The sequence below is a fragment of the Pantoea sp. USMM079 genome (assembly GCF_037153115.1).
GTDB lineage: Bacteria > Pseudomonadota > Gammaproteobacteria > Enterobacterales > Enterobacteriaceae > Pantoea > Pantoea communis.
Map to the genome: position 1 here is coordinate 1 of NZ_JBBCKX010000025.1, position 57,671 is coordinate 57,671.

50 protein-coding genes and 2 tRNA genes (2 of these 52 only partly in view) are annotated in these 57,671 nt (G+C 53.2%); 23 read left to right on the forward strand and 29 right to left on the reverse strand.

Going from position 1 to position 57,671, the window contains the following annotated elements; genetic code table 11:
* The 4 genes from WFP70_RS22265 to WFP70_RS22280 all read right to left on the reverse strand — a co-directional run.
* The coding region (locus WFP70_RS22265) for a transposase domain-containing protein (protein ID WP_337024466.1) at positions 1-249 on the reverse strand (249 nt) is incomplete at its 3' end.
* A 123-nt stretch (positions 250-372) separates the two neighbouring features.
* Positions 373-1,995 carry a bifunctional glucose-1-phosphatase/inositol phosphatase gene (gene agp, locus WFP70_RS22270; RefSeq protein WP_337024465.1) on the reverse strand — a complete coding sequence of 541 codons (1,623 nt, stop codon included), beginning with the start codon at positions 1,993-1,995 and terminating at the stop codon, positions 373-375.
* Positions 1,996-2,251: 256 nt separating this feature from the next.
* Positions 2,252-2,339, reverse strand: a tRNA-Ser gene (locus WFP70_RS22275).
* A 35-nt stretch (positions 2,340-2,374) separates the two neighbouring features.
* A tRNA-Ser gene (locus tag WFP70_RS22280) sits at positions 2,375-2,462 on the reverse strand.
* Between the two features lie 224 nt (positions 2,463-2,686).
* Between WFP70_RS22280 and yccA the strand changes: the two genes are divergently transcribed.
* Both yccA and tusE read left to right on the forward strand, forming a co-directional pair.
* Positions 2,687-3,343, forward strand: coding sequence for an FtsH protease modulator YccA (gene yccA, locus WFP70_RS22285; RefSeq protein ID WP_034820380.1), 657 nt, complete (start codon positions 2,687-2,689; stop codon positions 3,341-3,343).
* A 100-nt stretch (positions 3,344-3,443) separates the two neighbouring features.
* A complete protein-coding gene (gene tusE / locus WFP70_RS22290) occupies positions 3,444-3,770 on the forward strand; it encodes a sulfurtransferase TusE (RefSeq protein ID WP_337024468.1) in 327 nt (108 codons plus the stop codon).
* Here tusE and yccX read toward each other — a convergent pair whose 3' ends face one another.
* Entirely contained in the window at positions 3,771-4,049 is a 279-nt protein-coding gene (yccX, locus tag WFP70_RS22295) for an acylphosphatase (RefSeq protein ID WP_182057296.1), read from the reverse strand.
* Positions 4,050-4,131: 82 nt separating this feature from the next.
* On the opposite strand from yccX, the gene rlmI reads away from it, so the two are divergent.
* Together rlmI and hspQ are read left to right on the forward strand one after the other, a co-directional pair.
* Positions 4,132-5,322 carry a 23S rRNA (cytosine(1962)-C(5))-methyltransferase RlmI gene (gene rlmI / locus WFP70_RS22300; protein ID WP_337024464.1) on the forward strand — a complete coding sequence of 397 codons (1,191 nt, stop codon included), beginning with the start codon at positions 4,132-4,134 and terminating at the stop codon, positions 5,320-5,322.
* 58 nt (positions 5,323-5,380) lie between these two features.
* Positions 5,381-5,698 carry a heat shock protein HspQ gene (gene hspQ / locus WFP70_RS22305; RefSeq protein ID WP_313375178.1) on the forward strand — a complete coding sequence of 106 codons (318 nt, stop codon included), beginning with the start codon at positions 5,381-5,383 and terminating at the stop codon, positions 5,696-5,698.
* A 32-nt stretch (positions 5,699-5,730) separates the two neighbouring features.
* Here hspQ and WFP70_RS22310 read toward each other — a convergent pair whose 3' ends face one another.
* The gene (locus WFP70_RS22310) at positions 5,731-6,153 is read right to left on the reverse strand and encodes a CoA-binding protein (protein ID WP_034820410.1); all 423 of its coding nucleotides are present in this window, start codon (positions 6,151-6,153) and stop codon (positions 5,731-5,733) included.
* A gap of 175 nt (positions 6,154-6,328) precedes the next feature.
* Between WFP70_RS22310 and WFP70_RS22315 the strand changes: the two genes are divergently transcribed.
* Entirely contained in the window at positions 6,329-6,955 is a 627-nt protein-coding gene (locus WFP70_RS22315; protein ID WP_097119296.1) for a YccT family protein, read from the forward strand.
* 67 nt (positions 6,956-7,022) lie between these two features.
* Positions 7,023-7,484 carry a methylglyoxal synthase gene (locus WFP70_RS22320; protein ID WP_337024463.1) on the forward strand — a complete coding sequence of 154 codons (462 nt, stop codon included), beginning with the start codon at positions 7,023-7,025 and terminating at the stop codon, positions 7,482-7,484.
* A gap of 3 nt (positions 7,485-7,487) precedes the next feature.
* On the opposite strand, the gene helD is transcribed toward WFP70_RS22320, so the two are convergent.
* Positions 7,488-9,542 (reverse strand): DNA helicase IV, encoded by a 2,055-nt coding sequence (helD, locus tag WFP70_RS22325; RefSeq protein WP_337024462.1) that lies wholly within the window; start codon positions 9,540-9,542, stop codon positions 7,488-7,490.
* A gap of 123 nt (positions 9,543-9,665) precedes the next feature.
* On the opposite strand from helD, the gene WFP70_RS22330 reads away from it, so the two are divergent.
* Positions 9,666-10,109 (forward strand): YccF domain-containing protein, encoded by a 444-nt coding sequence (locus WFP70_RS22330; RefSeq protein WP_034820431.1) that lies wholly within the window; start codon positions 9,666-9,668, stop codon positions 10,107-10,109.
* A 12-nt stretch (positions 10,110-10,121) separates the two neighbouring features.
* The gene (yccS, locus tag WFP70_RS22335; protein WP_337024467.1) at positions 10,122-12,260 is read left to right on the forward strand and encodes a YccS family putative transporter; all 2,139 of its coding nucleotides are present in this window, start codon (positions 10,122-10,124) and stop codon (positions 12,258-12,260) included.
* A 1-nt stretch (position 12,261) separates the two neighbouring features.
* Here the strand turns inward: yccS and WFP70_RS22340 are convergent, their stop codons facing one another.
* Complete coding sequence (locus tag WFP70_RS22340) at positions 12,262-12,885, reverse strand: TfoX/Sxy family DNA transformation protein (protein WP_166931960.1); 624 nt, start codon at positions 12,883-12,885, stop codon at positions 12,262-12,264.
* Positions 12,886-13,106: 221 nt separating this feature from the next.
* Between WFP70_RS22340 and sulA the strand changes: the two genes are divergently transcribed.
* Positions 13,107-13,598: an SOS-induced cell division inhibitor SulA gene (gene sulA, locus WFP70_RS22345; RefSeq protein WP_097119300.1), complete on the forward strand. Its 492-nt coding sequence runs from the start codon at positions 13,107-13,109 to the stop codon at positions 13,596-13,598.
* A 349-nt stretch (positions 13,599-13,947) separates the two neighbouring features.
* Positions 13,948-15,021 carry a porin OmpA gene (ompA, locus tag WFP70_RS22350; RefSeq protein WP_337024461.1) on the forward strand — a complete coding sequence of 358 codons (1,074 nt, stop codon included), beginning with the start codon at positions 13,948-13,950 and terminating at the stop codon, positions 15,019-15,021.
* A gap of 91 nt (positions 15,022-15,112) precedes the next feature.
* Here ompA and matP read toward each other — a convergent pair whose 3' ends face one another.
* A complete protein-coding gene (gene matP, locus WFP70_RS22355; protein ID WP_141399037.1) occupies positions 15,113-15,580 on the reverse strand; it encodes a macrodomain Ter protein MatP in 468 nt (155 codons plus the stop codon).
* A gap of 53 nt (positions 15,581-15,633) precedes the next feature.
* Here matP and WFP70_RS22360 point away from each other — a divergent pair, with 53 nt between their 5' ends.
* Entirely contained in the window at positions 15,634-17,496 is a 1,863-nt protein-coding gene (locus tag WFP70_RS22360; protein ID WP_337024460.1) for a Lon protease family protein, read from the forward strand.
* A 67-nt stretch (positions 17,497-17,563) separates the two neighbouring features.
* Positions 17,564-18,082, forward strand: coding sequence for a bifunctional 3-hydroxydecanoyl-ACP dehydratase/trans-2-decenoyl-ACP isomerase (gene fabA / locus WFP70_RS22365; protein WP_034820448.1), 519 nt, complete (start codon positions 17,564-17,566; stop codon positions 18,080-18,082).
* 66 nt (positions 18,083-18,148) lie between these two features.
* On the opposite strand, the gene rmf is transcribed toward fabA, so the two are convergent.
* The 6 genes from rmf to rlmKL form a co-directional block, all read right to left on the reverse strand.
* Positions 18,149-18,316 carry a ribosome modulation factor gene (gene rmf, locus WFP70_RS22370; RefSeq protein ID WP_007887362.1) on the reverse strand — a complete coding sequence of 56 codons (168 nt, stop codon included), beginning with the start codon at positions 18,314-18,316 and terminating at the stop codon, positions 18,149-18,151.
* Between the two features lie 269 nt (positions 18,317-18,585).
* Complete coding sequence (gene pqiC, locus WFP70_RS22375) at positions 18,586-19,152, reverse strand: membrane integrity-associated transporter subunit PqiC (RefSeq protein WP_166931966.1); 567 nt, start codon at positions 19,150-19,152, stop codon at positions 18,586-18,588.
* Positions 19,149-20,792: an intermembrane transport protein PqiB gene (pqiB, locus tag WFP70_RS22380; RefSeq protein WP_211728177.1), complete on the reverse strand. Its 1,644-nt coding sequence runs from the start codon at positions 20,790-20,792 to the stop codon at positions 19,149-19,151. Before pqiB ends, pqiC begins: the two co-directional genes overlap by 4 nt.
* Positions 20,764-22,047 carry a membrane integrity-associated transporter subunit PqiA gene (pqiA, locus tag WFP70_RS22385; RefSeq protein WP_337024459.1) on the reverse strand — a complete coding sequence of 428 codons (1,284 nt, stop codon included), beginning with the start codon at positions 22,045-22,047 and terminating at the stop codon, positions 20,764-20,766. The genes pqiB and pqiA overlap by 29 nt, the downstream gene beginning before the upstream one ends.
* Before the next feature lie 16 nt (positions 22,048-22,063).
* On the reverse strand, positions 22,064-23,977 hold the full coding sequence (locus WFP70_RS22390) for an ABC transporter ATP-binding protein (RefSeq protein WP_097119304.1): 1,914 nt from the start codon (positions 23,975-23,977) through the stop codon (positions 22,064-22,066).
* A 5-nt stretch (positions 23,978-23,982) separates the two neighbouring features.
* A complete protein-coding gene (rlmKL, locus tag WFP70_RS22395; protein WP_337024458.1) occupies positions 23,983-26,100 on the reverse strand; it encodes a bifunctional 23S rRNA (guanine(2069)-N(7))-methyltransferase RlmK/23S rRNA (guanine(2445)-N(2))-methyltransferase RlmL in 2,118 nt (705 codons plus the stop codon).
* A gap of 97 nt (positions 26,101-26,197) precedes the next feature.
* Here rlmKL and WFP70_RS22400 point away from each other — a divergent pair, with 97 nt between their 5' ends.
* Complete coding sequence (locus tag WFP70_RS22400) at positions 26,198-27,307, forward strand: YcbX family protein (protein ID WP_058959667.1); 1,110 nt, start codon at positions 26,198-26,200, stop codon at positions 27,305-27,307.
* Between the two features lie 4 nt (positions 27,308-27,311).
* Here the strand turns inward: WFP70_RS22400 and WFP70_RS22405 are convergent, their stop codons facing one another.
* From WFP70_RS22405 to WFP70_RS22425, 5 genes are all read right to left on the reverse strand, one after another.
* A complete protein-coding gene (locus WFP70_RS22405; RefSeq protein ID WP_034820471.1) occupies positions 27,312-27,854 on the reverse strand; it encodes a cell division protein ZapC in 543 nt (180 codons plus the stop codon).
* A gap of 149 nt (positions 27,855-28,003) precedes the next feature.
* Positions 28,004-29,014, reverse strand: coding sequence for a quinone-dependent dihydroorotate dehydrogenase (pyrD, locus tag WFP70_RS22410; RefSeq protein ID WP_034820474.1), 1,011 nt, complete (start codon positions 29,012-29,014; stop codon positions 28,004-28,006).
* Positions 29,015-29,131: 117 nt separating this feature from the next.
* A complete protein-coding gene (locus WFP70_RS22415; protein WP_249221621.1) occupies positions 29,132-30,133 on the reverse strand; it encodes a glycosyltransferase family 2 protein in 1,002 nt (333 codons plus the stop codon).
* Positions 30,134-30,135: 2 nt separating this feature from the next.
* Positions 30,136-31,653 (reverse strand): lipopolysaccharide biosynthesis protein, encoded by a 1,518-nt coding sequence (locus tag WFP70_RS22420; RefSeq protein WP_337024457.1) that lies wholly within the window; start codon positions 31,651-31,653, stop codon positions 30,136-30,138.
* Between the two features lie 95 nt (positions 31,654-31,748).
* Complete coding sequence (locus WFP70_RS22425) at positions 31,749-32,555, reverse strand: hypothetical protein (RefSeq protein ID WP_160868962.1); 807 nt, start codon at positions 32,553-32,555, stop codon at positions 31,749-31,751.
* Between the two features lie 741 nt (positions 32,556-33,296).
* Here WFP70_RS22425 and ssuE point away from each other — a divergent pair.
* Genes ssuE through ssuB form a run of 5 tightly spaced genes read left to right on the forward strand, consistent with a single transcriptional unit; the run spans position 33,297 to position 37,562 of the window.
* Complete coding sequence (gene ssuE / locus WFP70_RS22430; protein WP_337024456.1) at positions 33,297-33,848, forward strand: NADPH-dependent FMN reductase; 552 nt, start codon at positions 33,297-33,299, stop codon at positions 33,846-33,848.
* 10 nt (positions 33,849-33,858) lie between these two features.
* Positions 33,859-34,818 carry a sulfonate ABC transporter substrate-binding protein gene (locus WFP70_RS22435; RefSeq protein WP_337024455.1) on the forward strand — a complete coding sequence of 320 codons (960 nt, stop codon included), beginning with the start codon at positions 33,859-33,861 and terminating at the stop codon, positions 34,816-34,818.
* 11 nt (positions 34,819-34,829) lie between these two features.
* Complete coding sequence (ssuD, locus tag WFP70_RS22440; protein ID WP_337024454.1) at positions 34,830-35,975, forward strand: FMNH2-dependent alkanesulfonate monooxygenase; 1,146 nt, start codon at positions 34,830-34,832, stop codon at positions 35,973-35,975.
* Between the two features lie 10 nt (positions 35,976-35,985).
* A complete protein-coding gene (gene ssuC, locus WFP70_RS22445) occupies positions 35,986-36,774 on the forward strand; it encodes an aliphatic sulfonate ABC transporter permease SsuC (protein WP_034820490.1) in 789 nt (262 codons plus the stop codon).
* Entirely contained in the window at positions 36,771-37,562 is a 792-nt protein-coding gene (gene ssuB, locus WFP70_RS22450; RefSeq protein ID WP_058959672.1) for an aliphatic sulfonates ABC transporter ATP-binding protein, read from the forward strand. Before ssuC ends, ssuB begins: the two co-directional genes overlap by 4 nt.
* A gap of 100 nt (positions 37,563-37,662) precedes the next feature.
* On the opposite strand, the gene pepN is transcribed toward ssuB, so the two are convergent.
* Positions 37,663-40,278, reverse strand: coding sequence for an aminopeptidase N (pepN, locus tag WFP70_RS22455; RefSeq protein ID WP_337024453.1), 2,616 nt, complete (start codon positions 40,276-40,278; stop codon positions 37,663-37,665).
* A gap of 244 nt (positions 40,279-40,522) precedes the next feature.
* Between pepN and pncB the strand changes: the two genes are divergently transcribed.
* The 4 genes from pncB to WFP70_RS22475 all read left to right on the forward strand — a co-directional run bounded on the left by pncB (position 40,523) and on the right by WFP70_RS22475 (position 46,072).
* The gene (pncB, locus tag WFP70_RS22460; RefSeq protein ID WP_166932039.1) at positions 40,523-41,728 is read left to right on the forward strand and encodes a nicotinate phosphoribosyltransferase; all 1,206 of its coding nucleotides are present in this window, start codon (positions 40,523-40,525) and stop codon (positions 41,726-41,728) included.
* Between the two features lie 149 nt (positions 41,729-41,877).
* Positions 41,878-43,278 carry an asparagine--tRNA ligase gene (gene asnS, locus WFP70_RS22465; protein WP_337024452.1) on the forward strand — a complete coding sequence of 467 codons (1,401 nt, stop codon included), beginning with the start codon at positions 41,878-41,880 and terminating at the stop codon, positions 43,276-43,278.
* A 300-nt stretch (positions 43,279-43,578) separates the two neighbouring features.
* Positions 43,579-44,682: a porin OmpF gene (ompF, locus tag WFP70_RS22470; protein ID WP_337024451.1), complete on the forward strand. Its 1,104-nt coding sequence runs from the start codon at positions 43,579-43,581 to the stop codon at positions 44,680-44,682.
* Positions 44,683-44,881: 199 nt separating this feature from the next.
* Complete coding sequence (locus WFP70_RS22475; RefSeq protein WP_337024450.1) at positions 44,882-46,072, forward strand: amino acid aminotransferase; 1,191 nt, start codon at positions 44,882-44,884, stop codon at positions 46,070-46,072.
* Positions 46,073-46,114: 42 nt separating this feature from the next.
* On the opposite strand, the gene WFP70_RS22480 is transcribed toward WFP70_RS22475, so the two are convergent.
* From WFP70_RS22480 to cmoM, 7 genes are all read right to left on the reverse strand, one after another.
* Positions 46,115-46,744 carry an MBL fold metallo-hydrolase gene (locus tag WFP70_RS22480; protein ID WP_337024449.1) on the reverse strand — a complete coding sequence of 210 codons (630 nt, stop codon included), beginning with the start codon at positions 46,742-46,744 and terminating at the stop codon, positions 46,115-46,117.
* 36 nt (positions 46,745-46,780) lie between these two features.
* Complete coding sequence (locus tag WFP70_RS22485; RefSeq protein WP_034820522.1) at positions 46,781-47,332, reverse strand: YcbK family protein; 552 nt, start codon at positions 47,330-47,332, stop codon at positions 46,781-46,783.
* Positions 47,333-47,520: 188 nt separating this feature from the next.
* A complete protein-coding gene (gene ldtD, locus WFP70_RS22490) occupies positions 47,521-49,311 on the reverse strand; it encodes a L,D-transpeptidase (RefSeq protein ID WP_370662141.1) in 1,791 nt (596 codons plus the stop codon).
* A 180-nt stretch (positions 49,312-49,491) separates the two neighbouring features.
* Positions 49,492-53,958 (reverse strand): chromosome partition protein MukB, encoded by a 4,467-nt coding sequence (gene mukB / locus WFP70_RS22495; RefSeq protein ID WP_337024448.1) that lies wholly within the window; start codon positions 53,956-53,958, stop codon positions 49,492-49,494.
* Complete coding sequence (mukE, locus tag WFP70_RS22500; protein ID WP_034820531.1) at positions 53,955-54,689, reverse strand: chromosome partition protein MukE; 735 nt, start codon at positions 54,687-54,689, stop codon at positions 53,955-53,957. The genes mukB and mukE overlap by 4 nt, the downstream gene beginning before the upstream one ends.
* Positions 54,670-55,992: a chromosome partition protein MukF gene (gene mukF, locus WFP70_RS22505; RefSeq protein WP_034820534.1), complete on the reverse strand. Its 1,323-nt coding sequence runs from the start codon at positions 55,990-55,992 to the stop codon at positions 54,670-54,672. The genes mukE and mukF overlap by 20 nt, the downstream gene beginning before the upstream one ends.
* A gap of 11 nt (positions 55,993-56,003) precedes the next feature.
* Positions 56,004-56,777 carry a tRNA uridine 5-oxyacetic acid(34) methyltransferase CmoM gene (gene cmoM, locus WFP70_RS22510; RefSeq protein WP_034820537.1) on the reverse strand — a complete coding sequence of 258 codons (774 nt, stop codon included), beginning with the start codon at positions 56,775-56,777 and terminating at the stop codon, positions 56,004-56,006.
* A gap of 124 nt (positions 56,778-56,901) precedes the next feature.
* On the opposite strand from cmoM, the gene elyC reads away from it, so the two are divergent.
* On the forward strand, positions 56,902-57,671 hold the 5' portion of the coding sequence (gene elyC, locus WFP70_RS22515; protein WP_058961776.1) for an envelope biogenesis factor ElyC. It continues 16 nt past the right edge of the window; only the first 770 of its 786 coding nucleotides appear in the window; its start codon is at positions 56,902-56,904; its stop codon lies beyond the right edge, outside the window.
* Positions 57,667-57,671, reverse strand: the end of a protein-coding gene (locus tag WFP70_RS22520; protein WP_337024447.1) for a YcbJ family phosphotransferase. Its footprint extends 889 nt past the window's final position; 5 of the gene's 894 nt are visible here — the last part of the coding sequence; its start codon lies beyond the right edge, outside the window — the gene reads right to left on this strand; it ends in the stop codon at positions 57,667-57,669. The two genes, elyC and WFP70_RS22520, sit on opposite strands and share 21 nt — an antisense overlap.

Below are 57,671 nucleotides of genomic sequence, written 5' to 3' on the forward strand. Positions count from 1 at the left end.
AGGCCTTTTCCCCGGCAGAAGGATATCCAGGTGTGAGACGAGCTGGGTCATCGAATGGGAGCGAAAAAGTGCCATGCCGGTCACAGCCCAGACCATCATTTCCATCGATAACCGGCGCTTTCGTAACGTCACTGTGCCGGTATCAGCAAGACACTCATCAATGAGCTCAGGAGAAAGGAGATCAGAAAGCGTCGAGAATTCCTGAGGCGTAAAGTGATGAACGATATCGAGAGCCTGACTGAGAAGCATAAAAAAATCCGTAATCCCTGAGAGATTACGGATTTTTGCAGAACTGCCGGATCGTTCAACCGATCATTTTTGTCTTAACTGATCGGCATTACGTCGAGGCGGGGTTTTTTCATTACAGCGACGTTAGTTGCTGGCAGGAGCGGCTTTTGCCGCCTCACCTTCCGGCTTGGCTGGCGTCGCATCTGACTGCGCTTTCTGCGCTGCAGCGGCATCAGCTTTCGCTTTGTCCTCCGCCGCTTTCTGTGCAGTGGTTTTCTCAGCTTTCGCTTTATCCTCTGCTGCTTTTTGGGCAGCCGCTTTGTCCGCCTTCACTTTCTCTTCAGCGGCTTTAGCATCAGCCGCTTTCTGCGCAGCTGCTTTGTCCGCTGCGGCTTTATCTGCGGCCGCTTTATCTGCAACGGCTTGATCCGCTTTCGCTTTAGCATCGTCATTGGCAGCAGCAGGCGCAGGTTGTGCCGCTGGCTCTGCTGCTGGAGCAGGAGCAGCCGGCTGCAGCGGGGTACCCTGCAGTGCAGTATTCAACGCGGTAGCAAACTGATCCCAGCTGCAGTAGCCGTTAGCATCGACGTCACAGCCTGCCAGTTGCAGCGTGACACGCTTCGGCGGGTTTTTCAGGCTCAGCACATCAGCATTACGCAGTTGTTCCGCTGTCTGATAAACGTATTCCACTTTCAGCAGATCTTTGTTGTTTTTAGCATCGTGCCAGCGCTCAAACACCACCTGGCCACCGATGGGCGTTTTCTCATCGTTACCCGGCAGCTCGTATGGCTTAACCTGCAATGCGCTCAGCAGCGAGGCAATATTCGAATCGTGCCCCACCATCACGGTGACTTTCGGTGCGTTCGCTTTGTCCTGGTCCACTAGCTGGCTGCGGATGTAATCCACCAGCGGTGCGGCCACTTCACGCGCGACATCGGGAGAAGTGAACAGCGCATCCTGATAACCATTTTTGATTGCCGCGAGGGATTTCCACTGCTCAGGGGTTTTAATCTGGCCCCAGGCCACCTGATCGGCCGGGAATCCTTCGTAATATTGCAGCGTGAAGGCATCGACCAGCGAATTGCCGATTTTCAACGGTCCATTCACGTTAGGCTCTTTGCCATTTTCTGCGCTGAAGGTGTTGTCACCGCCGCTCAGATCACACTGTTTTTTGCCGTTACAGGCCGGTGCCGATTTGTAATCAACAATTTTTTCTAACTGCTGGAAAGCCGGTTTCAGCGCCAGCTTCTCATTCGCAGCCGTCATCGCCGCCAGTGCTTTCTTATTAAATTCGTCGCTGCCGTCCGTGATCACCGGATTAAAGATAGGATCCATGGTGCCCATCGCATCCTGATGGGTCACGGAAATATCACAGCCAGGGAAAGCGCCAGTAATGAAGTATTGCGCGGTGGCTACCGTACGTTGCAGGCTGTTGGCATAGACAAAGATGTTGCTGCTGTCCGGGCAGGTGCCGCTTTCCACCAGACCCTGCTGTGCCAGCCACTGACGGGTATAGTTACCCATGTAGACTTCCAGCACGCCGCCCTTGGTGGTTAACTCGCCGCCGGGCACATCCCACTGCGGCCAATTCTTCTTGGTGGATTGTTCCAGCACGCTGCCGTTGTTGGCTAACGGTGCGCGCAGATTGTGACGGCTCAGCATCAGCACTTGCTGTAACTGCATATCTCCATCTGCCGCGTAAGCAGACATACCGATCGGGAGCGCAGCGATAACTGACAACGCGCAAAGACTCAGTTTCTTGATCATTGTGCCTATTCCATAATTCATCAGTGAAACACTCTGGCATTCAAACGATTAGCTCGCCATTGAGCGAATTACCGCACAGTGTAACCCAGCTTGCCTCGGAAAATCGCCAGATGTTTACAAAAACCGTGAATGGAATATAGCAGTAAACGCGCGTGCCGTCGGGTAACGGCAGCAGATGGAAAAGCAACGGGATGTTTTTCGGAATTCCGGAACGCAGAAAAGCAAAAAGCCCGCATTTCTGCGGGCTTCTTTAATATGGCGGAGGAACAGAGATTCGAACTCTGGGATGGTTTCCCATCGACGGTTTTCAAGACCGTTGCCTTAAGCCACTCGGCCATCCCTCCGGAAATCTTTTTGACACTTCACTCTGCAAGAGTGATGGCGGAGGAGGAGAGATTCGAACTCTCGGATGGTTTCCCATCGACGGTTTTCAAGACCGTTGCCTTAAGCCACTCGGCCACCCCTCCGCAATGAGGCGCACTATAAACATCCCCCCGAACGATGTAAAGCGCGGATTGAATCGTTCGCCTGAAAAACAGCCAAAATCCATTTTTTCGCTGTCAAAATCACCATTCTGCTCAGTGAAACAGCAATTTATCGCGTAAAGATGGGTAAAACGACTTTGCTGTCTGGTAGCCGTTGCGTATCCTCAGGCCATATTTGGTGTTCTCTCTCTATAATGGAGCGCATGATGGATAGAATAATTAGCTCGTCACAGCAGCAATCGCTGATCAGCACCCACAAAGTGCTGCGCAATACCTACTTTTTACTTGGCCTGACGCTGGCGTTCTCCGCGGTCACTGCCACGCTCAGCACCGTTTTTGCTCTGCCCTCTCCCGGATTAATTTTGATGCTGGTCGGTTTTTACGGTCTGATGTTCCTGACCTACCGTCTGGCGAATAGCCCGGCAGGTATTCTGGCGGCCTTCGCCTTTACTGGTTTCCTCGGTTATTGCCTTGGCCCAATCCTAAGTTCCTTCCTTGCTGCAGGCATGGGTGATGTGATTGCCATGGCGCTGGGCGGTACGGCGCTGGTGTTCTTCTGCTGTTCGGCCTACGTCCTGACCACGCGTCGTGACATGTCCTTCCTTGGCGGCATGATGATGGCTGGCTTCGTGGTGCTGCTGGTTGCGGTCGTGGCGAATATCTTCCTGCAACTGCCAGCGCTGCATCTGGCGATCAGTGCGCTGTTTATCCTGTTCTCTGCGGGTGCGATTCTGTGGGAAACCAGTAACATCATTCATGGCGGCGAAACCAACTATATCCGCGCCACCGTGAGCTTGTATGTGTCGCTGTATAACATCTTTGTCAGCCTGCTGAGCCTGTTAGGCTTCGCCAGCAAAGATTAAGCTGCAGACGTAAATGTCCAAAACCCCGCTTCGGCGGGGTTTTTGCTTTTTAGCCGTTGGCGAACTTACAATACGCCGATTGATGCTGTGAGGAATGACTGTGATTTTTGCCGGTAAAGAGATCGCCACCGATGCGGAAGGCTATTTAAAAAATAGTGCGGACTGGAGCGAAGCACTCGCTGCGGTGATTGCTGAGAATGAAGCCATTGTGATGAGTGAGGCTCACTGGGAAGTGGTGCACTTTGTGCGCGCCTTCTATCAGGAGTTCAATACTTCCCCTGCGGTGCGCATGCTGGTGAAAGCCATGGCGCAGAAGTATGGCGAGGAAAAAGGCAATGGCCGCTACCTGTTCCGACTGTTCCCTGAAGGTCCGGCAAAACAAGCCACTAAAATTGCCGGTCTGCCAAAACCTGCCAAGTGTCTGTAATCAGCCAGTGGTAAATCGCGTGGGCATCGGCGTGGGTTGATGAGGTTCCACCAGCACCTTATCGACCCGTGCACTGGTTGGCCCGCCTGCTTTTAGCCAGGCGATTAACGCCTCCACTTTTTGTTCATCGCCAGCGGCCAGCACTTCAACACTGCCGTCGCGCAGGTTGTGCGCATAACCGGTAACGCCCAGTTTATTGGCCTGTGACTGGGTGTAATAACGAAAGCCTACCCCTTGCACCATACCGTGCACCCAGATTTTGTAGCACGTGTTCGCCATGGCTATCTCCCCATTGTGCGTTGCAATTTGCCGCCATCCACCGGAAAATGGCGCCTCATTTTTTCAGGTAAGCATAGCAAACATGACCGTTCGATTGATTCTCGCTAAGGGACGTGAAAAATCCCTGCTCCGCCGCCATCCGTGGGTGTTCTCAGGTGCCGTTGCCCGTATGGAAGGTAAAGCCCAGTCTGGTGAAACTATTGATGTCTGCGACAGCAATGGTAAATGGCTGGCCCGTGCCGCTTATTCTCCACAGTCACAAATTCGCGCGCGCGTCTGGAGCTGGCAGCAGGATGAGTCAATCGACATCGCCTTCTTTGTCCGCGCTTTTGAAAAAGCGCAGCAGTGGCGCAAATGGTTGGCGCAACGTGATGGCCTTGATAGCTATCGCCTGATTGCCGGTGAGTCGGATGGCATGCCTGGTGTGACCATCGACCGTTTCGGCAACTTTATGGTGCTGCAGCTCCTGTCAGCCGGTGCTGAATATCAACGCCCGGCAATTCTTTCTGCCTTACAGCAGTGCTTCCCAACTTGCGCGATTTACGATCGTTCTGATGTTGCCGTGCGCAAAAAAGAAGGACTGGAATTGACACAAGGTCCAGTGACCGGTGAGCTACCGCCGCCGTTACTGCCGATTACCGAACACGGTATGAAATTGCTGGTCGATATTCAGGGCGGCCATAAAACCGGTTACTACCTTGATCAACGTGACAGCCGTTTTGCCACGCGCCGCTACGCTGAAAACGCTCGCGTGCTTAACTGCTTCTCTTACACCGGCGGATTTGCCGTGTCGGCTCTGATGGGTGGCTGCCGCGAAGTGATTAGCGTGGATACGTCACAGGATGCGCTGGATGTGGCGAAACAGAACGTTGAGCTCAATGGCCTCGATCTGTCTCGTGCACAGTTCGTGCGTGATGATGTCTTCAAACTGCTGCGTCGCTACCGTGACAGCGGCGAAAAGTTTGACGTGGTCGTGATGGATCCGCCGAAATTTGTTGAGAACAAGAATCAGCTGATGGGCGCCTGCCGCGGATATAAAGATATTAATATGCTGGCGATGCAGTTGCTCAATCCTAACGGTATTCTTCTGACATTCTCTTGCTCAGGACTGATGGCCACCGATTTGTTCCAGAAAATTATCGCCGATGCCGCAGTGGACGCGGGTCGTGATGTACAATTTGTAGAGCAGTTCCGTCAGGCAGCCGATCACCCCGTGATCGCCAGCTATCCTGAAGGTCTTTATCTGAAAGGTTTTGCCTGCCGCGTGCTGTGACTTGAAAATCTGTACCCTGCCTCCATATTAGAGACAGGGCACAGTTTTGGGAGGCACCATGATTACCAGTAAATTTGGCATTGGACAGCAGGTCCGTCACCGTCTCTCCGGGGTGCTCGGCGTTATTGTGGATGTCGATCCGGAGTTTTCGCTCGATGAACCCGAGCAGGATGATGTGGCGGCCAGTGAAACGCTGCGCGCCGCACCCTGGTATCACGTAGTGATGGAAGATGAAGAAGGCGAACAGGTGCACACCTATATCGCCGAAATTCAGCTCGCCGGTGAAACGTCGTATGAGCATCCTGAGCAACCTTCGATGGATGAACTTGCTGCTTCCATCCGGCAGCAGTTGCAGGCACCTAGCCTGCGCCATTAATGACAACGGCGACCTCGGTCGCCGTTTCAGCTTTACGACGCGATGGGCGGAATACCCAGACGCGGAATCTCAATCTTAGGACAACGATCCATCACCACCGTCATGCCCGCATCGCGCGCTAGCACTGCCGCCTGCTCATTGATCACGCCCAATTGCAGCCACAGCGTATCGGCACCAATGGCAATCGCTTCCTGCGCCACACCCCAAGCCGCCTCAGCATTGCGAAATACATCTACCATATCCACTTTACCCGGAATTTCTGCCAGCGTGGCGTAAGCGGTCTGCCCCAGCAACTGCTGCCCCGCCAGTTTTGGACTCACCGGAATAACCTCATAACCCTGATCAAGCAAAAACTTCATCACACCATAGCTTGGGCGATCGGCGCGATCGCTCGCCCCTACCAATGCAATGCGTTTGGTTCGGCTCAACACATCACGAATCGTTTGATCATTCATTTTTTTCTCCTTGTTCGTTCGCCTGAGTGTAGTTGCCATTGCGTGACACAGGGCAAGCCCCTCAGATAAAAACTTTGCGCCTCAGCACGAATAAATATGTGAAAATGTAAATTTACTGCCATAATGTAATAATTTGCTACACATCACCCTTAATCCCTATCCTCCGGGAGTTGAAATGAAGCTGTCTTTGGCTGTTACGAGTTTACTCGTGTTACTCGTATCGGCATCCTGCCATGCCATCACCCTCAAACTCGATCCTGAAATCGACTTGCTGGTGCTCGATGGTCGCAAAATCTCAGGCTCGTTGCTGAAAGGCGCGGACAGCCTGGAGCTGGAGCGTGGGCAGCATCAATTCCTGTTTCGCGTTGAAAAACCTTGTGCGGATGCCACGCATTTTCAGTCGGTGCCGATGATCGTCACGTTCAATGCCAGCGCCACCTCAGTCGCGATTCGTTTACCCGTTCTGGCCAACCGCCGAGAACGCAGCACGTTCGATAAGGCGCTAAATTTCCAGCTCGTTGATGAACGAGGGAATGAAATCACCAGCGTGCGCGATCGCTTACCACAGGGTAGCGATAGCGATCTGGAAAAGGCCATGCTGAATTATAACCGTACTGCCCAGGCGGCATCGGTTCCTCGCTTTGCGCTGCAATCGGTGAGTGCGCCGGATGCCCAGATGAGTCTCGATTTTGCCTGGCAGGATGCGGGAGAGTTACCTTATCTGCAACAGTGGTTTCAGCGTTTTGATGCTGCTACACGCCTGAGATTTATCAGTTGGATGAAAACCTTACGCGCAAGTTGATAGTGTTGAAATGTCAGGGGTAAACTCATGCCTTAAAATTAATGCATGAGAAGAAACAGGAAGCCCTATGGAGCAGACCGTTCGTACCCTTAACGTTCAGAAACACATTGCCCTCGTTGCCCACGATCACTGTAAAGCGACGCTACTGGAGTGGGTTAAAGCCAACCAGAGCGCGCTGCAACCGCATGTGCTCTATGCCACCGGCACCACAGGTAATCTGATTAATCGCCACACCGGTTTAGACGTCAACGCCATGCTAAGCGGCCCGATGGGTGGCGATCAGCAAGTGGGTGCTTTGATTTCCGAAGGGAAAATCGATGTGCTGTTCTTCTTTTGGGATCCGTTAAATGCGGTGCCGCACGATCCCGATGTCAAAGCCCTGTTACGTCTGGCCACCGTGTGGAATATCCCGGTGGCGACCAATCGCGCCACCGCGGATTTCATTATTCAGGCACCGATGTTTGCCCAGCAGTTTGAGATCCAAATCCCCGATTATCAGCGCTATCTTGCCGACCGCCTGAAAGAGTAATGTTCAGGCCTTCCGACTTTGCGGCACGCCCAATTCGCGGAAGTGTTCGACAAAAACGGAAGGCCGATCTTTATCAAACAGCATCCACACTTGCTGACGTGCGCGGGTAATCGCCACATAGGCCAACCGTCGCTCTTCAGCGTCAGGGAAATCTTCCGGCTGGGGTAATAACCCCTCTTCCATAATCGATTCACGCGCCTCAGCGGGGAAGCCATCACGCCCCTCATGCAGGCCCAGCATAATGACAAAATCTGCCTGCTGCCCTTTGCTGGCATGAATAGTCATAAATTCGATCTGCAATTTCGGCCAGCGCGTTTTGGCTTTATCGAGGATGGCAGGACGCAGATGGTGATAGCGCGCCAGCAACAGCACACGCTCTTCCGGTTTCGCATAGCCACTTAATTTATCCAGCAACGGTTCCAGTTGCTCCTGCGGCAGCAGCGTGACTGACTTCTTATTCCCCTTGCTCAGACTGTTGAGCGGCTTGCGCAGCTGATGTGGATTCTGCTGCACAAAGCGGTTGGCAATCTCACCGATGCGATCGTTGAAACGATAGGTGGTGTCCAGCACACAGCGATCGCCGTCACCAAAGTAGTGGTGGAAAGCCGTGGTCAGACTCATCTCGGCGCCGCTGAAACGGTATATTGCCTGCCAGTCATCGCCCACCGCGAACAAACTGGTGCGCTTATTCTGCTGACGTAACGCAGTCAATAAAGCGGCACGCTGTGGCGAGATATCCTGAAACTCATCCACGAGAATATGCTTCCACGGACTGATAAAGCGCCCTTTTTCGAGAATGGCAATCGCCTGATGGATCAGTCCGGAGAAATCGACTGCCCCCTCCTCTTTCAACGCACTTTTCCAGGCTTTTAATAGCGGCGCCATCAGTTTGACGCGTTTGCTGAAGTTATCGCGGAAATCTTCTGGTACATCGGCAATCATCGCCGCCTGCGCACCGCCGTGCATGCGCATCAGTCCCAGCCAGCGCTCCATGCGTGAGGCCAGCCGTTGCGCCAACTTGTCATCCTGCCAGAATGGGCCTTCAGCGACCTCCCACTCCAGTTCCTCCTGCAACCATTGACGCCAACCGCTCGCCTGCGCTTTTTTACTGTTGCACTGTTCGCGCCAGGTGTCGATCAGCAGTTGCCGCCGCGCCTTGCTGTCACTTTCAAGCTTGCTGATCACCGGCTGCTTATTGCTGCCTTCGCGGATGATGTGCAATGCCAGCGCGTGAAACGTTCGTGCCTGAATCGCACTCTCACCTAAGCGTTGCTGAATACGATCGTTCATCTCTTCGGCCGCCTGGCGACCAAATGCCAGCAGCAGAATCTGCTCCGGCTGTGACAGCTTGCGTTTCAGCAACCAACCGGCACGTGCCACCAGCACCGAGGTTTTACCACTTCCCGCGCCGGCCAGCACCAGTAAGGCGTCTTCACCGTTGACCACCGCTTCGCACTGGGAAGCATTAAGCGGTGTAGTTTCGACAGTGGAGAAAAATTCGTGATAGTCCTTGATGACCTTCGTCGTCCATTCACGGTTGCGCTGGCGAATGGCGGTTTCACCTTGTTCTAACCACTGCTGGCAAAACTGCCAGCGCGCACGGCAATTATCAAACTCATTCAGGCGCGAAAGTGGCAGCGGTAAGGCGGAAAATTGGCGTTGAATGCTCTCCTTTACCGTAGCCAGTTCGCTACGCTTTAACCAGCGATCCTGTTGCGTGAAGGCGATAATCTCCTGTTCCAAAGCCATCAGGACTTGTGCACTGACTTCGCTCATTTCCTGGCTCCACTGCTGCCAGGCATGCTGCAAGTAATGGAAAAAACGCTGCGTCTCCTGCCATTCCGTGCCGTGCAGGCGTACAACCTTATCTTCTGGCAAGTGAAATTCCAGCTCTCCCCAAACCATGCCGCGTTTACAGGCAATGCTGATTAACTGATTGAACGGGATAAGATATTCGTGACGATCGCCACTGACTTCCACGCCAGCGGCCAGCAGACGCACCCGATCATAGGGATGCTGAGCCAGACGTTTGCCCATTGATGTTGCTTTCAGTTCCATGTCCGCACCGTCTTGTGGAATTCGATTATCGCGCAGTTTACCTGTCAGACTCTTGGCGCTCCAGCCTTAAAACAGGCTAAACTGGGCGACACATATTGCGGATTGCAAAAGGAAAATCGTGTTATGCGCACCGTATTGAATATTCTTAACTTCGTTTTGGGTGGCGTGTTCACCACGCTAAGCTGGCTGTTTGCCACGCTTGTCAGCATTGTGCTTATCTTTACCCTGCCTTTAACGCGATCCTGCTGGGAAATCACTAAACTTTCACTTCTGCCCTTTGGTAATGAAGCGGTGCATGTCGATGTGCTGCGACCTGACAGTAAAAGCCATGTGCTGAATGCTGGCGGAACCTTCCTCAACATTTTCTGGCTGGTGTTTTTCGGCTGGTGGCTGTGTCTGATGCATATTTCTGCTGGCATCATCCAATGCCTGACCATCATCGGTATCCCCGTCGGTATCGCTAACTTTAAAATTGCCGCTATCGCACTCTGGCCCGTAGGCCGCCGTGTGGTCTCGGTGGAAGAGGCTCAGGCCGCGCGTGAAGCGAATGCGCGTCGTCGATACTAAGGCGGACAATTGATGCTTCTGAACGCGATGCCGGGATGGCGACGTTATCTGTTCAATAGCAGCCTGCGTTATTTATTGCGCATTTTCTTCGCGCTGGCAGGGTGTGCCGCCGTTCCGTGGTGGCTGCAGCAAATAGAATGGACCATTCCTTTGACGCTTGGCGTGGTGGCGGCCGCGCTAGCCGATCTGGATGACCGATGGACTGGCCGCCTGCGCAATCTGATGATTACGCTGGTCTGCTTCTGCATCGCTTCGGTATCGGTTGAGTTGCTGTTTCCCTATCCGTGGGCCTTTGCCATCGGTTTGGCGCTCTCGAGTTGGGGCTTCATTTTGCTTGGCGCTTTGGGGCAACGCTATGCCACTATCGCTTTTGGTGCGCTGCTCATTGCGGTTTATACCATGTTGGGGATTGGACTGTTCCCTCAATGGTGGATGCAGCCCGCCCTGCTATTGATTGGTGCGCTGTGGTACAACCTGCTGACATTTATCGGCCATTTGATTTTCCCGGTACGGCCGGTACAGGAGCAACTGGCGGCCAGTTTTTCTCAGCTGGCAAGTTATCTGGAGGCCAAGGCGAATCTGTTCGATCCGGATGCCGGTGAACAGGATGATGCCAGTACCATTGCCACGGCGATGGTGAACAGCCAGTTGGTGGCGCAACTTAATCAGACGAAAACCACCATTCAGAGTCGCTTGCGCGGCGACCGTGGATCGCGCAGCACACGTCGCAGTTTGCACTACTATTTCGTTGCGCAGGATATTCATGAACGCGCCAGCTCATCCCATCTGCAATATCACCTGCTGCGCGATAACTGGCGCTATAACGAAGTGCTGTTCCGCTTCCAGCGCCTGTTGAATATGCAAGCTCAGGCCTGTCGCAAGCTGGCTGAGAGCATCTTGTTAAGACAGCCGTGGCACCATGACAGCAGTTTTGAGCGCACCTTCTCCCGGCTGGAAACGGCTTTGGAACGATTACAACAGAATGACCCGCAGGATTCGCACATCCGCGCGCTGTTTTGGCTGCTACGCAATTTGCGTGCGATTGATGCGCAACTGGCCTCGATTGAGTCTGAACAAGCGCTGGCAGAACCGCCTTCCTCAGCCGATAACCATCTTTCGCGTGAAGGGCTGAGTGGATGGGCGGATATCCGGTTACGGCTAAGTCGTCATCTGACTCCAGGTTCGGCATTATTCCGCCATGCTGTTCGCATGTCCCTCGTGCTTTGCGTTGGCTACGCTTTTATTCAGATTACCGGTCTTCATCGCGGCTACTGGATTTTGCTCACCAGTCTGTTTGTCTGCCAGCCTAACTACAATGCCACGCGCCGCCGGCTCGCCTTACGTATTGGTGGAACACTAGCGGGTATCGCTATTGGCTTACCGGTACTATGGTTAGTGCCCTCTATTGAAGGGCAACTGATTCTCATCGTGCTCAGTGGCGTACTGTTTTTTGCCTTTCGTCAGATTCAGTATGCGCAAGCCACACTGTTCATCACCTTGCTGGTGCTGCTCTGCTTTAACCTGCTGGGCGAAGGATTTGAGGTGGCGTTGCCGCGTATTGTTGACACCCTGTTGGGTTGCGGTCTGGCCTGGCTGGCCGTGGCATTTGTCTGGCCCGATTGGCGTTTTCGCAAAATTAGCGCCGTGGCGGATCGTACGCTGAATGCCAATTGTCGTTATCTCGATGCCATCCTTGAGCAATATCATCAGGGCAAAGATAACCGTCTGGCTTATCGTGTGGCGCGTCGTGATGCTCACAATGCCGATGCGGAATTAGCATCGGTGGTCTCGAACATGAGTAGCGAACTTAAGCTTCAGCAACCGCTGCGTGAAAACGCGTTCCGGTTACTGTGCCTGAATCACTCTTTCCTGAGCTACATCTCAGCGCTGGGCGCACATCGTGAACGGCTTTCTGATCCCGCATTGCTCAAAGTTTTAGACGATGCAGTGTGCTTTGTTCAAGATGTGCTGCAGATTGAACGCGTTAACGACAAGCAGGCAGTAGCCATGCAGCAGCAGGTGATGCAGCAGTTAAGTGATATCAAAAACAGTTCGGACGTGCAGGCGCCGCTGGTGATGCAGCAGTTGGGTTTACTGATTGCCCTGCTGCCAGAAATTGCCCGCCTGCGCCGCACATTATCCAGTCATTAAGTTAACTCGGCTCCACCGTGTTTTTTTGGTGGAGCGTTTTGACATACCACGCATGCAGTTCTTCTCTGATCGCTGCAGGCAATGCGGCCTGGTGATGTCCGGAAATCGCTCCTTCCAATGCCATTAACGTTTTCAGCCCGATATGTTTGTTAACGGCACGCAGTTTGAGCCAACTCTGGCGCGAGCCCATTTCATGCAGCACTTTCACTGAACTGATGCCAACTTTATGCAGCATCATCTCCATGCGCAGGCTAAGGTTAGGCAGATCCTTCAACCGTAAGGTCACTGTCCGGTTTGCTAACTCATGCTGTGCTGCGTGCAGTGCACTGGCCGACAACCGCAAGAGTTGCTCAGGATCCTGCCAAAGCTTCGCATCCACTTTGAAGTAATTCAGTTGCACTGGTATGCCGCGTTTGCGATAGACCAGCGGTTCAAGAGCACGTTGGGTGTGGTAAGTCTGCAATGCCTCACTGGCACGCAGGTAAAGCGCGTCTTCATTGATATACGCAAAAATGACCTTTTCTACTGTCAGAGCATAGCCACCAAATTGCGTTCGGGATTCGATCTTTCCCAGCGGCGCCAGCTGTGTTTTGGATTGTTTAACGAGTGGATTGTTGGTTTTCATTACAGCTCCTTTCCGTGAATTCTCATTCGAGAAAATTCCTTAAAATCCTGGGTTTTCATCTGGTTAGAAGATAGAAAAAACCCATTAGCTGTTCAATGAATAAAAGCATTTGCTGTGTGCGATGTGCACAATTTGCGAGGTGTTTTCAGAAATTGAGGTTGATCTTTATCCAGGAAGACATTACTGTACATCCATACAGTTCATTACTGAGTGATTAAAACATGCGTACTCAATTCTCTGGCCTTGCTGATCGTTCTCAACGTTTTGCTTCTACAAGCCTGACGCAGCCTTCTCTGGGTGGAATTACTGAACTACGTTACAGCGAACAACCTGGCATGATGCAGTTACTGCTGTTGCCGGTGTTAAAGCAACTCAGCGAACAGTCCCGCTGGCAGCTGTGGTTAACACCTGCGCATAAGCTGAATCGCAACTGGATGCAGCAGTCAGGATTACCGCTTGAGAAAAGTATGCATATCACCGAATCTGAACGACTCACGACAGTGGAAAGTATGGTGAAGGCTCTGCGCACGGGAAATTATAGTGTGGTTTTGGCCTGGATTCCGTACGAATTGAATGATGAAGAGCGGTTTGAACTTGAAATGGCAGCGGCAGAAGGTGAAGCACTAGGTTTAATTATGCGTCCGCAAGGTCACGATCGCGTCTTGTCCAGACAACCAAATACGCCAAAAATTCCGTCGGATTTGTTTCATTAAGTAAAACCAGGAATTTTCTCACGCTTTTTTTTCTTATGGATGCTGCTAAGCCACTGATTCTTTTCCCGCCAGCTTTGACAATGGTTTAGCCGCATTTTCTCAATTCGCTGGCGAAGATTTTGCCATGTGATTTGTTAAAATGTGTGTATAAATCCCTGTTTTTTTGCTGGCTGGCCTCACATCATACTTGTAACTTTCCAATCTCGTTGTAGACTTTATCTCGCCAGGGTGCTCAATAACCTCCGTTTTTTCGGTAGAGTCAAAAGCGAGCGTTTAGACCCGGCGAAGGATTAACACAAAGAGCAACCTTTTTGCTCATTGCCTATTTGGATGATAACGAGGCGCAAAAATGAAAAAGACAGCTATCGCAATTGCAGTGGCACTGGCTGGCTTCGCTACCGTAGCGCAGGCCGCTCCTAAAGATAACACCTGGTACACCGGTGCTAAACTGGGCTGGTCTCAGTATCACGATACTGGTTACTACGGTAACGGTTACGCGAACAACGACGGTCCAACTCACGAATCTCAGCTTGGTGCTGGTGCATTCCTGGGCTACCAGGCTAACCCATACCTGGGCTTCGAGCTGGGCTACGACTGGTTAGGCCGCATGCCTAACAAAGGCGACCAAGTTAACGGCGCATTCAAAGCACAAGGCGTTCAGCTGGCAGCGAAACTGAGCTACCCAATCACTGAAGACTTTGATGTGTACACCCGTCTGGGTGGCATGGTATGGCGCGCAGACTCTAAGCAGGCCAACCTGAACACTGGCGACCGTATCAGCAACCACGACACCGGCGTTTCTCCGCTGGCTGCAGTTGGTGTTGAATACGCACTGACCAAAAACTGGGCGACTCGCCTGGACTATCAGTGGGTTAACAACATCGGTGACGCAGGTACCGTTGGTGCGCGTCCAGACAACAGCATGCTGAGCGTCGGCGTGTCTTACCGTTTCGGTCAGGATGAAGAAGCAGCACCAGTTGTTGCTCCAGCACCAGCTCCAGCGCCAGTTGTAGAAACCAAGCGTTTCACTCTGAAGTCTGACGTGCTGTTCAACTTCAACAAAGCGACTCTGAAACCAGAAGGCCAGCAGGCTCTGGATCAGCTGTACAGCCAGCTGAGCTCAATGGATCCTAAAGACGGTTCTGTTGTTGTTCTGGGCTTCACTGACCGTATCGGTTCAGAGCAGTACAACCAGAAACTGTCTGAAAAACGCGCTCAGTCTGTAGTTGATTACCTGGTCTCTAAAGGTATCCCTTCTAACAAGATCTCTGCACGCGGTATGGGCAAATCTAACCCAGTGACTGGCAACACCTGTGACAGCGTGAAAGGCCGTAATGCCCTGATCGACTGCCTGGCGCCAGACCGTCGCGTTGAAATCGACGTGAAAGGTATCAAAGACGTTGTAACTCAGCCACAGGCTTAAGTTATCACGCAATAAAAAACCCCGCTCTTGCGGGGTTTTTTTTATCTCTTTTCAACTGGCTAACAACACCATCATAGTGCACACATTAGCGCTATTCGTTCTCTGATCCGCCTTTACCCAAAATCGCCTGCAGATCCTGCTTAAGCGTTGACATCTGGCTGGCATACTTCTCTTTGCGCTCGGCATCTTCAATCAACTGCACAATGGTTTCTGATAGCGTGTTGCTGCGACGCTGTGCCAATCCTGCCAAACGCTGCCACACCAGATATTCCAGATCGATCGACTTCTTACGCGTATGCTGATGTTCCGCATTAAAATGCCGCTTACGGCGCGCACGAATAGTCTGCTTCAGACGGTTCTCGAGATCGGGGTGAATGTGCTGAGCAATCCATTCCGCTACCTCTACTGGACTATTTTCCATCGCCAGTAAGGCATCCACCGCAGCCTGCGCGGCGCTGAGCTCAAGATGACGGGTGATCAATTCACCCTCCCGATGCTTTTTCACCAGGTATTTCCACTTCCATCCACTTTCAAGATTTTCGAGTTGCTGGTATTTCATCGGAATCTCATCGTGATCACGTAACAAACTAAGAATAACAGCTTTTTTCCCGGATGCAGCAAGGAAAAACATGTAGCGGTCATCACATTTCGGGCTGGAACTCCGCAGTGCTTAACAAGGTTGATTCCTGTATAATCGCGCTTTTCCTAAATCTGACTAATGCGAATATTTTGACCAGCACTCAAATTACGTGGCAAGCCCTGCAGCCGGATAGCATCCGCTACCAATCCATTTTTTCAAACGTCTCACTGGAAGATAGCGATAGTCTTGCCGCGGTTCAGCCGCGTCTGCTGAATGCGCTGGCGCATTTGCATCATCAAACCTTAGGTTTTCCTCTGTTGCTATTACGCAGTCAGGAAAACAGCGATTACCTCGCGTGCATCGCCGAAGCCGCACAGCGCTTCCAGCCCGAAGAGATCGCGCTGTATGGCGGTGACTATCATGTCATGGGTGACACGGTCAGCCTGATGCCGCCCAGCGATGCTAACCGGCCATTCACCAGTCAGGGCGGTGTTCACTTTGCCGACTGGATTGAAGCAGAACAGCTGTTTGGTTGTGTGCGTCAGTACAAAGATCGTATTCAGCCCGAGCCGGGATTGATTCATCAAGCCAATGGCGGCACTTTAATCCTGTCCGTGAATACGCTACTGGCTCAACCACTGCTATGGCTGCGTCTGCGTAAGTGCATCGAGCAAGGCCGCTTTGACTGGTATTCGCAGGACGAACGCCATCCGTTGCCAGTGGCCATCCCTTCCCTGCCGCTGCAACTGCGCCTGGTACTTTGTGGCGATCGTGATGCGCTAGCCAGCTTCCAGGAATTGGATGCAGAAGTGCATGAAATGGCACTCTACAGCGAGTTCGAAGAGAACCTGCAGATCACTGATGAAGAGGACATGACCTTCTGGTGCCAGTGGACGCTCACGCAAGCTGAACAAGCCGGTCTGGACCAGCCTGCAGCCGATTTCTGGCCGCTCTTGATCAATGAGGCGGTTCGCTTCACGGGCGATCAAGAAACCCTGCCGCTCTGCCCGCGCTGGTTACGCCGTCAGCTGCAGGAAACCGCGCTGCACGGTGACGTCATGAATGCTGAAGCATTGAAAGAAGCACTGGAAGCGCGCGAATGGCGTGAAAGCTACCTGGCCGACCGCATGCGTGACGAAATTCTGCTCAATCAGATTATGATTGAAACTGAAGGTGAAGTGGTGGGACAGATTAACGGTCTGTCTGTAGTGGAGTTTCCTGGTCATCCGCGTCCGTGGGGCGAGCCGTCACGTATCACCTGTGTTGTTCATCCGGGGGATGGCGAATTCACTGACGTTGAGCGTAAAGCCGAGCTGGGCGGTAATATTCATGCGAAAGGCATGATGATTATGCAAGCTTATCTGATCGCTGAACTTGAACTCGAGCAACAGCTGCCCTTCTCAGCCTCGTTAGTGTTTGAACAATCCTATTCCGAAGTGGATGGTGATAGCGCCTCACTGGCCGAACTCTGCGCGCTGATTAGTGCACTGGCCAATCAGCCACTAAGCCAGCATATTGCGGTGACCGGTTCCGTAGACCAATTTGGTAATGTGCAGCCTGTTGGCGGCCTGAATGAAAAAATCGAAGGCTTCTTCAGCATTTGCCAGTCACGCGAGCTGACCGGTAAACAAGGCGTTATTCTGCCAGCCAGTAATGTGCGCCATTTGAGCCTCAGCGAAGCTGTGGTTGATGCGGTGAAGCAAGAGAAATTCCACATCTGGGCAATTGAAAGCGTGGATGAAGCGTTACCCTTATTAACCGGCATCGCATGGCAAAGTGAGAGCGGCGAGTCACTGCTCAATACCATTCAGGAACGTATTGCACAGCTGAACCAGCAGGAAATTCGTCATCGTCCGTGGCCATTGCGCTGGCTCAACTGGTTTAACCACAGCTGATTGATTTGCCCAGCGTACAACTGTTCGCTAATATTCGGGCTTCACTAAAAGAAGGCATATTGAGAACATGGTAGATAAACGCGAATCCTATAGCAAAGAAGACCTGGTTGCCTCAGGTCGCGGCGAACTGTTTGGCGAAAATGGACCGCCGCTTCCCTCTGATAACATGTTGATGATGGACCGCGTGGTCATGATGACCGAAGACGGCGGTAAATTTGACAAAGGTTTTGTGGAAGCCGAACTGGATATCCGCCCTGACCTGTGGTTCTTCGATTGCCACTTTAAAGGCGATCCGGTCATGCCTGGCTGCCTCGGCCTTGACGCCATGTGGCAGTTGGTTGGCTTCTACCTCGGCTGGTTAGGCGCTGAAGGTAAAGGCCGCGCACTGGGTGTGGGCGAAGTGAAATTCACCGGTCAGGTACTGCCAACCGCGAAGAAAGTCACTTATAAAATTCACTTCAAGCGCGTGATCAACCGCAAGCTGGTGATGGGCGTGGCTGATGGTGAAGTCTTCGTTGACGGTAACCTGATTTACACCGCGACAGATTTGAAAGTAGGCCTGTTTAAAGACACATCTGCTTTCTAATTCCCCAAACGAAAACCTCCGCATTCAGCGGAGGTTTCTTCCTTCATTTATGGACATCCGACAGTGCTAGGCCACCGCCGACCTGTCCTCCATGGCTTGACGCCAACCTCCCAACCAGTAAGACCGCGCATCGATCATTTGATAGGGGCATATCTCTTTTGAGCGGCCAGTAATACCCGCTTGATAGCCTCGTGAATGTGCACGTTCCAGGCGGTCTCTTTTCTGTCTCTTCATGCCTCGATTCCCTCATTTCAGGTCTGGTGGATTCTGGGTGGAAAGAAAGAGTGGCGATATAATGTTCAACCACAGTAATGTTCTAACTCCAGACCGAAGAAAGATCAATGCGCAAAATTCACGCCAATGTCATCATTTTGACGTTAAAATGACATCTATAATTGTCAATTCCGTGTATATCTGGCTGATAAGACGATAAAAAAAGCCCCTGATTTGATGTCCGTCACACAACGGCAAATCAGGGACTTAGCATAAGCATCGAACAAATCTTAATTTAGCGAAATGACACTTTTTGCGATTTGTTGTGCTGTTTGCTGCCAGCCGATAGCCAGAGTACGCACCAGCGCATCATAGCCATCTTCGTTTTGCGGCAGAGTCAGATTAAAGCCATGTTTGATTAAGCGCCCTTGATGTTGCAGGAGCCATTCTCCACTCACCACAACCTGGCCATCATAGCGACCCTGGAAACCGGTCACATTCACCGTCAAAGTATCGTGGCTCTCACCTAACGGAGCACTGGCAACAATTCGGCCCGGCAGTGCTTTGCTGAGGTTGCTGATCAATGTCTGTTGTAGTTGTTGATCCAGCGGACTGGCCCACAAGTTATTGGCAGCAATCACATACTTTACATCGCTGGTTTGATACACCAAACCATTCCCTGCCATATAATCCGGAACCGATACCTGCTCGACCCAAATCATTGGCTGGTTGCCGCTGGATGCGCTGTCTACACGCGCGACATTGCTGCCCGCAGGCAGTTGATAATAGGTGTTTTCGATGGTGCTGCTACAACCTGCCAGGAGCAGCAACGCACCAATAATCAGCCCTTTTTTCACTGTTTCGCCCTCTTTGGCTGGGGATCCTGGCCCGGTTTGGCTTCAAACACCAATGCATTGCTCTTGGTATTGAGCGTTTTCAGCACCGGCTGCAATTCGCGCAGCACCTGGTCAAGTCGCTGCATGTCTCCCACCAGTTTGTTATAAGCCGGTGAACCCGGCTGCAAGCCTTTCATGCTGCGATTCAACTCGCGCAGCGTCTGCTGCATATCTTCTGGCAGCGTTTTCATCGCCGGGCTGGCAGTGATGTGATTGAGGTTATCCAGGGTTTTCTGCAATTGCTGCATCGTACGCTGGCTCTCTTTCAGGGTGCCTGTCGCTTCGGTGATCATCGGATTTAATGGCAGACCGTTGATCTTATCCAGCGCTGCCGTCAGTTTCTGCTGGATCTGACTTAATCCACCACTGACCGTTGGAATCACCTCCAGGCCCGCAATCTCATTTGGACCTTTATACGCCGGCGCGTTGTCATAGAAGTCCAGATCGATATACAGCGCACCCGACAAGAGGTTACCGGTTTTCAGCGTAGCGCGCAGACCCCGCTTCTTGCCATCCTGCAGATGCTGCTCAAGATTGAAATCTCCGCCCAGACGGCTGATAAAGCGATCCGGTTCGATACGAATCAATATCGGAACACGATAATCGTTATTCAACGCCTGATTGACACCTGGAATGGTGTAAGGCACTTGCGAGACGGTACCCAGACGAATGCCACGGAACTCAACCGGTGCGCCTACCTGCAAGCCACGAATCGAATCGGTAAAGAACAGCAGGAAATCGGTGTGGGTGGTATATAACGAATCCTGGATGCTGCGCTGATCGTCAAACAGATGGTATTCCGCTTTATTTTCGGCGATCTGCCCCAGCTCCGCGCCATCTGGCACATCAAAACTAACGCCACCGCTAAACAGCGTCGTCAGTGAACCCATTTCCACCCGCATGCCCGAGGCAGACATATCGACGGCGATACCGCTGTCTTTCCAGAAACGGACATTGGTCGTGATCAGACGATCGTACGGAGCGGCGATGAACAGTTGATAGGTCATCATGCGTTTATCGGTATCAAAGGTGCTGGATTCCACCGTACCCACGCGATAGCCACGGAACAGCACCGGATCGCCCGCATTAAGCTGTCCGGCTTTTTTACTGTCGAGTGTGATGCGAATGCCTTTGGCATCCGGCGGTGCCAGAGGTGGCGCATCCAGCAGTTGATAGCGCTCCGGTTGATCGCCCTTCGTACCTGGCTGCAATTCAATATAGGCACCCGAGAGTAATGTGCCGAGACCGGTAATCCCTTCGCGCCCGATTTGCGGTTTCACCACCCAGAATACGCTGTCGCCATGCAACAGTTTTTCCATCCCGGAATTGAGGCGTGCTTTGATCTCCACATGGTGCAGATCGTCAGTTAATACTGCACTTTCCACTACGCCAACATTGACACTGCGGCTCTTAATGGTGGTTTTTCCGGCTTCTATACCCTCAGCGCTTTCGGTGATCAACGTCACCTCCGGACCCTGATGGCTGAAATGATAAAATAAGATCCAGCCACCAATGAATAGCGTGACGATGGGTACGATCCAGACCGGTGACCAGCGTTTAATCTGGTCGACCTTAGCAGTCCCGTGATGGTTGTCCGTCAAGACGCGGCTCCTTTCGTTCAGTTTCCCGTAATCGATCCCAAATCAGGCGCGGATCAAACGTCATCGCTGCAAACATGGTAAGAATCACTACCATGGCAAACAGCAGCGCACCTGGCGCAGGGTAAACACTCATTAGCTGCCCCATCCGCACCAACGCGGATAACACAGCGATGACAAACACATCAATCATTGACCAGCGGCCAACAAATTCCACCACCTCATACACCACGTGCATTTTCTCATCATCACGTCGACCGCGACCACTGGCGTGCCAGCAAAGCCAGGCAATCGCCAGCATCTTGAGCGATGGCACCATGATGCTGGCGATAAAGATCACCAGTGCCACTGGCCAGGAACCATCGCTCCATAGCAGAATCACCCCGGCCATAATGTTCGAGGGATACTGCGAGCCGAGCGTCTCGGTCACCATAATCGGCATAATGTTCGAGGGAATGTAGAGCATCACCGAAGTGATCAACAGCGCCAGCGTCCATTGCAAGCTGTGCTTCCGTCGCGCTGCAGCCACCACGCCACAGCGGGGACACTCGGCCTGCGCGGCAGATAAGATAGCGGTACAGCAAGGGCAACTGCGCAGTCCCTGCTTCAACCCACTGATTCCGGCTTGCGGCACCATCGGCAAAGGCGGCAGTGGCTGAATGCACTGCCACACCCAGCGCCGATCCACACACTGAAATGCGCGCAGCTGTAATACACAGAATAGACACCACGGCCAGAAACTGCTGCCAAGGCCAATTTCGCCGTAGGCCATCAGCTTCACAAAGCTCACCAGCACGCCAGCCATAAAGATTTCGGCCATGCCCCAACTGCGCAGCTGGAATAAAATACGCGCCAGCCCAAGGCGCAGACTGTGCGGCATACGCACGCGATTCACCAACAGCAGAATGGTGATCATGCAGAATGCGGGAATCCCCTGTACAAACAGCAGAAACAGTGTCGCCAGGCTGCGGTAATCTTCACGATCCATCACCGCGGGAATTTCGAGCAGCGAGATTTGGCTGCTCAGCCCGGCCACATGCATATTGATAAAGGGAAATAGATTCGCCAGCACCAGCATAAACAGTGCCGCGAAAGCGTACCCGGTAGGACGTTTTCGCGGCTCATGCCAGTTAGCGGTCAGCGTGGTATGACAACGTGGGCAGCGCGCGCGACTGCCCACCGGCACGGCAGGCAATTTTACGGTTAAATCACACTGTGGACAGAGCATCCACTGGTGCGTCTGATCCGTTGCACACATACTGACTTCCTCTGTGTTACGCGCCGTTTTTCAGCGCTTCCAACTCTTCCCAGCGCTCAAACGCCACTTCCAGCTCTTTTTCCGTCTGCGCTAACGCATCCAGAACCGGTTGAGTTTTGTCGTGCGGCTGGCTGAAAAAGTCCGGATGGCTCATTTTCGCCTGCAGTTCGCCGATACGTGTTTCCAGTTGCTCCAGTTTTTGCGGCAGCTGTTCCAGTTCACGCGTCAGGTTATAGCTGAGTTTGTTCGCGCTACGTTTTGGCTCCTGATTTTTCTCTGCCGCTTTGGGCGCAGCGGATGCGGTTTTCACCGTAGCGGACTTGGTTTGCTTATAGGCGCTACGCTGCAACTGCGCATCGTGATAGCCGCCGACAAAGGCACCAATCTCACCGTTGCCTTCAAAGATCCAGCATTCGGTCACGGTGTTATCGACGAATTGACGATCGTGGCTCACCAGCATCACGGTGCCCTGATAACCATCCACCAGCTCTTCCAGCAGCTCAAGCGTTTCCACGTCAAGGTCGTTGGTCGGTTCATCGAGAATCAACAGGTTGCTAGGTTTCAGGAACAAACGCGCTAACAGCAGGCGGTTACGCTCACCACCGGATAACGCACGCACTGGCGTCATCGCACGCTTCGGATGGAACAGGAAGTCCTGCAGATAGCCCAGCACATGGCGCGGCTTACCGTTGACCATCACTTCCTGTTTACCTTCCGCGAGGTTATCCATCACGGTACGATCCGGATCCAGTTCAGCACGGTGCTGATCGAAGTACGCGATCTCCAGCTTAGTCCCGCAGTGCACGCGACCACTGTCCGCTTTTAACTCATCCAGCATCAGACGCAGTAAGGTGGTTTTACCACAGCCGTTCGGGCCAATCAGGGCGATCTTATCGCCGCGCTGCACCTGAGTGGAGAAATCGCGCACCAGCGTTTTGCCATCCACGCTGTAATTGACGTTTTCCATCTCAAATACAATCTTACCTGAGCGAGCGGCTTCGCCGACCTGCATGTTGGCTTTGCCCATCACATCACGGCGTTCTGAACGTTCACGACGCAGCGCTTTTAATGCGCGCACGCGGCCTTCATTACGGGTACGGCGCGCTTTGATGCCCTGGCGAATCCAGACTTCTTCCTGCGCCAGCTTGCGGTCAAACTCCGCGTTCTGCATCTCTTCGACGCGCAGTGCTTCTTCTTTACCCAGCAGGAATTGATCGTAATCGCCCGGCCAGGAAACCAGTTTACCGCGGTCGAGATCGACAATACGCGTCGCCATATTGCGGATAAACGAACGGTCGTGCGAGATAAACACGATGCTGCCGGTAAAGGCCTTGAGGAAGGTTTCCAGCCAGTTGATAGTTTCAATATCGAGGTGGTTAGTCGGTTCATCAAGCATCAGCACGCGTGGATTGCTCACCAGCGCACGGCCCAGCGCGGCTTTACGCAGCCAGCCACCGGAGAGTGAGGAAAGCTCAGTGTCAGCTTCCAGACCAATCTGCTGCAATACGTCATTGATACGGCTATCGAGCTGCCACAAATTCTGATGATCCAGAATGGTTTGCAGTCGACCCATTTCGTTGAGGTTTTTCTCGCTCGGATCTTCCATCACCAGATGAGAAATCGCGTGATAAGCTTTCAGATGCTCAGCCTGCTCCGCAACGCCCTCCGCCACAAAATCGTAGACTGAACCGGTAATGTTGCGCGGTGGGTCCTGTTGCAGGCGCGCCACCACTAAATCTTGTTCGTAAATAATGCGGCCATCATCCAGCGGTTGTTCGCCATTGATGATTTTCATTAATGTGGATTTACCGGCACCGTTACGGCCCACCAGACAGACGCGTTCGCCCTCTTCGATGTGCAGTTCGGTGTTATCCAACAGCGGCGCATCGCTGAATGAGAGGTAAGCGCCATGGATACTGATCAGTGACATAAAACTTATTCCTTACCGGCGTGGCTAACCAGCCAGCAGTTGTGAATTTGACGGTTGCGTGCGAAATCTTGCGACAACGTTTTTTGGGTAATTTCCTGCGCCTGTAAGCCCAGAGCGGCTAAACCGTCCAGGTCCATTTTGAAACCGCGCTTGTTATTCGAGAACATAATGGTGCCACCGCGACGCAGCAGACGTTTCAGATTCTGCATCAGCATCATGTGGTCACGCTGCACGTCAAAATCATCTTCCATTCGTTTGGAATTCGAGAAAGTCGGCGGATCGATGAAGATCAAATCAAATTGTTCGTCACTGTCACGCAGCCAGCTCAGACAATCGGCGTGCATCAGTCGATGCTGACGTCCGGTCAGACCGTTAAGACGCAGGTTGCGCTCGGCCCACTCCAGATAAGTGCGAGACATATCCACGGTGGTGGTGGTTTTCGCGCCGCCTAACCCGGCGTGCACGCTGGCGGTGCCGGTGTAGGCAAACAGGTTAAGGAAGTCTTTACCCGCGCTCATTTTGCCCAGCATTTGGCGGGCCAGACGGTGATCCAGGAACAAACCTGTGTCAAGATAATCGGTCAGATTCACCAGCAGACGCGCGTCAAACTCCTGTACTTCGAAGAAGTCGCCCTTTTCTCCCAGCTTCTGATACTGATTTTTACCCTTCTGACGCTCACGGGTTTTCATCACCAGTCGATTGGCCGGAATCTCCAGCACGCTCAGCGTCGCGCTGATCACATCAAACAGACGCTGACGTGCTTTATTGGCATCCACGGTTTTAGGTGGTGCATATTCCTGAATCACCACCCAGTCGCCGTAGCGGTCTACCGCGACGTTGTATTCCGGCAAGTCGGCATCATACAAGCGATAGCATTCAATGTTGGATTGCTTCGCCCACTTTTCCAGCTTCTTGATGTTCTTACGCAGACGGTTGGCAAAGTCTTCGGCAATTTGCGCGCTACCTTCACCGCTGGTTGCGGCCAGCTGATAGTTTTTCTGCACACATTCCAGTGGGCCGTTTTTGGCTTTGAACTGGCGATCGGCGCGCAGCTGCAAACAGCTCAGCAATTCCGGTGACGCACTAAACAGAGACAGATTCCAGCCGCCGAACTGCTGTTTCATAATGCGTCCCAGCAGGCTGTGCAACGCAATCAACGCGGGTTCGCTTTCCAGACGTTCGCCGTAAGGCGGGTTGCTCAGCACGGTGCCGGTGATCTCCTGGCCCGCCAGCGGGTTCTTCAGCTTAATCACATCCTGCTGGGCAAAAGTGAACAGCTCGAACACGCCAGCACGACGCGCATTGGCTCGCGCGGATTCCAGCACGCGGCTGTCATTGTCGTAACCGAAGAAGCGCGCGGTTGTGGCCGCCGTCCCCACACGGGCACGCTCTTTCGCCTCAGCCAGTACTTCCTGCCAGACCGCCTGATTATGGTTTTTCCAGCGGTTGAAACCCCAATGAGTACGCAGCAAGCCCGGCGCGCGATCGGTAGCCATCAGCGCCGCTTCCAGCAGTAAAGTACCAGAACCGCACATCGGATCGATCAATGGCGTGGTGCTCTGCCAACCAGAACGCATCACTATCGCGGCCGCCAGCGTCTCTTTCAGCGGTGCCTGACCGGTTTGCTGACGAAAGCCACGCTGATGCAGCGCATCGCCGCTCAGATCCAGTGCGATGCTCACGCGATCTTTATTCAGCCACGCATTAATACGGATGCCTGGCTGTTCACGATCCACGCTTGGACGCTCCAGATTCTGACGCGTAAAGCTGTCAACAATCGCATCTTTGATACGTAATGCACCGAACTGGCTGTTGCGGATCACCTCATTGGTACCGCTAAAGTGAATTGCAAAGCTGGTGCTGCTGTCGAACATCTCGGTCCAGGGAATGCTCTGCGCGCCCACATACAGGTCGAGATCGCTCCAGACGCCAAATTCTCCCAGCGGCAGCAAAATACGCGAAGCCAGTCGGCTCCACAGCAGGCTTTGGTACATCACACGGTCATCGGCACGGAAGTGGACGCCGCCCTGCACCACCTGCAAATCCTGCGCACCCAGCGCGTCCAGCTCAGTTTTTAACAGCTCTTCGAGCCCACGCGCCGTACTGGCAAACAGAGAATTCATATCGTCACTTTTTACTCTTGCTAAAATTGTTGCGCATTATAGCGAATCAGCGTCCTATGTCATAAAGTTAGCTTCTTTTTGTCCTGTTGGAGTTTCGATGATTACGCTTTCTCGCCTCTATATTCATCCGGTCAAATCGATGCGCGGTTTGCAACTGTCTCATGCACAGGTGCTGGAGAGTGGTCTGGCGTTTGATCGCATCTTCATGGTGACCGAACTGGACGGCACTTTTATTACTGCGCGACAGTATCCGGACATGGTGCGTTTTACTCCTGCGCTGTTACCGGATGGCTTATTTTTAAATGCCCCGGATGGCAGCCAGGCCTTAATTCGCTTCAGCGATTTCACGGCACAATTGTCACCCACTGAAGTTTGGGGGAATCATTTCACCTCGCATATTGCGCCCGCTGAAATCAATGATTGGCTGAGTGAATTCTTTCCGCGTCCGGTGCAATTGCGCTGGACCGGTGTGGCTCCCACGCGACGGGTGAAAAAATTTGATGAGGTATCGCTGAGTTTCGCGGATGGTTTTCCCTTCCTGCTGGTGAATATGTCGTCACTGCAGGATCTGCAGCAGCGTTGCCCGGCCAGCGTTCGCGTTGAGCAATTCCGCCCTAACCTGGTGGTCAGCGGCGCAGCCGCATGGGATGAAGACAGCTGGAAGCAAGTTAAAATCGGCGAGATTGTTTTTGATATGCCCAAGCCCTGCAGCCGCTGTGTATTCACCACCGTGGGTACCGAAAGCGGGCGCAAACATCCCGAAGGTGAACCCCTGGCCACGTTACAACGTTTCCGCAGCGGTCAGGACGGCAGCGGAGATATCGATTTCGGTCTGAATCTGATCGCCCGCAACAGCGGCGTGATCCGCGTCGGCGATGAGCTGACGGTTTTGGCTCGTCAGACACCGCGAGCTTACGGAGCGGGCGCGGTGGTGGAAACCCTCAAACCGGCTGCCAGCCAACAGGCAGAAGTGATCATTGGCTATCAGGGCAGTGAATTTACCGGCGACAACCAGCAAGTGCTACTCGAACAACTGGAGATGCAGGGCTTTCGCATTCCCTACTCGTGTCGTGCCGGGATATGTGGTAGCTGCAAGGTGACGCTGGTATCGGGCGAAGTGAAAGCGCTGAAACAGAGCGCAGTGCGCGCAGACGGAACGATTCTCAGTTGTAGCTGTATTCCAGCAGGCGATATTGTTCTGGCTTAAACGCTTAAACCGCCCGCGCAAAGTGGGCGTTTTGTTCCTGCTGATGCGGCCGCAAACGATCGTTCATGATCTTAATGGCATCGCCTAACTGCATACCTTTACCGGCTACCGATAATGTATTTTGCGCCAGCAGACACAACGCCGCATTTTCGCCACTCTCGACCACCAGCAATTGCGCCTGTTCGCCGCTATCGGCCAGCGTCACGGCTACCATATCGCCTGATGCGGGTTGCCAGCTCTGGGTATGGCTGGTGAAATGCCAGCTTTTTGGCATCAGCGGTTTTAAAAAACGACTCGCGACTAATGCGTTTAAGACTAATTCCGCGCGCTGGTCGCCTTTTAATCCACTCTGTCGGCAACGCTCTTCAAAGGTAAAATAAAGCGCGGCATCATCGACACAAAACCCGCTGACATTAAAGGCATCCGGTGTCAGCATTTTACGCGAGAAGCGCGAACGAAATAGCATGCCATCGGCCAAATCCAGCATCATACGATCGTGCTCTGCGTCAAAATACCAACGCCAGTTATCATCAGGTTTGATTTTCATGATGTGCCCTGTGGTTAATCGCTGCGCTAAATGGCGCTCAATGAAAAAATAAAGCTCTAAGGAAAAGCTGAAAAAAACATCAGCAGGACAAAATATAAACGAGCCGAAGGGATAAATAAACCCCCCGGCGCGGGAAAGTGGGAAATGTCTTAGAGATGGGTCACGATATCTTTAATTAAACCTGGGCCTTTATAAATAAAGCCAGAGTATATCTGCACCAATGTGGCCCCTGCGGCCATTTTTTCACGAGCGGAAACCAGTGAATCAATACCACCGACGCCAATAATAGGTAAGCGACCTTGCAGCTCTTGCGACAAGCGGCGAATCACTTCAGTGCTGCGTGACTGTACCGGACGGCCACTTAATCCACCCATCTCATCGGCATATTTAAGTCCAGCAACTAAAGCACGATCGAGCGTGGTATTCGTGGCAATGACACCGTCAATTTCATGGCGCACCAAACTGTCGGCAACCTGGATCAATTCTTCTTCAGAAAGATCCGGCGCGATCTTCACCGCGACCGGCACATATTTAAGGTGCCGTTCCTGCAGCTCTTTTTGTTTTAATTTGATCGCCGAAAGCAGATCGTCCAGCGCTTCGCCATATTGCAGCGTGCGTAATCCAGGTGTGTTTGGCGATGAAATATTGATGGCGATATAACCAGCATGGGCATACACCTTTTCCATGCAGATCAGATAATCGTCTTTGCCTTGCTCCACTGGCGTATCTTTATTTTTGCCAATATTGATACCGAGCACACCTTTGAAACGCGCTTTTTTAACGTTCTCGACTAAGTGATCGACGCCGTGATTATTAAAGCCCATGCGATTAATAATCCCTTCCGCTTCCACCAGACGGAACATGCGCGGCTTATCATTGCCAGGCTGTGGACGTGGCGTCACCGTCCCGACTTCCACGAAGCCGAAACCCATCGCACCAAAGGCATCAATGCACTCTGCGTTTTTATCGAGGCCTGCAGCAAGCCCCAGCGCGTTAGGGAAAGTCAATCCCATGCAGGTCACCGGGCGTGACGGCAGCGACTGGCGAATCAGTCCTTCCAGCGGCGTTCCGCTGATAAAACGTAATTGTTGAAAGGTGAGTTCGTGCGCACGCTCTGGATCGAGCTTAAACAGCGCCGGCCGGACGATAGGATATAACATGCACTCTCCTGAATGGCGGAAGCGAAGAAGTCGGGTGCACGAAAATTTGTGCGCCAGAATGGTAAAGGCCTCTGGCGCAAAAGTAAATTTAATCAGCAGCGGGAGAATTGATCACGGTCAGCGACGTGCAGAATAGCGCCCAACCTGTTCACGAACATTTTGCAATCCGAGGTAAATCGACGGGCAATACCACAGCAGCTTCAGGCGCGCATCCTGTTGCAGCATCTTACTTACCACTTGATTCACCGGAGCCTGCCATTCATTGGGCACGGTCATGTGATTTTTACGGATTTGCGCGAGACAGCCCTTCATCACCGTCTGGTAGTAATCATCCAACAACAACTCATCAACGGGTTGCTGCTGGTCGCGTAAAAACTGCTCGCTGCTTTGTCGCGCAATGAAGTAATTTTTTACCCACGAAAAGTCACGCGTGCTCTGTGACAATGAACTGAGCATGAAGCGCTTGTAGTAGTAGCTTTGGCTGGTGCAGTAGATTTGACGCGCGGCCATATAGAGCGCAAACATCCAGGGCGCATCTTCGTGGTTCTGAATGGGAAGGAACTGCAACGCCAGCTGATCGATTAAACGTCGCGACATGATCGAGCTCCACACCACGCGATGTGCCGACTGGTGTTGCAGCAAAATGTGCAGACTTGCCCTGCCCCCGGGCAATAAACCACTGACATGACGTTGATGAATACGTTGATACTGGCGCTGCGCCACAGGCAGATCAAGAAACATCTTCGCGCCAAAACAGAACAGATCAATCTCCTGATGCCTGGCCTGTACCCGTCGAAAATCAGCAAACAGTTCAGTCGAAACGAAATCATCCGCATCCATGAAATAGACAAAATCACCGGTGGCTGCGGCGAGTCCTTTCATACGCGCCGCGCTGACGCCGCCGCGTTCACCGCTCAGCAGTGTGACCTGCGGATGCGCAGCAGCGAAAGCGGTGAGCCAGGCCACACTGCTATCACTGGAACCGTCATCAATGATAATGATCTCATCGGGCGGTGATGATTGACGTAACAACGAACCCATCGCTTCTGGCAGCCACGGGGCACAGTTCCAGTTTGGCACGATGACAGAAACGGTCGGCACGCGGCGAGATGTCAACATTCTCATCCTCTCTCCTCAACATTGAATAACGGCAAGCGCAGACGCTTTAGCACCAGGCTATGCAGCAAACAGCACACACCAAGATTGATTGCGCCAATCAGGCCTAACCACAGCAGGTTGATCCAACGGTTTTGATTCCAGTCGATAGGCAAGAAGGTGCTTAACCAGGCCATCAGCGCGGATGCCGCCCAAATCAACATCACATCACGCGTGAGCCAGGTGAAATGCAGACCGGGCGCGAAACGGCGATGGACCAGCCATGCCCAACCCACTAAATAGAAGATGTTTTGCCCCAGCCACAACCATCCGGTACCCAGCGCGCCAAAATGCATCGCGCACCAGATGTTGAGCGGTACCAAAATCAATGCGAACACGCTGAAGCCTTGCATATGCAATTTGAGATTGCCGTTGATGTATTGCAGGTGATACAGCAGGCCACAGATGGCCTGAATGCCGCTGCCCAGCGCGTAAAGACTGAGCACAAATGACATCTCATCAACAATCTGGGTTTTCTGGGTCCAGGCCCAAAGCAGCGGTCCGGCGTAGCAGGCAATGGTCATACTGAGCGGCGCCATAAATATCGCGACGGCCTGAGTGGTATAGCGATAGAGTTTTAGCGCTTCCGCATCGCCTTCATTACGGGTTTTCATGCCGGTCATGCGCGGCACAATCGCCTGCATGATCGGGCTGCTGAGCAGCAGAATGCCGGTAGCCGCGGTCGCCACCACGGTAAACGAACCGTATTGGCTCAGCGGCAGGGTTTTGGACAGGACCAGTCGGTCAATCTGTGAAATAAAGGTCCAGACCGCACTGGAGTAGGCCGCGCTGAGCGCAAAACGAATAAAGGGCCGCAATACTCCTTTCAGGTCATCACGCTTCTCTTTGCGCGCGGAACGTGGGACCAGTTGGCAGGATTTGTAGATACAGCATGCCGCTTCGGCAATCGATACCAGGAATTGCCAGATAAAGAAGGTCAGCACAGGGTTAGGGAAAAACTGAATCACCACCACGGCACCAAAAGTACGCAAAGTGGTGATGATCAGGTTAACGCCATTTAGCCAGACCTGATGTTCAAATCCGACAATCACGCTACGATACGGGCTGGTACGCCAGCGTATGGCCGCGGTAATGACCATAATGCCAACCGCAATCACCACATCCCTGGCTGGCAGATGTTGCGCATTGAGCCAATGAGCGGCAATCCACGGCGTGGCAATCCAACCCAGTACCACAAGGATCAGCGTTGAAATCAGAAAGAATCGCGTCAAGGTGGCAAACAGTGCCGGGAACCAGACAAATTCGGCTTGATTGGCACGATAGCGCGCAGCTTCACGCATCAAGGTAGTAGAAACCCCGGCATCCAGCAGTTGTAACCACGTCAATAAAATAGAAAAGAAGCCGACCAGACCGTAAGCTTCCATTCCTAAATGTTGAATATAAAGTGGTACCACCAAAATACCTGACAGCGTCAGATAGATTTGGCCAACATAGTTGGCAATCGCGTTACGTTTAATCGACATAAGTGTTTTGGTGTCAGGTTTTTCTCAAGGAGAATTAGCGTGGCATAAAAAAAGCTCGGCGCACACGGGACTAATTCTTAAAACCAACGTTGGTCTCATACAACAGAGGTTTTTCTGACTTTCATCAGATTGAAATAGATGTCCGGTTGTTTCAACATGAGTTTTTCCATGACACCCTGTGCAGGAAACTGCTCTGAGAAATAGTGAATGGCGTGCCGCACATTATCAGAGAGTTTGTCTGTATGATTTAAGTCCTGCTGAATCAGGTTCAATAATCCGCCCCTTAAATAACTTTGCCGATAAGCATTCCTTTCAGGCAGATAATGCGTCATTCGGGTCAATTTTTCATACTCTTGCATAAACTGTTGATAGCTTAACGTGGCACACTCTTTTTCGTCACTGGCGCTATTTAAGGTATCCAGTACCCAGACGGACTCCGTATTAATCAACCCAGCGAGCATCACATCCCGCATGCGATTCAAGGGTGTTGCGGCGTAAACAAGCGCAACACGCAGGATGACGAGGTAATGTTGACACCAATGCTGCCCGGTCTGTAACTGCTGAAAGAGTTGTAATGAAGACTGCAATCCCGTTTTAAGGGTGTGCTGAGGGGACAGAGGTTGGATAAAACAGTTCAGCTCAGGACGCTGATCGTTGCATTTAGCGACCTCCAGCAACAGTGCGTCTGCAGGCGTAAAGCCAGCGGGTGCAAACAGTAAGAAGTCATCCTCATTCAAACCTGCAATCCTGTCAGGGTCTGTATTGACCAAATTAAAGCGTTGAGAGGTGATAACCGATTGGAGCTCATAGCAGCGAAGGGTTAAATCTGATAGCAGTCGATCTTCATGCCCTGCGTTCATCGCTGGGCCAGACACATCGTGATCCGGAGAAAAGCGTTCCATATTTTATATCCCCAATAAAAGATGAAAACCTGAACCTTTCCCAATGAAATGCTCAAGTAAAAAATAACAGACAAGCTGATGAAGATTTTTAGCGCAATTAATCTCAACAGATTATAAACAGGCTAAGGGCAGAGAATTCATTTTTTATCGGCCTTCCAGACGTCACCCTAATCTTAATTGTTAAAACTTTCTGCACCAGGGCTAAAGCATCGAGAATAAAGATAACGATTTTTAGCCAGAACAGGAGTAAGGCATGCCTTGTTTTTAATGTTTGCACGCTTTTGGAAACACTTAATCACGAATTAATCCATTATTTACCAGAGTGAAACACCCCTCCTAAAATGACTTACCGCTCAAAAAAAACACTTCGGTCTGTTCACTCCCCCACTACTCTTTCATTCGTAAAAGAAAAATATTCTTTTATCGTTTGAAAGATTCATTCATCCTTCATTTTCTCTCTCAAACACTCTATAAATAAGAAACTTCATCCAAATTAATCATTCCCCTGAGTGATACTCACGCCCGTGCTTAAGTGAGAAGCATTCACCTCACTGAGTTTTCAGAATATCCTTAGCCCAGAACACGGCATGCCTTTCACTAACATCTCCTCCCCGCCAATCCCATATTTCGGCTTAAGTTTGCCAGATAAATCATTTATACCCGCGCACGCGCTCTGCCAGTATTGAACGTATCAGTTCTCAATTTTAGATAATCAATAACTTTCAGTTATAAGGAGTGACCATGCGAGTTATTACGCTGGCGGGCAGCCCTCGCTTCCCATCGCGCTCTACTGCACTGCTCAGCCTGTGCCAACACGCGTTGGAAGCACGCGGTGTTGAAGTCATTCCCTGGAATATTCACAACTTTCAGGCGGACGATCTGCTCTATGCGCGCTTTGACTCCCCAGCCCTCAACGCGTTGAAAGCCGACCTGGCGCTGGCAGACGGACTGATTGTTGCCACTCCTATTTATAAAGCTTCATTTTCGGGTGCGCTGAAAACCCTGCTTGATTTACTGCCAGAACGCGCCCTGGAACACAAAGTGGTGTTGCCATTGGCCAGCGGAGGTAGTGCATCCCATTTACTGGCCGTGGATTACGCGCTCAAGCCGGTATTGAATGCGCTGAAAGCCCAGGAAGTGCTGCATGGGGTGTTTGCCACCGATACGCAAATAGTGAATTACGACCGCCAGCCAGAGCTGGATCAACAACTGGCCAATCGCATTGATGATGCGCTCGACACTTTCTGGCACGCGCTACACCGACGCCATCAACCCTACGCACAAGCGGTATAAAGGAAAAATCATGAAAAGGATGTTTACGGGTTTACTGCTGCCAGCCTTTGCTGCGCTATTTGCCCTGAGTGCCAACGCCGTTGCCGCTGATGCCCCGGCGCAATTGCGTGTGGGTTTTCAAAAAGGATCGGTGAGCATGGTGTTAGCAAAATCTCACCAGATGCTGGAACAACGTTTCCCCCATACCCAGATCAAATGGATTGAATTTCCCGCGGGCCCGCAGATGCTGGAGGCGCTGAATGTCGATAGCATTGATTTAGGCAGCACCGGTGATATTCCACCGCTGTTTGCACAGGCAGCAGGCGCGGATCTGCTGTATGTCGGTTCCGAACCACCGAAACCTCAGGCTGAAGTGATTCTGGTACCCAAAGATAGCCCGATTCACAGTGTGGCCGATTTGAAAGGCCATAAAGTCGCCTTCCAGAAAGGCTCCAGTTCACACAACTTGCTGCTGCGCGCGCTCGAACAGGCAGGCCTGAGCTTTAAAGATATCCAGCCCACCTATCTGACCCCCGCCGATGCGCGAGCCGCTTTCCAGCAGGGCGATGTCGATGCCTGGGCTATTTGGGATCCCTACTACTCTGCCGCCTTACTGCAAGGCAACGTGCGCGTACTGGCTGATGGCAGCAAGCTCAACCAGACCGGTTCCTTCTATTTAGCCACACGCAAATATGCCGAAGCCAATGGTCCATTTATCCAGCAAGTGCTGCAAACCTTCAGCGATGCTGACGCGCTCACCCGCAGCCAACGCGAGCAAAGTATTGATCTGCTGGCACAAGCGATGGGCTTACCCAAGCCGGTGATTGCCAGCTATCTCGACCATCGTCCACCCACCACGATTACGCCGGTCAGCGCACATACTGCGCAGGCCCAACAGCAAACGGCCGACCTGTTTTATGCCAATCATTTGATGCCGGTAAAAGTGAACATCACTGACCGCATCTGGCATCCACAGTCCGCCCAGCCATAAGGAATTGAATCATGAGCATATCCGTATTTTGGTTTCTCCCCACCCACGGTGATGGGCACTATCTTGGCACCGCCGAAGGTTCGCGTCCTGTCGATCACGGTTATCTGCAGCAGATTGCTCAGGCCGCCGATCGCCTTGGCTTTGGCGGCGTGCTGATCCCCACCGGCCGCTCCTGCGAAGATGCCTGGCTGTTGGCCGCGTCACTGATTCCGGTGACGCAACGTTTGCGCTTTCTGGTGGCGCTGCGTCCGGGCGTGATTTCACCGACGCAGGCAGCGCGCCAGGCCGCGACGCTGGATCGCCTGTCCAACGGGCGCGCGCTGTTTAACCTGGTCACAGGCGGCGACCCTGAAGAGCTGGCGGGGGACGGCGTGTTCCTCGATCATCGGGAGCGTTATGAAGAATCAGCGGAGTTCACCCGCGTATGGCGTCGCGTTTTAGAAGGTGAAACCGTGGATTACGAGGGTAAACACGTCAAAGTGCGCGGTGCACGCCTGATGTTTAAACCGGTACAACAGCCACGTCCACCGCTGTGGTTTGGCGGTTCATCCGATGCCGCGCAGGATCTCGCCGCTGAGCAGGTCGATGTTTATCTCACCTGGGGCGAGCCTCCGGCATTAGTCAAAGAGAAAATTGATCAAGTGCGTGCCAAAGCGGCGGCACAGGGCCGTAAAGTGCGCTTTGGCATTCGTCTGCACGTCATCGTGCGTGAAACCAATGAAGAAGCCTGGCAGGCAGCGGATCGCCTGATTGCTCATCTTGACGATGCCACTATTGCCAAAGCGCAGGCGGCCTTTGCCCGTACCGATTCTGTCGGACAACAGCGCATGGCTGCGCTGCATGGTGGCCGCCGTGACAAGCTGGAGATCAGCCCGAACCTGTGGGCAGGCGTGGGTTTGGTGCGTGGCGGTGCCGGTACTGCGCTGGTGGGCGATGGCCCAACCGTGGCTGCACGTATGCAGGAGTACAGCGACCTCGGCATCGAGACCTTTATTCTCTCAGGTTATCCGCATCTTGAAGAAGCCTATCGTGTCGGTGAGCTACTGTTCCCACACCTTGATTTGGCCATCCCAGAAGTGCCGAAACCTCGTGTGGTGCAAGCGCACGGTGAAGCGGTAGCCAATGATTTCACCCCGCAGAAAGTGTCTCAGAGCTAAGGAGTTCAGGATGGCAAAGTTTCAAAAACAGCTGAGTAATGCCCTACTGCCCTGGGCTTTACCGGTGCTGCTGGTTGCGGTGTGGCAGCTTGCCTCTCAGGTGGGCTGGCTCTCAACACGCATTCTGCCATCACCGGAAAACATCATTATTACGTTCTGGAAGCTGACGGTGAGTGGTGAACTGTGGCAAAACCTCGCCATCAGTGGCTGGCGTGCGGCGATCGGCTTTGCCATTGGCGGCTCGATCGGTTTGGTGCTTGGCTTGATCACCGGCACCTCACGCGTGGGTGAGCGCTTGCTGGATACCTCAGTGCAGATGCTGCGCAACGTGCCGCACCTGGCATTAATCCCGCTGGTGATTCTTTGGTTTGGCATCGATGAGTCAGCCAAGATTTTCCTGGTGGCACTCGGCACCTTATTCCCGATTTACCTCAACACTTATCACGGTATCCGTAATATCGATCGTGGTCTGGTGGAGATGGCGCGCAGTTATGGTCTTTCTGGCTGGAGTCTGTTTATTCAGGTGATTCTGCCAGGTGCGCTGCCTTCGATCATGGTGGGCGTACGCTTTGCCCTCGGCCTGATGTGGCTGACGCTGATTGTGGCTGAAACAATCTCGGCCAACTCTGGCATTGGTTATCTGGCGATGAACGCACGCGAATTCCTGCAAACCGATGTGGTGGTGGTCGCCATCATTCTCTATGCGCTGCTCGGCAAACTGGCCGATGTCGCCGCTCAACTGCTGGAGCGCGTATGGCTGCGCTGGCATCCGGCTTATCAATTGAAGGAGAACGCATGAGCAACGCAACTTTAAGCCCGTCGCGTCTGAACAGCGGCACCCCGGTGGGCGTTAACGGCGTCAGCAAGCAATATGGTGATCGCACCATCCTGAACAACATCAATCTGCATATCCCGGCAGGGCAGTTTGTTGCCGTGGTGGGCCGCAGCGGATGCGGTAAAAGCACCCTGCTGCGCCTGCTGGCGGGACTGGAATCCACTTCGCGCGGTGAGCTGCTGGCAGGCACTGCGCCGTTAGCGCAAGCACGCGAAGACACACGTCTCATGTTCCAGGATGCACGTCTGCTGCCGTGGAAGAAAGTTATCGATAATGTGGGTCTGGGTTTAAAGGGGCGTGAATGGCGGGCTGCCGCACTGGAAGCTCTGGAGGCGGTGGGTTTAGCCGATCGCGCTAACGAGTGGCCAGCGGCACTATCGGGTGGGCAAAAACAGCGCGTGGCGCTGGCTCGCGCGTTGATTCATCGACCCGGTTTATTGCTGCTGGATGAACCCCTCGGAGCGCTGGATGCACTGACGCGTATTGAGATGCAGGGATTGATTGAATCGCTATGGCAACAACATAACTTCACGGTGTTGCTGGTCACCCATGATGTCAGTGAAGCCGTGGCGATGGCCGATCGCGTATTGCTGATCGAAGAGGGACAGATTGGGCTGGATTTAACCGTGGACCTCGCGCGACCACGTCGACGTGGATCGGCGCGACTGGCGGAACTGGAAGCAGAAGTGCTGGATCGTGTGATGAAGCGCAGTCCGGCAGATCAGCCGCTGAAATTCGCCCAGCAGCGTTAGTCGAAGTCGAGCGGGATATTGCCACTGTTACTCCACGCAACCAGAGGAAGTGGCAGCGAATTAGCAAAAGCCGCATCATCGTGATGCGGCTTACACCTTATCAGGCGTTCAACGCTTTGGTGATCTTCTCGTACAGATCGCCCGACAGCTTATCCAGCCCTTTCAGGGTTTCCAGCGCCTGACGCATCAGCGCCTGACGACCGGCATCGTAACGCTTCAAGCGAATCAGCGGCTCAATCATGCGCGCAGCAACTTGCGGATTACGTGTGTTGAGGTCGGTCAGCATCTCTACCAGGAACTGATAGCCACTGCCATCTTTGGCATGGAATGCCGCTGGATTGCCCGAGGCAAAGGCACCAATCAGAGAGCGGATACGGTTCGGGTTGCCCATGGTGAAAGAGCGGTGATTGAGCAGCTTACGCACATTACTCAACACATCCTCCGCTGGACTGGTCGCCTGCAATACAAACCATTTATCCATCACCAGACCATCCTGATGCCACTTCTCATCATAAGCCTCAAGTAAGGCTTCACGGCAAGGCAACTGTGCAGCCACCGCCGCCGAGAGCGCCGCCAGCGCATCCGTCATATTGTTGGCATTATGGTACTGCGCCTGCACCAGCTTATCCGCCTGCTCTGCATCGGCGAACGCCAAATAGCTCAGGCAGACATTTTTCAGTGCGCGCTTGCCAATCTCTGCATGCTCCACCTTGTATTCCTGGCTCTGGTTAGCCAGATACACGGCATACAATTCATCGCTCAGTTCGGTTGCCAGCGCATGCACTAGCGCCGCACGCACCGCAGAAATCGCCAGCGGATCGATCACTTCAAACAGCTCGGCGATTTCATTCTCGCCAGGCAGTGACAAAATCAACGCGGTTAACGCCGGATCGCCCTGTTCTTCCAGTAACACCGCGCGGAAGGCATCCGCCACGTGCAACGGCAGCGACAGCGGTTGTCCCTGCTGATGGCGCGCGACATTCAGACGGATATAAGTCGCCAGCAAACTTTGCGCCGCATCCCAGCGCGAGAAATCATTGCGGGCGTGACGCATCAGGAAGGTCAGCTGCGCATCGCTCCATTTATAATCGAGCTTCACGGGCGCCGAGAATTCACGCAGCAGCGAAGGCACTGGCTGGAAGTGCACGTTATCGAAAATAAAGGTCTGGAACTCCTCGGTGACATTCAGCACATGATGCACCGGATGGCCGTTATGCTGCAGCGGAATCACCTTGCCTTCGTTATCGTACAATTCGATATCCAGCGGGATATGCAGCGGCAACTTCTCTTTCTGCTCGGCCGTTGGTGGCGTGTGTTGTGTCACGTGCAGCGTGTACTGCTCCAGCTCAGGATTGTAGTCATCACGCACCGTCAGCACCGGCGTACCCGCCTGGCTGTACCAGCGACGGAACTGTGACAGATCAACATTGGAGGCATCTTCCATCGCCTGAACAAAATCGTCGCAGGTGGCCGCACTACCATCGTGACGCTCAAAATAGAGCTGCATGCCTTTCTGGAAATTGGCTTCGCCGAGCAGAGTATGCATCATGCGAATCACTTCAGATCCTTTTTCGTACACCGTCAGGGTATAGAAGTTGTTCATCTCGATCACCTGATCCGGGCGGATCGGGTGCGCCATTGGGCTGGCATCTTCGGCAAACTGTGCGCCGCGCATCACGCGTACGTTGTCGATGCGGTTAACCGCACGCGAGCCCAGGTCAGAGCTAAACTCCTGGTCACGGAATACGGTTAGGCCCTCTTTCAGGCTGAGCTGGAACCAGTCACGGCAGGTGACGCGGTTACCGGTCCAGTTATGAAAGTATTCGTGACCAATCACCGCCTCAATACCGAGATAATCTTTATCAGTGGCGGTCTCGGCTTTCGCCAGCACATATTTGGAGTTGAAGACGTTGAGGCCTTTGTTCTCCATTGCGCCCATATTGAAGAAATCCACCGCGACGATCATAAATATGTCGAGGTCATATTCGAGGTTAAAGCGCTCTTCATCCCATTTCATGCTGGCTTTCAAAGAGGTCATCGCCCAGTCGGCACGATCGAGATTGCCACGATCGACGAAGATCTCCAGCGCCACATCACGGCCGGAACGCGTGGTAAAGCTGTCGCGCAGCACGTCGAAATCGCCCGCCACCAGCGCAAACAGATAGCACGGTTTCGGGAACGGATCCTGCCACTTCACCCAGTGGCGACCATCTTCATGACGACCGCTCTCTAATTTATTGCCGTTGGAGAGCAGGAACGGATATTTTGCCGCATCGGCAATGATGGTGGTGGTAAAGCGCGCCAGCACGTCCGGGCGATCCAGATACCAGGTGATATGGCGGAAGCCTTCAGCTTCACACTGGGTACAGAGTGCATCACCCGACTTGTACAACCCTTCCAGCGCGGTGTTGGTATCCGGATGGATGTCATTAATTATGGTCAGGGTAAAGTTGTCGGGCAACTGGCTGATGACCAGCGCGCCCTCTTCTTCACGATAGTGTGACCAGGGATGGCCATCCACCGCCAGCGACACCAGCGTGAGGTCTTCGCCATCCAGACGCAGTTCGGCATCCGCAGCACCGAGACGCTTCACCTGGCTCACCGCCGTCACGCGCGTGCTGGCGGCATCGAGGTCAAAAGTCAGGTCGATATCGGTGATGGTGTAATCCGGCGCACGGTAGTCGTGGCGATATTTGATTTGCGGCTGTTGCGTCATAAGTCCTTCTCGCATCGTTAATATGTTGACCCGTCAAAGTCTAAGCGGGTTGTGCCTTCGTTGCCACGCACAATGCGTGCCTTTGCTGAAAAGGCTACAATTCATTAACAATGGCACAAATGACCCTCGACCTGCCACCCGCAATTATGGTGTGATCGTGGTCATTACTGTTTTATACTCCTGCGTCTTTATGACTTTGTTGACACCGGGCTCTGCTCCGCGGAAGAGGATGCTGAAACGCACCATGACTGGACATGCTTCCCCGATTTTGACCACGCTGCTTGATACCGATGCGTATAAGCTTCATATGCAGCAGGCCGTTTATCATCGTTACTACGATGTCCCGGTAACGGCAGAATTTCGTTGTCGCGGCGATGAATTGCTCGGCCAGTATGCCGATGAAATTCGCGCGCAACTCGATACGCTGCCTTCCCTTGCCCTGAGCGACAACGAATATCACTATCTCAGCGGCTTACCTTTCTTTGAATCCGATTACCTCAACTGGCTGCGCCAATTCCGCTTTGATCCCTCTCAGGTCAGGGTGCGCAATGAGAATGGCCGTTTGTCTATTCAGATCAGCGGGCCATGGCGCGAAGTTATTCTTTGGGAAGTGCCGCTGCTGGCGCTGATCAGTGAAGTGGTGCATCGCCATCGCACACCGGAGATCGGTGTGGAACAAGCGGTCACTCAGTTACAGCAGAAGCTGGTCGATTTCCGTCAGCAGGTGGGCGATCTCGATATGTCCCGCTTCCAGCTGATGGATTTTGGTACCCGTCGCCGCTACTCCAAAGCGGTTCAGGAAGCGATCGTCAGTACGTTAAAAGCGGAGTTCCCGTGGTTAGTGGGCACCAGCAATTACGATCTCGCCCGGCGCTTACAGCTTAATCCGGTGGGCACTCAGGCCCATGAGTGGTTCCAGGCACATCAACAGATCAGCCCGGTGCTGGCGAATAGCCAACGCGCGGCGCTGCAATCCTGGCTGGATGAGTATGATGACCAACTCGGTATCGCGTTGACAGACTGCATCACCATGGATGCCTTCCTGCGTGATTTCGGCCCGGGCTTTGCCCATCGCTATCAGGGTTTGCGCCATGACTCGGGGGATCCCGTGGAGTGGGGTGAAAAAGCCATTGCGCACTATCAGCGTCTGGATATCGATCCGAAGAGTAAAACGTTGGTGTTCTCAGATAACCTCAATCTGGATAAAGCGCTGGCGTTATATCGTCACTTTGGTCAACGCGCCAACGTGGTCTTTGGCATTGGTACGCGCCTGACCTGCGATATTACTGGCGTCACACCACTGAACATCGTGATTAAACTGGTGAGCTGTAATGGCAAACCGGTGGCGAAACTCTCTGACAGCCCGGGTAAAACCATCTGCCAGGACAAAGCCTTCGTGCGCGCCCTGCGTAAAGCATTCGACCTCCCTCTGGTGAAAAGAGCCAGCTAATCATGGATGCAGGGTGCCCGCACCCTGCTCTTTCACAACAAATCTCCCTTTTTCCCCTGCAAAATTGCTTGTTTCCTGATGGCTCGCAAGTAACATAGCAAAACCCCGAAATGGGGCTTTTATCCACTTCTATATATAGAGAGATATTTATGAGCGTAGTGCCTGTAGCGGATGTACTGCACGGCCGTGTCGCGGTTGACAGTGAAGTCACCGTACGTGGTTGGGTGCGTACCCGAAGAGATTCCAAAGCCGGTCTTTCCTTTATCGCCGTTTATGACGGTTCCTGCTTTAATCCCGTTCAGGCCGTCGTCAATAATTCTCTGAATAATTATCAGGATGAAGTGCTGCGTCTGACCACGGGCTGTTCAGTGATTGTCACTGGTAAAGTGGTGGAATCACCGGGCGAAGGCCAGGCCTTTGAACTGCAGGCGACCAACGTAGAAGTCACCGGCTGGGTAGACGATCCGGATACCTATCCGATGGCGGCTAAACGCCACAGTATCGAATACCTGCGTGAAGTCGCACACCTGCGTCCACGCACCAACCTGGTCGGCGCCGTGGCCCGTACACGTCATACTCTGGCGCAGGCGCTGCATCGTTTCTTCCACGAGAATGGTTACTTCTGGGTTTCCACCCCGCTGATCACCGCTTCCGATACTGAAGGTGCGGGCGAGATGTTCCGCGTCTCTACGCTGGACATGGAAAACCTGCCGCGCGATCCGCAGGGCAAAGTTGACTACGACAAAGATTTCTTTGGTAAAGAAGCCTTCCTGACCGTTTCTGGCCAGCTGAATGCCGAAACTTATGCCTGTGCATTGTCAAAAGTCTATACCTTTGGCCCGACCTTCCGCGCAGAAAACTCCAACACCAGCCGTCACTTAGCGGAATTCTGGATGCTGGAACCGGAAGTCGCTTTCGCTAACCTTGACGACGCTGCTGCACTGGCTGAGGCCATGCTGAAGTATGTGTTCAAGGCGGTGCTTGAAGAGCGTGCTGACGATATGGCGTTCTTCGCTGAACGCGTAGACAAAGATGCGATTGCTCGCTTAGAACGTTTTGTCACAACCGATTTCGCCCAGGTAGACTACACCGATGCGGTCGACATTCTGCTGAAAAGCGGCCAGACATTCGAAAACCCAGTGTCCTGGGGCGTGGATCTCTCCTCCGAACATGAACGTTACCTGGCCGAGAAGCACTTCAAAGCGCCGGTGGTGGTGAAGAACTATCCAAAAGATATCAAAGCGTTCTATATGCGTATGAACGAAGATGGTAAGACCGTGGCAGCAATGGATGTTCTGGCGCCGGGTATTGGTGAAATCATCGGTGGTTCACAGCGTGAAGAGCGTCTGGATGTATTGGATGCACGTCTGGCTGAAATGAGGCTAAATAAAGAAGATTACTGGTGGTATCGTGACCTGCGCCGTTACGGCACCGTGCCACATGCTGGCTTCGGATTAGGTTTCGAACGATTAATCGCCTATGTCACCGGCGTACAAAATGTAAGGGATGTTATCCCCTTCCCTCGTACTCCACGTAACGCTAATTTCTAAAATTCGCGATTAAATATAAGTAATTCATATATATAACGAGGTCGGCATAGCCGGCCTTTTTTTATTTTTGTAAATTTAGAGTTCTCTCACAAAGTTCCCGATATTTTACAAATTGTAATACAAAATTTCTTTTTGATACGTAATTGCGAGATTTGAATCATTTTCGGGCTAGAAATAGCAACCCTGTGATGGAAAGATGCGTGCAGACACAGGAGACATCAAACTTCTTTCAAGGTTCCCGTAAAGGTTTCTTGACGGCAGTGGCAGATGTCCAAATAACTCCAATGAGGGTAATAAAAAATGATGAAGCGCAACATTCTTGCAGTGGTTATCCCTGCTCTGTTAGCTGCAGGCGCAGCAAACGCAGCAGAAATCTATAACAAAGACGGCAACAAACTGGATCTGTACGGTAAAGCTGTTGGTCTGCACTACTTCTCTGATGATTCTGGTAGCGATGGCGACCAGACTTATGTTCGCTTCGGCTTTAAGGGTGAAACCCAGATTAACGACCAGCTGACCGGTTACGGCCAGTGGGAATACAACGTTCAGGCGAACAACTCTGAAGGTTCTGACGCGCAAGACGGTAACAAAACCCGTCTGGGCTTCGCGGGTCTGAAATTCGGTGATGCAGGTTCAATCGACTACGGTCGTAACTACGGCGTTGTATACGACGCAATCGGCTGGACTGACGTTCTGCCAGAATTCGGTGGTGACTCTGGTTACTCAGATAACTTCATGAACGGTCGTAGCACCGGTTTGCTGACTTACCGTAACACCAACTTCTTCGGTCTGGTTGACGGTTGGAACTTCGCAGTACAGTACCAGGGCAAAAATGACCGTGACGATACCCGTCGTGCTAATGGTGACGGCTATGGTCTGTCAACTTCTTACACCTCACCAATTGGTGTAGGCTTCGCAGCAGCATACAGCAGCAGCGACCGTACTAATGCACAAGCTGCTGGTTCAGTTCTGAACGATGGCGACGTAGTTGCTACTGGCGTTGGCGCAGGCAAACGTGCTGAGAACTGGGCAACTGCTCTGAAATATGACGCTAATAACGTTTACCTGGCAGCGATGTACGGTGAAACCCGTAACTCAACTCCAATCAGCTCCGGTGATTTCTCTGCATTTGCTAACAAAGCACAGAACTTCGAAGTTGTAGCTCAGTACCAGTTCGACTTCGGTCTGCGTCCATCCATCGCTTATGTCCAGTCTAAAGGCAAGGACATCGAAGGTATCGGCGATGCTGACCTGGTTAAATACTTCGAAGTGGGCGCAACTTACTACTTCAACAAAAACATGGCGACCTACGTCGACTACCGTATCAACCAGCTGGATGACAACAACCCACTGGGTCTGAACACCGACGATATCGTTGCCCTGGGCTTGGTATACCAGTTCTAATCTCTCGATTAGATATGTGTATCGCCTAAAAACGGAGCCTTCGGGCTCCGTTTTGCTTTTCAGTGATCAGCTTCTCAATTAGCGCCACTACTTTATACACGCGGCTTATTTCTTTTTTATGTCAGCGGTTGGCAAGCGTATCATCTGACGCTAACCTGATAGCTCATTTCGCTAAAGTTCACCCAAACGGAACTGACTCATGTTTGAATCGATCTCTGCCGCACCCGCCGATCCTATTCTGGGACAGGCTGACCTGTTTCGCGCCGACGACCGCCCGAATAAAATCAACCTTGGCATTGGTGTCTATAAAGATGAAACCGGTAAAACACCGGTACTCACCAGTGTTAAAAAAGCTGAGCAGTATCTGCTGGAAAATGAAACCACCAAAAATTATCTGAGCATTGATGGTCTGGCCGACTTTGCTCGCTGCACTCAGGAATTGCTGTTCGGCAAAGAGAGCGCGCTGATTTCAGCGGGCCGCGCGTGCACAGCACAAACCCCAGGCGGCACCGGTGCATTGCGCGTCGCTGCGGATTTCCTCGCGACGCAGACCAATGTGAAGCGCGTGTGGGTGAGCAACCCTAGCTGGCCGAACCACAAAAACGTATTCAACGCGGCGGGTCTGGAAGTTTGTGATTACCAGTATTACGACGCGGCCAACCATAGCCTCGATTTCGCAGGCATGGTCGCTTCGTTGCAGGAAGCCAAAGCCGGCGACGTGGTTCTTTTCCACGGCTGCTGCCACAACCCGACTGGCGTCGATCCTTCCGCGGACCAGTGGCAACAGCTGGCGAAGCTATCGCAGGAAAAAGGCTGGCTGCCACTGTTCGACTTCGCTTACCAGGGCTTTGCACGTGGCCTGGATGAGGATGCAGAAGGTCTGCGTATTTTCGCCGCGTCTCATCAGGAGCTGATTGTTGCCAGCTCTTACTCCAAGAACTTTGGCCTGTACAACGAGCGTGTCGGTGCACTGACGCTGGTTGCCGCCAACAGCGATGTGGCGAAAACCGCCTTTAGCCAGGTGAAATACAGCATCCGTGCTAACTACTCTAACCCACCGTCACACGGTGCCGCTGTGGTCGCCACTATCCTCGGTAACGACGCGTTGCGTACCATCTGGGTGCAGGAGCTGACAGACATGCGTCAGCGCATCCAGCGCATGCGTCAGCTGTTCGTGAATACCCTGGCAGAGAAAGGCGCGAAACAGGACTTCAGCTTTATCATTAAGCAGAATGGCATGTTTTCGTTTAGCGGCCTGACCAAAGATCAGGTTGTGCGCCTGCGTGACGAGTTCGGCGTGTATGCCGTTAACTCTGGTCGCGTGAACGTGGCTGGGATGACGCCAGACAATATGTCTGCGCTCTGTGAAGCGATTGTCGCTGTACTCTAAATAAGTCAGTAGAATGAGAAATGGGCCTTAATGGCCCATTTTTTATTGCAGGAACGGATTACTGATACGCTCCCGACCCAAGGTGGAAATCGGACCGTGGCCCGGCACAAAGGTCACATCATCACCCAGCGGTAACAGCTTAGTGTTAATCGCATTGATTAAATCGCCGTGGCTGCCCTGCGGGAAATCGGTGCGTCCGACACCGCCATTGAAGATCACATCGCCCGATATCAATAAACGTCCAGCACGATCGAAGAACACAATGTGTCCCGGTGTATGGCCAGGGCAAAGCAGTACTTCCAGGGTGACATTACCAACCTGAACCGTTTCGCCCTCTTCCAGCCAACGATCCGGCGCCAGTGGCGCGCATTCCGGCAGGCCAAACATACGGCTTTGCGTTGGCAAATTATCCAGCCAGAACGCATCCAGCTTGTGTGGGCCAACAATAGGAATTTGATAGTGTGCGGCGAGTTCAGCGGCGGCCCCCACATGATCAAGATGACCATGCGTCAGCAGAATTTGCGCGGGGGTTAATTCCCGCTCAGCCAATGCGGCAATAATCGTCTCCGCATCGCCGCCGGGATCCACCAGCGCCGCCTGCTGGGTTTCGTCATCCCAGATGACCGAGCAGTTTTGAGAAAAGGCCGTAACCGGAATAATGTGGTAATTCATAGCGCTCCATGACCGACACACGCAGCGCTGCCGGTATCAGGACCAGTGCCTTGCAGGCCCGGTATCTATGTGTACGAAGTTGCTGCGCGGGTAATATCCTACACCACCGGCGCGCATAGATAACGCCGCTTTGCGAACATTGCTTAATGAAATTCCCTCGATATGGAAATCCATCGCCTGCCCTTTGGTGTGATAACTGTGTTTGGCCACGCCAGGACCCGATTCACGCAGCATATTGTTGGTCGCTAACGTGCGGTAGCCTGAGATAAGCTGCACCGGTTTGCGGGTGTTGAGCACCATCTGTAAGCGATAGAGCTGATCAAACAGGTGTGGGTCAATATGTTTCACCTGATTGGCGCGATAATCGCGGAAGAAGTGATTTAAGCGGGCTAACTCATCCTTGTCATAACTCTTGCCGTTAAAAAACTCCGTTTTAAGGGTTTCACCGGTGTGAAGGTTATTAAGCGTCAATACTCGGGGGCGCGAGGTGGAAAGCGAAGCCAGCGCTGAACCAGGAAGCAGAGACAAACCTGCCGCTGCGCCTCCAATCAGGAGCAATCGACGACGTTGAGAATCAAAATTAGCCATGTAGCGGGGTTACCTAATCTAAAGCGATAAAAAAATGTGTAAAAAGTACACAAGGCCGAACAGTAACCGCAGCCTGGAGGTCAGTCAACCCGCAATGTGTCACAGAATGACCAAAACCCGCGCAAAACCGAAATTTTGCGACGGGCCCTGATCTTTTCGAAGAGAGGTGAAATCTGGCAAATCAATGACTAGAGGAGAAGTTTTCCTGCTTTTGACAGAACCTGGCTACCGGAGCGCGCAGGGTTATCATAATTGTAAATATCTGTACGATATTGCGGCTGTCCATCCGCCGCGACCCATGCGGTTAAATAATAGAGATTAACCGGGATGCGGTGGCGAATCGGCACGTAGCGCGTGTCGCCCTGTTTCAGCGTGTCGGTGATGCGGCTGTCATTCCAACCCACATCCTGCAGCAGCAGGTCGGCCAGTTCAGAGGCCTTATTCACGCGCACACAACCAGAGCTCAGTGCGCGAATATCGCGCTGGAACAAGCCATGGTTAGGCGTGTCGTGCAAATAGATGGCATCGGAACTCGGCATATTAAACTTATATCGACCCAGCGAGTTCATCGCGCCCGGCGCCTGGCGAATGCGATACGGGAAACTGGCTGCAGAAACCATATGCCAGTCAATCATCGACGGATCGATCACTTCGGCATCCGCACTCCAGCCCGACAGTAAGGTATAGCCGTGCTTGTAGAGGTATCCGGGATCTTGTTTGACCTTCGGCACGATATCCTGACGCACCAGTGTAGTAGGCACATTCCACGGTGGATTGAGCACCACATTGTTCAACGCACTGCGCATCAGTGGCGTTTTGCGATCGGGACGACCGACAATCACCCGCGATGACAAAATCGTGGCTCCGTTGTTGTAATAGGTGAGTGAATAGTTGGGAATGTTCACCATAATGCCGTTATGCATATCATCCGGCAGCAGACGCAGGCGCTGAATATTCAGTGCCAGTAACGATGCGCGCATCTGCGGTGACACATTCAACCACTCACGCGTGCGAGGGCCTATCGCCCCATCATCCGCCAGACCTTGCCAGTGCTGGAAGCGTTTTACCCCTTCCACCAGCGCGGCGTCATACACATTGTCACCAGCAGGCGTGGTATTCGCCACCACGTTGCCGGTCGCAGCAGGTGCCTGTGCAGACAAATCATTGACGCTGGCTGCCGATGGGCTCACCGCAATGGGCTGATTGCTCTGGCTGACCGGCACAGGTGCGGTCGGTACGGCATCATCGGCTGGAGTCGGTGTGCTGCTGTGGGTTGCAGCAGTCAGCATACCGGTGCGCTGCAAAATTTCTCTTAGCGCGGGCACATCGTTGCTGATCTGGCCTGGTCGCAGCGTACCGCTGTCGCGCAACTGTGGCCACGGACGGTTATCGGTCAGCAGCGCTTTGAGCGCACTGTGCATCGGCGCATATTGAGGATGTTGCGGTGCCAGCGAGATGATAAACGCGCGACTGCCACCACCGTTTACCGCATTTTGCCACTGGTTAATGGCAGCAACGCCCGGCATCGTCAATTTGTAAGGAACATTACTGTACAGCCAGGTTTCACCCTGCGTCGGCACATTGGCGACAAACTGCAAATAGCCCAACATGGCATCGCTCAGCACGATGTCGCGCGCCATGCCGGTAATCGTAGGATTAGTCAGTAATTCAACCCAACGAGTAAACTGTGGCTGGACGCCGGAAAGCGCCACCTCCGCCAACTGTTGCTGGAAAGCCTGCACCGCTTGCTGATCCTGCCAGAGTGGCGCCATATTACGCGCGGCGTAGATACCGGCTAATCCCGGCAGATAGAAAGGCTGCTGACTGGGGCTAAAAGCCTGCTGAATTTGATGCTGACTCGCCGCCACTGACATGGCGCTATGTGAAGTTCCGGGTAAAGCGGCAATGATCGCGGCATGGCTGGTGGCCAGCGGCGACAATACCAGTGAAACACTGAGTGCGAGTACCGCACGATTCATTCTGCTTCTTCTATTCAGCCACATCCCTGCCCCCTTCTCACCTAAGACACAGCGCCCTGTTTTCGCTATGTACAGCCTTACTCTTATTGTTGAGTATACAAATAAAAAACGGCATCTGCCTCAGTGTGCAGATGCCGCTTACAGATTAAACGGTGCGCTGTTTTTTAACCAGATTCAGCGTCAGGTATTTTCTGTTTCTAAATCGATATCACTGGTGTCGCGTTTTACTGGCACAGGATCTGCCGAGAATCCACGCAGCCCCACCACATGCACGTGTTCAGTGTTGTTAAACACTTTACGCACCAACTTGTAGGTGGTGCCTTTCTCCGGGCTGATGTTCTCTGGCGCAGCAATCACCAGCTGCATCTCCAGACGCTCACACAGTTCGAACAGGGTGGCGATGGAGCGGGCATCGAGACGCGCCGCTTCATCAAGGAACAGCAGTCGGCATGGCGAAATATCTTTACCGCGCAGACGACGTGATTCCTCTTCCCAGCTTTGCACCACCATCACCAGAATTGACATACCGGTACCGATCGCTTCACCGGTTGACAACGCACCACTCTCCGCGCGCAGCCAGCCATCGGAGCCGCGGTTCACTTCCACTTCCATCTCAAGATAGTTGCGATAGTCGAGCAGCTCTTCACCGATGGTTTGTGGTGTGCGCTGCCCCATATCAATTTGTGGATTCAGACGTTGATAGAGTTTCGCCAGCGCTTCGGAGAAGGTCAGACGATTGCTGGTAAACAGATCCTGATGCGCTTCATGTTCTTCAGACAAGGTATCGAGCAGCGTAGAGTGCGCTTCACGCACGTTAACATTCAGACGTACACTGCGCACCTGACCAAAGCTCACGGCCTGCAAGCCCTGGTTCAGCTGACGAATACGATTCTGCTCACGCTGAATGGTTTTACGAATGATATTCGCCGCGCTGCGTGAACTGATGGCCAGCGTCTGCTCGCGTGCCGTCAGCTCTTCCGTCAGACGATTCAGCTCAATCTCCATCTGCTCGATGGCTTCAACCGGATCGTCAGTACGAATGATGTCCTGACGAATACGTTCGCGCAGATGCTGATACACTGCGATAAAGAACTGTACTTTGCGTTCTGGACGTTTTGGATCTTCCGACATGCGCAGTACATCACGCAGATGTTCGTTATCCGCCACCGCCAGACGCAGTGCACCCAATGCCTTATCCGACATTGAACGCAGTTCATCTCCGCCCAGATACGCCATCTCACGACGATGCAGGCGACGCTCCATGCCGTTCTCTTTGACCAGACGCAGCACCGTACACCAGCCTGCTTTAGCGCTGACGACCTGCTCACGAATCTGGTGATAATCACGCTCCAGCTTGCGCAGTTTCTTCTGCAGGCCGTCCATTTCGGCTTCGCAGAACGTGAGCTGTTTCTCCAGCTGATTACGACGAGCACGGTTATGGCTTAATGCGGTATAAAGTTCGTCGCGTCGGGCGCGGGCGCGCTCTTCGGCGCTGGCATCGGCATGCACGCCGATATCCTGCATCTCCTGCTGCAACTCTTTTAGCATGTCACGCTTGGCGTCATAGGAACTTTTCAGTGATGCCAGCACTTGTGAATATTGTGTCAGCTGCGCCTGATGTTCGCGCAGACGTTCACGCGCACGACTGCGCTCACCCTCCGCCTGATCCAGACGCTGGCGCAGTTTTTCATTGAGATCGCTGTTGCCGGTCAGCATGCCGGCAGAATCTTCATAGCTAAAGTGGGCGCGCCGCTGCACCACCTCCGTCAGGGCAAAGGCCTGCTGACGCGCATCACGCTGCTGCTGCTGTGCTTGCTGGTAATCGCGCTCCAGCTGATCATGCTGCTGCGGATCGCTTTGCAACACCGACACCAGCGGCTCCAGCTTGCTGATTTTAGCGCCATGCTGATGCAGGAAGCGCGCCGCTTCCTGAGCTTCTTCGACGCGTTCACGGATCTCTTCGCAGCGATCGCCAAGTGAATCATCCAACAGTAGATTCACGCGTGGCAGCAGGCGGTTGAGCTGGCTGACACCCTCTTTAGCCTGCTCAAACTGGGCACGCTGCTGCTGGTTATCATTCTCATGCTGTGCCAGACCCCGTTCCAGCTCGCCACGACGGCTGTTCAGCTGGCGGATCAGCGCTTCAGGATCCTCATCAAAGGCCACCGCTAAATGGCTACCGATAAAGCGGCTGAAGGATTGATGCAAGCGCTGCGTTTTCTGCACGTCAAAGGACAAAGTGGCAAACCGTTCTGCCAGCTGGTCGCGTTCATTGTTCAGCAGTTCCAGCTGGTTTTCACGCGCAGCGCGGCCAAACAGCGGCACTTTCGGGAAGCGGGAGTAGCGCCATTGACGCTCAGCCACTTTCACTACCACGGCGTTTTCCAACTCATCAACACTGAAGACGCTGTCATCAAACGCCTGCGGATCCCCTTCAATCAGATAGAGGTCTTCCGGGCAATCCTCCAGGCCATCCAACAGTTCACGCACCAGAGATAAATCGGGTACCACAATCGCATGACGCGATGGGCCATACAGCGCCGAGAAGTACGGTGCGTCATCCAGTGTGACGTCATCGTAAATTTCCGACAGCAGTACGCCGCCAAATCGTTCCGCCAGTTGCGTCAGGCGAGCATCTTCCGCACCACCAGGTTGACTTAAACGCTCGATCTGCTGCTCGACTTCACGTTTGCGTGCCGCCACATTGTCACGTTCAACGGTGGTTTCACGCTCACGCTCCAGCAACTGCTGCATGAACTCAGTGATCTGCTGGCTGTTAGTCAGCGCCTGACCCGTTTGCTCGCTAAGCTGCGTCAGGATTTCCTGCGCGGCCAGCCAATGTGGCGCACGCGCCGTCAGTGCAGTGATGCGTTCACGCAGCTGTTCCAGTTCCTGGCGCATCAGCATGCGGCGTTCACCGGCATCGGACACGCTTTCGTTCAGCTGTTCAATCTGTGCTTCCAGTTCGCGCTGCAGCCCTTCCAGCGCGTCGGCATCGTACTGTTGCCCCTGACGCTTGCAGAAATCGGCTAACAGGCGCTCGGCATCATGCTGCTCGCGCAGGCGCGTTTCCAGCTCATTGAGACGCAGGCGCAGCGAAGAGAGCTGATCGGCATGATGACGCTGGTTAGCGGCATCCCGCAATAAGTCGCGTCCCACTTGCCATGCATCCTGACGGCTCACTTCGCCGGCGATACTGGTCACCAGCGCTAATGCCTGCTCAAATTGACTGTGCGCCGCTTCGGCCACGCTGAGTTTCTGTTCCAGACGCAGCAGATGCTCGGTGGCTTCTTCTTCGCGTGCCTGGAAGGTTTCCTGCCACTCCGTCGCATTATCGATGGTCAGATCGGGCAACTGACACTGCGCGCGCGCTTTATCCAGCGCCTGCAATGCTTGCTGATACTGAATTGCCCGCGTTTGTTGCACATCGAGTGCCTGCTGGAAATCGGCTAACTGGCTTTTCAGCTCATCAACTTCAATTTCAGCCGCTTCGGCACGCGCTTCATTCTCTTCCTGCACTTCGCGGGCTTCCGCCACCACTTCATTCTGTTCTTCGAGGCGGTAAGTCAGCTCTTCGAGATCGGCATCATAGCGCTCGATCTTCTCCTGCTGACGCATGGCTGTCTGGACCAGATTCAGGTGATCGCTGGCGCCTTGATAGTCGGTTTCCAGATCGCTTTCTGCACCGTTGTGCTCAGAAAGTTCACGCGCCATTTCGATGTGACGATACTGCTCGGAAGCCAACTGGTTACGGCTGGTAAACAGCTCATTGCGCAGTTGCAGTGCCCCATCGAGGTGAATGCGACGCTCGTTGGCGTGACGCATATAATCTGCCGACACATAGCTGGTGGCTTCAGAGATCAAATGCTTAAACAGGTCGCGATCGGACTGCGTAACGCGAATCGCTTCCAGCGTCATGCGGTTTTCACGCAGCGCGGCTTCCATATCCTGGAAGGCTTTGCGCACGCCACCATTTTCTGGCAACAGATAATCACGCAGTGAACGGGTGATAGCGCTGGAGATACCGCCGTACAGCGAGGCTTCAATCAGACGATAGAACTTACTGCGGTCGCTCGCAGTGCGCAGACGACGCGGCACCACGCCCAGCTCGAACAGGACGGCGTGGTAATCCGTAACCGAGTTGTACTGACGGAACTGCACGCCTTCCTGCGCTTCAACGCGTTCTTTCACTTCCGCCAGCGGTAATACGCGCGCCTGGCGGCTGTTAAGGATTTCGGTCAGCATATCGGTCGGCTGCGAATCGGTCGGCAGGCCATGAATACTGAAGGGTTTGATATCGACTTTTTTATCGCGTCCAGCAACCTGTTGCAGACGCACGCCGACCACCACGCGCTGATGGCGCGAATTGACCACATCCAGCACCGCATAACAGACACCCGCGCGCAGCTTACCGTGCAGACCTTTATCGCGGGAGCCAGAGGTGGCCCCTGCTTCGGTGGTGTTACGGAAATGCAGCAAGGTGAGGTCGGGGATCAGCGCCGTGACAAAAGCCGCCATGGTGGTGGATTTACCCGCACCGTTACCGCCGGAGAGCGTGGTCACCAGCTCATCGAGATCAAAGGTACGAGCAAAGAAGCCGTTCCAGTTGATCAGCGTTAGCGAACGAAACTTACCGCGTTCAATCATTCCTGTTCATCCTCCGCGTTATCATTCGCATCGCTTTCAACGTCATTGTCGTTATCTGCATCATCACTCTCGTTGGCCGCGGCTTTGTTCTCCAGCGTCATGGCTTCGCCGTCGCGGATCAGACGCAACTGGGCTTCACGCGCATCGTCACCGCTGCGCACATCCGCACCAAAGCGGAACACCGACTCCATGATGCGGAACTTGCTGCTGTCGTTGCCCATGTACCACACCATACCTAAGCGGCGCAGGCGGCTGATCGAAGCACGCATTTTTTCCTGCAGCTTGGCGCGATCCAGGTCAGAACCGGTCGAACGCTGGTTTACCAGCTTGAGCAGTTTGCTCTCATCCGCCAGTGATAGCAGTTCGTCATACAGCTCCTGCTGGGTGAAAATCCCCTCATTGGCCAGACGCTCCGGGCTGAGGTAGAGGTAACACAGGATCTTACCGACCATCATATCCAACTCGGACAGCACCGAGCGTGGAATCAGCGTGGTGGAACGTGGACGAAGATAGAAGAAACCTTCCGGCGCGCGCATCAACTCAACGTTGTAGCGCGCATAAAACTCTTCCAGGTACTCCTGGTAATCCATCAGAAAAGCGTGATTATCCAGTTCTTCAATACCAATGTGGCGTCCCGCGCGTAACTGGCTATCGAGCGCCGGGAAAATCGGGTTTGCCAGTGCCAACGCCAGTTTAACTGGCATCACTTGTTCAATATTTGTCGATGACATGTGCCTGCACCTTGGCTCCGTAATCATTAATAGTCTGCCATTCTGCCGGCAGACCGGCTAAATCAGCTTCGGCGACACCGAGGCGTACTGCCTGATCGATGACGATACGCGCCAAATCAAAGTGGCGCGCACGCGGGTATTGCGCCAGGTAATCGCGCATCACCGTAGCGAGATGGAGCGGCTTTTGCTCCAGCTTATAAATCTGCAATGCTTCTTCGATCATCGCGGCAAGCTGCTCACGAATCTCGTTAAACTCTTCGTACTCCATCTCTGGCGGCAGTTCGCCCATCACCTCATCATTACGCAGCGTCATCTCTTCATCGCGCATATCGTAAAGACGGTCGGCATTCGCGTAGGTCAATGCCCAAGGCTGGTCGAAGTAGTTCTGCACCGACAGGCGTAAACGTTGCGCGAAGACGCGGTTCTTATCCATGTCGATAGCGGTACGGATAAATTTATGTACGTGGCGGTCGTAGCCAATCCACAAATCGATGGCCTGCTGACCCCAACTGATGATGCGGTCCAGCTTATTCTGCAGGTCAAACACCAGTTTATCGACAAAGCCCAAATCCGGGCTGCTCAGCGTAGCATCCTGAATGCGCAACAGATTGGCCTGCAATTTGTCACCCGCCGCTTCCAGCGTATCCTGCAGTTCACGCAGTGTGCCGGAGGTTTCGGACAGCAGCAGTTCACAACTTGAAATCGCGGCACGCCAGTCTTTGTTGAGCAGGTCCGCAATATCGGTTTTCACCGCTTGTTGTTGCTCATCCATCAGACGTTGCGTCATGTCGATGCTGTCAAAAATCTCGGCCACGGAATATTTCAGCGGGGCAAAGACATTGCGATGCCAGTGGAATTCGTCACCGTCTTCTTCGGCGGCATCTGCGGCGCGCTTCAGTTCTTGCGCCACAATCGACAGCTGCATTGACAGGCGCAGCGTGGAAAATTCGCGCTGGCGAATGTAGTAATCGGTAATGCCGATGGCCAGCGGCGTCAGACGGTAAATCGCGTGGCCTTCAGTGAGCTCACTGGTAAAGCGATTGAGCAGACGCTGACGCACCATGTCATTGATGGCGTTGTTGGCACGCACCTGCACGGTTTCATGGGTTTGCTCAAAGGCTTTACTGACGTGACGAAACGCATCGATCAGTTCACCTTCACTCATTTCACCGTCCATGCGCTCACCGTTTAAGGTGGCGATAGCCAGCAAAAAGGCCAGACGTTCTACCGGCAACGCAAGTGAAAAGTCATTCTTGCGCGCCCATGCCACCAATTCGGGGACCGTCTGGGAAAATTCGCTCATAGTTGATCCTTCTACCTGGGTTTGCGCGCGGTCACGTGGATATAGCGCCCTAAACTTAAAAAGGGCTCCTGACGACAGTAGCGCCGTTCCATCTCAATAATCTCTTCAACGCTTTTGACGACGCCGGGCGGTGGCGGTTTCATGTAATCACAAAACACGCGAATGCCTGCACGCTGTTCAATTTCAAAGCCCGCATCACTTAACCAGCGATTGACGTCCTGAGGATCGCGCGGGAAATCCGGTGACAGCGTACGCTTTTTGCGTTTAGTCATATTGGCACGCAGATAGCCGAAATTGCCGAGTTGCAGGGTGCGGAACGTCAGGGCATGCGCATTGTAAAACATCAACGACAGCACGCCACCGGGCTTCAGCGTGTGCCACAAGGCACGCAGCACCGCTTCCGGTTCTGCCACCCACTCCAGCACAGCGTGAAACAATACCAGATCAACCGGCTGATCCAAATGTTCGCCCACCTGCTGCGCGCTAATTTGTTTGAATTGCATGTTGTGGCTCACACCCTCGGTGTGCGCATGCGCTTCAGCCAGCTTCAACATCTCCGCGGAGAGATCGCACAACAGCACCTGATGGCCACGTGCCGCTAATCCACAGGAGATTTGTCCTACGCCACCGCCGGCATCCAGCACTGACAGTGCGCCTTCAGGCAGTGTCGGTAACAGCGCATCCAGTTCGTCCCACAGGATCGCCTGCCGTACCTGCCCTTTGCGGGTGCCATAAATGTTCTGCGAAAATTTGTCCGCCAGATCGTCAAAGTTACGATCCTGCATGATGATGGCTCCACTGTGCTGCATTCAACTTGTGCTATTTTGTCACAGGCTCAACAAGAATGAACCTTTCACGCCACAGTAACTGTCTGGCTGCTGTTTTTTCGGACAAAAGGAGCAAATTTCGATGTTTTTTGCCTTAAAGAAATGGATTGGCGCGATGTTATTACCTTTACCACTGCTGTTGTTGCTCATGGCGGTAGGACTTTTACTTCTCTGGTTTAGCCGTTGGCAAAAAGGCGGCAAAATCCTGATCTCTATTAGCTGGTTGCTGCTTTTATTGCTCAGCTTGCAACCCGTTGCCGATCGTCTGTTGCGCCCCATCGAACAGCATTATCCAACCTGGAACGGTAGCGAACCGGTGGATTATATCGTCGTGCTGGGCGGTGGCTACACCTTCAATCCGAATTGGGCACCGAGTTCTAATTTGCTCAACAACAGCCTGCCGCGCGTAACAGAAGGTGTGCGCCAATGGCGTCGGAATCCACAAGCAAAAATGATTTTCACTGGCGCTGCTGCTGGATACAACCCCCGCAGCAACGCCAGCGTGGCGGCAGAGGTAGCCGAAAGTCTGGGAGTGCCACGTTCGGCGATTATCACGCTGGACCAACCACATGATACGGGCGAAGAAGCGCTGGCCGTCAAACAAACTATCGGCAATCACCCTTTCCTGCTGGTCTCATCGGCGAACCACTTGCCACGTGCGATGCATTTCTTCCTGAGCGCAGGTCTGAACCCCATCGCCGCACCGGCCAATCAGCTCGCGATTACCTCGCCAATCAGCGCCTGGGACCGCATGTTGCCATCGCCAATGTGGCTGGGTCACAGTGAACGTGCGATTTATGAAACCCTGGGCCAGATTTGGCAACGGCTGCGTGGCGATGATTTGCTGTCATC

What these genes read in the sequence shown, in the direction of transcription:
- agp (WP_337024465.1), bottom strand. Translation starts at nt 1,995, where the DNA reads ATGATCAAGAAACTGAGTCTTTGCGCGTTGTCAGTTATCGCTGCGCTC.
- yccA (WP_034820380.1), top strand. Translation starts at nt 2,687, where the DNA reads ATGGATAGAATAATTAGCTCGTCACAGCAGCAATCGCTGATCAGCACC.
- yccX (WP_182057296.1), bottom strand. Translation starts at nt 4,049, where the DNA reads ATGGCGAACACGTGCTACAAAATCTGGGTGCACGGTATGGTGCAAGGG.
- rlmI (WP_337024464.1), top strand. Translation starts at nt 4,132, where the DNA reads ATGACCGTTCGATTGATTCTCGCTAAGGGACGTGAAAAATCCCTGCTC.
- hspQ (WP_313375178.1), top strand. Translation starts at nt 5,381, where the DNA reads ATGATTACCAGTAAATTTGGCATTGGACAGCAGGTCCGTCACCGTCTC.
- WFP70_RS22310 (WP_034820410.1), bottom strand. Translation starts at nt 6,153, where the DNA reads ATGAATGATCAAACGATTCGTGATGTGTTGAGCCGAACCAAACGCATT.
- WFP70_RS22315 (WP_097119296.1), top strand. Translation starts at nt 6,329, where the DNA reads ATGAAGCTGTCTTTGGCTGTTACGAGTTTACTCGTGTTACTCGTATCG.
- WFP70_RS22320 (WP_337024463.1), top strand. Translation starts at nt 7,023, where the DNA reads ATGGAGCAGACCGTTCGTACCCTTAACGTTCAGAAACACATTGCCCTC.
- helD (WP_337024462.1), bottom strand. Translation starts at nt 9,542, where the DNA reads ATGGAACTGAAAGCAACATCAATGGGCAAACGTCTGGCTCAGCATCCC.
- WFP70_RS22330 (WP_034820431.1), top strand. Translation starts at nt 9,666, where the DNA reads ATGCGCACCGTATTGAATATTCTTAACTTCGTTTTGGGTGGCGTGTTC.
- yccS (WP_337024467.1), top strand. Translation starts at nt 10,122, where the DNA reads ATGCTTCTGAACGCGATGCCGGGATGGCGACGTTATCTGTTCAATAGC.
- WFP70_RS22340 (WP_166931960.1), bottom strand. Translation starts at nt 12,885, where the DNA reads ATGAAAACCAACAATCCACTCGTTAAACAATCCAAAACACAGCTGGCG.
- sulA (WP_097119300.1), top strand. Translation starts at nt 13,107, where the DNA reads ATGCGTACTCAATTCTCTGGCCTTGCTGATCGTTCTCAACGTTTTGCT.
- ompA (WP_337024461.1), top strand. Translation starts at nt 13,948, where the DNA reads ATGAAAAAGACAGCTATCGCAATTGCAGTGGCACTGGCTGGCTTCGCT.
- matP (WP_141399037.1), bottom strand. Translation starts at nt 15,580, where the DNA reads ATGAAATACCAGCAACTCGAAAATCTTGAAAGTGGATGGAAGTGGAAA.
- WFP70_RS22360 (WP_337024460.1), top strand. Translation starts at nt 15,634, where the DNA reads ATGCAGCAAGGAAAAACATGTAGCGGTCATCACATTTCGGGCTGGAAC.
- fabA (WP_034820448.1), top strand. Translation starts at nt 17,564, where the DNA reads ATGGTAGATAAACGCGAATCCTATAGCAAAGAAGACCTGGTTGCCTCA.
- rmf (WP_007887362.1), bottom strand. Translation starts at nt 18,316, where the DNA reads ATGAAGAGACAGAAAAGAGACCGCCTGGAACGTGCACATTCACGAGGC.
- pqiA (WP_337024459.1), bottom strand. Translation starts at nt 22,047, where the DNA reads ATGTGTGCAACGGATCAGACGCACCAGTGGATGCTCTGTCCACAGTGT.
- WFP70_RS22390 (WP_097119304.1), bottom strand. Translation starts at nt 23,977, where the DNA reads ATGTCACTGATCAGTATCCATGGCGCTTACCTCTCATTCAGCGATGCG.
- rlmKL (WP_337024458.1), bottom strand. Translation starts at nt 26,100, where the DNA reads ATGAATTCTCTGTTTGCCAGTACGGCGCGTGGGCTCGAAGAGCTGTTA.
- WFP70_RS22400 (WP_058959667.1), top strand. Translation starts at nt 26,198, where the DNA reads ATGATTACGCTTTCTCGCCTCTATATTCATCCGGTCAAATCGATGCGC.
- WFP70_RS22405 (WP_034820471.1), bottom strand. Translation starts at nt 27,854, where the DNA reads ATGAAAATCAAACCTGATGATAACTGGCGTTGGTATTTTGACGCAGAG.
- pyrD (WP_034820474.1), bottom strand. Translation starts at nt 29,014, where the DNA reads ATGTTATATCCTATCGTCCGGCCGGCGCTGTTTAAGCTCGATCCAGAG.
- WFP70_RS22415 (WP_249221621.1), bottom strand. Translation starts at nt 30,133, where the DNA reads ATGTTGACATCTCGCCGCGTGCCGACCGTTTCTGTCATCGTGCCAAAC.
- WFP70_RS22420 (WP_337024457.1), bottom strand. Translation starts at nt 31,653, where the DNA reads ATGTCGATTAAACGTAACGCGATTGCCAACTATGTTGGCCAAATCTAT.
- WFP70_RS22425 (WP_160868962.1), bottom strand. Translation starts at nt 32,555, where the DNA reads ATGGAACGCTTTTCTCCGGATCACGATGTGTCTGGCCCAGCGATGAAC.
- ssuE (WP_337024456.1), top strand. Translation starts at nt 33,297, where the DNA reads ATGCGAGTTATTACGCTGGCGGGCAGCCCTCGCTTCCCATCGCGCTCT.
- WFP70_RS22435 (WP_337024455.1), top strand. Translation starts at nt 33,859, where the DNA reads ATGAAAAGGATGTTTACGGGTTTACTGCTGCCAGCCTTTGCTGCGCTA.
- ssuD (WP_337024454.1), top strand. Translation starts at nt 34,830, where the DNA reads ATGAGCATATCCGTATTTTGGTTTCTCCCCACCCACGGTGATGGGCAC.
- ssuC (WP_034820490.1), top strand. Translation starts at nt 35,986, where the DNA reads ATGGCAAAGTTTCAAAAACAGCTGAGTAATGCCCTACTGCCCTGGGCT.
- ssuB (WP_058959672.1), top strand. Translation starts at nt 36,771, where the DNA reads ATGAGCAACGCAACTTTAAGCCCGTCGCGTCTGAACAGCGGCACCCCG.
- pepN (WP_337024453.1), bottom strand. Translation starts at nt 40,278, where the DNA reads ATGACGCAACAGCCGCAAATCAAATATCGCCACGACTACCGTGCGCCG.
- pncB (WP_166932039.1), top strand. Translation starts at nt 40,523, where the DNA reads ATGACTGGACATGCTTCCCCGATTTTGACCACGCTGCTTGATACCGAT.
- asnS (WP_337024452.1), top strand. Translation starts at nt 41,878, where the DNA reads ATGAGCGTAGTGCCTGTAGCGGATGTACTGCACGGCCGTGTCGCGGTT.
- ompF (WP_337024451.1), top strand. Translation starts at nt 43,579, where the DNA reads ATGATGAAGCGCAACATTCTTGCAGTGGTTATCCCTGCTCTGTTAGCT.
- WFP70_RS22475 (WP_337024450.1), top strand. Translation starts at nt 44,882, where the DNA reads ATGTTTGAATCGATCTCTGCCGCACCCGCCGATCCTATTCTGGGACAG.
- WFP70_RS22480 (WP_337024449.1), bottom strand. Translation starts at nt 46,744, where the DNA reads ATGAATTACCACATTATTCCGGTTACGGCCTTTTCTCAAAACTGCTCG.
- WFP70_RS22485 (WP_034820522.1), bottom strand. Translation starts at nt 47,332, where the DNA reads ATGGCTAATTTTGATTCTCAACGTCGTCGATTGCTCCTGATTGGAGGC.
- ldtD (WP_370662141.1), bottom strand. Translation starts at nt 49,311, where the DNA reads ATGAATCGTGCGGTACTCGCACTCAGTGTTTCACTGGTATTGTCGCCG.
- mukB (WP_337024448.1), bottom strand. Translation starts at nt 53,958, where the DNA reads ATGATTGAACGCGGTAAGTTTCGTTCGCTAACGCTGATCAACTGGAAC.
- mukE (WP_034820531.1), bottom strand. Translation starts at nt 54,689, where the DNA reads ATGTCATCGACAAATATTGAACAAGTGATGCCAGTTAAACTGGCGTTG.
- mukF (WP_034820534.1), bottom strand. Translation starts at nt 55,992, where the DNA reads ATGAGCGAATTTTCCCAGACGGTCCCCGAATTGGTGGCATGGGCGCGC.
- cmoM (WP_034820537.1), bottom strand. Translation starts at nt 56,777, where the DNA reads ATGCAGGATCGTAACTTTGACGATCTGGCGGACAAATTTTCGCAGAAC.